This window comes from Achromobacter sp. JD-1 (assembly GCF_038594925.1).
GTDB classification, from domain to species: Bacteria; Pseudomonadota; Gammaproteobacteria; order Burkholderiales; family Burkholderiaceae_B; genus Achromobacter; species Achromobacter spanius_C.
Genome location: NZ_JBCGCS010000007.1, coordinates 57,672 through 112,880, shown reverse-complemented (window position 1 = coordinate 112,880; position 55,209 = coordinate 57,672). Strand labels below are relative to the sequence as shown.

Genomic DNA, 55,209 nt, shown 5'->3' with positions numbered 1-55,209 from the left:
GCGGTGGCCTTGAAGCCCTTGACCGTGATGCCGCCAAACGTGCCATGCACCTTGTTGGCGCGCAGCACCGTGATCGTTGCACCCGCCCGCGGCGTGTAACCGGAACGGAAATCAACGTTCAACTGCCCCGCCAGCGCTGCATCCGCGTGCACCGCGATCTGGCCAGCCTCATCGTCGCCGATCAGGGTTTGCAGAACGCCCGCCGAGGTCTGCGTATAGCTGCCCTGCACCTGCACTGCATCGACGGCATTCAGCGCCAAGACGCCGCCGCTGAGGTACACCGCGCCATCGCCCAACGCCTTGGCCGAGTCGGCGCGCAACGTGCCACCGGCAACCACGGTGCCGCCGGTGTAGGAGTTGGCGCCCGCCAACCCCAGGGTGCCGGTGCCGCTCTTGGTGAGCTTGCCCGCGCCCGCGATGTCATTGCGCCACACGTCCAGCGCATTGAAGCCGCCACGGCTGGCGGTCATGGTCACGTCCACGTCGCCATTGAAGGCGCCGTAGCCATCGCCCGCCGCGAACAGGTTCAAGCGGCCGAAGCCTTCGGCGTCGTCAATGACGGGATAGCCCGAGGGCAGCGCCGTGGTCTTCAACACCACGCGGCGTTGCTCGGCCGTCAGATACGGCAGGCGCGTTTCCAGCATGACCTCGGCGCCCTTGGGCACGACGGGCGGCTTGCCGGTGTCGCCAATCTGCGTGAAGGCGAACGTCAGGCGGCGACGGTACTCAGCCTTGTTCGCGGCATGATCCGCAAAGCGGTCCTGGCTGACATCCTGCGAATGCGCGAAGGCCAGGAATTGTTCCGGCGTGCTGGCGCCCACGGCGGCCATCAAGGTCTGGTGCGCCTGCGCGTAGGCGACCGAGCGCGTGCCCTCGCTGGCGGCGTAGATGTTGGCCAGCGCCGATGCCTGCCCCAGCATGCGGCCGCTGATCACGTCCAGCGGCGAATGCATGCCGGCGATGATGCGGCTTTCACCCAGTTCCAGGCCGCGCGCCAGCAATTCGTGGAAACGCTCCGGCACCAGGTAGGCCATGCCGATGGCGTTGCGCACGGATTCCGCCGTGTGCCCGCTGGGGTAGCCGCCATCGGTCGGGGGAGTCAGGCTCTTGGCGGGTTCAAGCGTGGGCACCACCTGCACGCTGGCGCTCCAGCGCCACGGGCGCGCGTACTTGAAGTAGCGCTTGCTTGGCTCGGTAGACGCATTGCCGCCCATGCTCTGTACAAAGGCGATGACGTCGCCAAAGGCCGGGTTGGCGGCACCACTTACCCCGGTGTTGTTGCCGGTGTCGTCGTACTTCACGGTGGTGGCGTCGGGCGCCACGTCGTTGATGCTGGTGGTCTGCTGGGCAGCCGTGCGCCAAAAGGGCGTCAATGGGCCCAAGCCATCGGTCACGCTGTAGTTCTTGCCGCGCCGATCATCCAGATAGGCGGCCGTGGCCTGCTCCGGCGTGCGGGCTGCGGTGGTGCGCACGACGAAGTCGATGTTCTCGTCGTGCACGGCCTTGTTCTTCACGCGGCCATCGGTGGCGTCGCCGGGTATGCCCGTCCAGTCCGACGCGATGATGCCCGGAAAGCCGTCGGCGCCCGCCGCGGTAACACCGGCATCCACCAAGCGCGTGCGCGGCTCCCAGATGTCCAGGAAGCCGCCCAGCACACGCACGCCGGCATTGGTTTCCAAGGTGGCGTAGCGCGGGTCGCCGCGCTGGTTCGTGCTGGCGAAGTCAACAAAGGCGGGCGCATCGGGCACAGGCGCGGTATCGACTCGGCCCAGCCCGGCGGGCGGCGCCGGGATGACATAGGCAACATCGTTCTGATCTGACGCGTTGTCGTCATCGCCGCCGCAGGCGGACAAGGCCAGAACAACCGCCAGGGACGTTGCGCGCAAGGCGTAGGCAGGAAGCCGCCTGCGCGAGGGTCGTGCTTGAATCATCGGGATCAACCAGACTGGTTAGAGAACGCAGCATGGTAGGTAGAGAATATTTACGCCCGATGACATCCCGCTTGCCAAACCCGCATCTTGCGCGTCATGGCGGATCGGCCGTGGCCACGCCTGAAATATAGGGATCGAAAAAACTGGCCGCGCTCATTCCCGGAATGTACTGATCCGAGATATACGCGCGGCAGCGCTGCATGAACGCTTGCGTCAGGCGCGAAGGCTTCATCGGTTTGTAGGTGGCCAGGCCCAGCAGCATGGGCCGTTGCTCGCCAGCCAGGCGCAGGCGCACCAGGCGCTTGCCGTCCAATGATTGGGTCGACTTCGGCCGCACGTTGAAGAGCGCGTAGCCGATGCCGTTGGCGACCATCGAACGCACCACGTCTTCAGAACGCGAACGCGCCACGATGTTCGGTTCCAGCCCGGCCTTGGAGAACAAGGACAGGAAATATTCGCGGCTCATGGGCAGGTCCAGCAACACCATGGGCAATTGCGCCAATTCATCCAGCGTGACGGCAATCTGCTGCGCAAGCGGGTGCAGTTCGCTGACCAGCACATGGGGCGGCATGTGCGCCAGCGTTTCAAAGCTGATCTCTTCGCCCAATTGCAGGTCGTAAGTCAGCGCCACGTCGATGTCCAGCGTATGCAGCTTGTTGATGAGCTCTTGCTGGTCGCCCTCGGCCATATGCAGCTCGACTTTTTCAAACGCGCGCGAAAAGCCGAAGATGACCTCGGGCGCGATCATGGCCGCCAGCGGCTGAAAGCAGCCCACGCGCAGCACGCCCTGGATCGCGTCCGTGGAGTTCGATGCAATCTCGTAAAGCTTGGTGGCGCGTTCCAGCAGGTCTTCGCATTCCTGCATGACCTGCATGCCCAAGGGCGTCAGCGCCAGGCCCTTGGAGGGATGCCGCACGAACAGTTGCACCCCAAGCTCGGTCTCGATGTGGGCGATGGCCGCCGAGATGGACGGCGGCGAGATATGGATCTGGGCGGATGCCGCGGCGATGCTGCCATGCTTGGCAGTCGCCACGAGGTACTCCATCTGGCGCAGGGAAATGCGATTGAGCATGGTCCAACTTGAGGGAACAGGGAATCTTGCAGAGTATCCGGTCTGCCCAAGGTGATGGACAATTTTTTCCTCAGTCTTACAGGTCGCCCGGCACGCCAAAGCTTGGCGCCTCGCGCGGGTCGCGCGCGCGCGTCACGTAGGCCGCAAGCTGGGGCTCGTAGATTTTCCAGGCGTCGTACAGCGCTTCCACCGGCCCCGCCTCTACCCAATCCAGGCGCAGGTCCACGATGGGCCAATCCAGGTCCTGATAAACCAGCAGGCCAGCCGAATGCACCGGCCCCGCTTCCCCACCCGCCGCCTGGCCAGCCAGCAGCGCCTGCATCAGACGTTCGGCCAGCGCGCCCTCTGCCCGCTCGAACGCGGCCAGCATGGCGCGCGGCACGTCGGTGCTGGCGAGCATGTTGCCGGCGCAGGCCGCATGCTCACCCGCCGCGCTGGCCAGCACGCCCAGCGCGCTGGCGCCGGTGTAGATGGCAGGCGGATGCGTGGCGTCTATCGCCATCAACTGGCGATACGCGATGAAAGGCCGTTCCTGCAAGCCATCCAGCGCTTGTTGCGGACTATGCCCGGCTGCCATCAGGTCCAGCGCCAGCGGCCCCAGCGCGGGGTCGGTGATGTTCTGGCTGACGGCAGCCCCCACGCCCGCGCGCGCACGGATGCAGCGCGAGGCCACGGCGGGCGAAGACGACGAAACGGCCGCGCCAAACTGGCCGGAGGCTGGGCAGCGGGCAATGATCGAAAAGGTCATGGTTGTTGGCCTGGGTGGGAATCAGTCGGGGATGACGGCGGTGGCGTCGATTTCGACCAGCCATTCGGGCCGCGCCAAGGCCGACACCACGATGCCGGTGGACACCGGGAATACCCCCTTGAGCCAGCGCCCCACCACGCGGTAGACGGCCTCGCGGTAGCGCGGATCAATAAGGTAAATGGTGATCTTGCAGATGTCCTCGAGTTCGCCACCCGCCTCCTTGAGCAGCATGGCGATGTTCGCCATGGCCTGCTCGGCCTGCCCGGCGGCGTCGCCGATGCACACGCTTTCAGAGGTATCCAGGTTCTGTCCGATCTGTCCCCGCAGGAAGACCGTGCTGCCCCGGGCCACCACGGCCTGGCACAGATCGTTGTCCAGGCTCTGTTCGGGATAGGTGATCTTGGTGTTGAAGGTGCGGATGCGCTTGTGTTTCATGGCTGCGTCGTGGGAGGGGTCAATGGTGGCCCCCATCTTCAAACCCGGACGGCGCCAGCGGCTATTTGTTTTTTCCTTTGCCCACTCTCGGAATTTCCGACTCAGGCACGGCATGGCCGCGCCTCAGGAAATTCGAGCCAGGCCGAAGGAAAAGGCGACTTGGCCCCCGCCAGCCCCTCTTCCATCATCTGGCTTCCAGTCGGAAGCGCTCGGCGGAACCAACATAAACAAGGGGATTTCAATGATTCGCAAACTTACGGTAGCCGGCCTGCTTGCCGGCGCGCTGCTTGGCAACGTCGCCTGGGCCCAGGACGCGCTGGTGGTCAGCACCTGGGGCGGCAGCTTCCGCGACCTGATCGACGAGAACATCGGCAAGGAATTCACCCGCCAGACCGGCGTGCCGGTCAAGTACATCACGGGCGGCACGATCGACCGGCTCAACAAGGCCAAGCTGAGCAAGACCCCGGAAAGCGACATCACCTTCACCACGTCGCACATTGGCTGGCTGTATGTGGACGGTGGCCTGTTCGAAAAGCTGGACACCGCCAAGCTGCCCAACTACGCCAACCTGGTGGACCGCGCCAAGGTCAGCCCGTATCACGTAGGCAGCTGGGCCTACGTGTACACCATCGGCTACCGCCCCGACCTGACACCCAAGAACATCAAGTTCGATAGCTGGAACGACCTGTGGAACCCCGAGCTCAAGGGCAAGCTGTCGGCGCCGGACTTCGACCCGAGCCACATCATCAACGTGTCGGCCATGCTGTCGGGCGGCGACGCCAAGTCGTGGGAAAAAGGCCAGGACAAGCTGCGTGCGCTGAAGCCGAACTTCAAGGCCTTCTACACCAACGACGCCAACAGCCAGCAACTGATCGCCACCGGCGAAACCCCGGTGCAGATTCTGTTGTCGATGAACGCCTACTACATGATCAGCCAGGGCGTGCCGATCAAGGTGGTGATGCCCAAGGAAGGCGCCGTGCTGGGCATCGACACCATGGGCATCATGAAGGGCAGCACCAAGGCGGACCTGGCCTACAAGTTCATGAACATCGCCTTGTCGCCGGAAGTGCAGTCCAAGATCGTGGCCTTCAAGAAGGCCAGCCCGGTCGTCACCAACGCCAAGGTATCGGCCGAGGACGCGGCGCTGCCCGGCGTGTTCACCACCAAGGAACAGTGGGACACGCAGGCCATCGTGATCGACGACAAGCTGCGCGCCGAGAAGACCGCGGAATGGCGCAAGTGGTTCACCGAAAACATCATGAACTGATACCGCGCCGGTAACTCCGCGCCGGTTGCACCGCGCCGGTTGCACCGCGCCCATGTCCCGGCCATGCCCATGGCGGGACACGGGCGTTTCCAGCAAGCATCAACGCATTCGGATTGACAAGCCCCTATGAATACACGTTCCAGTCTGCGCGGCTGGTTGATCTCGCCGGCCGGCCTCGTCGCGGTATGCATCTGCGTGTCGATGGCGGCGGTGCTGCAATTCAGCGTGCGCGCCTTCATTCCCGGCTCTTTGGATGTGGGCGGGCTGACGTTGGCGAATTTCTCCGGGCTGGGCAAGTCCGTCTACCTGTCCGCCTTCGCCAACACGCTGCTGCTCAGCATCGAAACCACGGTCTGCTCTTTGCTGGTGGCCTACCCGCTGGCCTACGCCATGGTGCGGGTGCGCAACCGCCTGCTGAAATCGTTCATCCTCATCGTGTCGATCACGCCACTGTTCCTGGGTGAAATCGTCCGCACGTACTCGTGGATCATCGTGCTGGGCAGCAACGGCTTCATCAACACGGTGCTGCGGAAAATTGGCCTGATCGATCTGCCGCTGAACCTGATGTTCACACACCTGGGCGTGCTGATTGCGTTGGTGCATGTGACGATACCCGTGGTGGTGCTGATGCTGGCCACCGCCATTTCGCACATCAACCGCGACTATGAAAAAGCCGCGCAAAGCCTCGGCGCCGGCCCCGTGCGCACCTTCCTGACCGTTACGCTGCCGCTGTCCATGCCGGGCATCATCGCCAGCATCACCACGTCGTTCGCGTGGACGTTCAGCGCATTTGCCACCCCACAGATGATCGGCGGCGGTCGTGTGCCGACGGTGTCGACACTGGTCTACCAACTGGGCTTTTCTTCCATGAACTTTCCCCTGGCCGCGAGCCTGAGCGTTGCGGGCCTGACGTTGACGGTCGTTTCGCTGACGCTGCTGGGCCGGGCCACCAAGCGACTCAAAGCAATGGGAGCGCACTAGCATGGCCATCAAACACACCCTGCCCTTGCCGCTGCGCATTGGCGCGCCGCTGCTGATCACCCTGATTCTGGCCTTCGTGCTGTTGCCGGTGGTGGTGGTGACCCTGGCGTCGTTCAACGACAAGGCGCTGCTGACGTTTCCGCCCGAAGCCTGGTCGCTACGCTGGTTTGAACGGGTGTTCACGTACCCGGACTTCCAGCAGGGCTTTCGCGCCAGCCTGATCGTGATGGTCTGGGCGTCGTTCCTGGCGCTGTTCATCGGCACCGCGCTGGCCATCGCCGTCAAGCGCATGGGCTTTCCCGGCAAGGACATGTTGCAGGCGATCTTGCTGTCGCCGCTGGTGATCCCACATTTCACGCTGGGCCTGGGGCTGCTGATTCTGGTGGCGCAGTTTGATATGGACCGGGGCTACGGCCTGGTCATCCTGTGCCATGTGATGCTGGTGTTGCCCTTCGTGATGCGCAGCGTGTATGTGTCCATGGAGAATATCGACGAACGCCTGGAACAGGCGGCGGCCAGCCTGGGCGCGTCGCCCTTGAAGGTGATGTTCACGGTGACCGTGCCGTTGCTGGCGCCCGGTCTCTTTGGCGGGTGGTTGTTCGCCGCCATCATGTCGTTCAGTGAATTCACCGCGTCGCTCTTCGTCACGACGCAACTGACGCAGACGCTGCCGGTGTCGATGTACAACTACGTGCGTGAATTCGCGGACCCGACCCTGGCCGCGCTGTCGGTGGTGTATATCGCCGTGACGGCCAGCCTGCTGGCGCTTGCCAACGCTTTCCTGGGCCTGGGCAAGATCCTGAATATCGAAGAGGTGGAGTAGGCGGCCGGCGGTCCGGCGGCCGGCGGTCCGGCGCCCCAGCGCTCAGTACCCGCGCGACGGGTCGATCTGGTTGGCCGGGGCATCGCCGCAAGACACGCGCGCGATGTTCTCGGCGATCTGCGCCGCCGCCGACGCAGGAATGGCGACAGACGCCAGATGCGGCGTGATCAGCACGTTGTCCATGGCCCAAAGCGGATCATCGCCGGGCAGGGGCTCGCGTTCAAAGACATCCAGGGTTGCCGCGCCGATATGCCCGCTTTGCAGCAGCGTCGTCATGGCCGCCTGGTCTACCAGCGCGCCGCGCGCCACGTTGATCAGCGCGGCCCCGCGCGGCAGCTTTTCAAGCCGTGTCCGGTTGAGCAGACCACGCGTTTGCGGCGTCAGCGGCAGCATGATCACCAGGATGTCGGCTTGAGATATCACCGTATCCAGCGCGTCCATACCCGCGTGGCACTGCACCCCCGCGATCTGGCGCGGACTGCGCGACCAGCCCAGCACAGTGAAGCCCTGGCGTTGCAGTTCATGGGCCGCATACGCGCCCAGTTCCCCCAGGCCCAGCACCGCAACCCGCGTGTCCTCTGGCGAGCGCGGGTGCCGGTACGCCCATTCCCCGCGGCGCTGCGCCTGTTCAAACCAGGGGATATCACGCGCGTGGCGCAGCGTGGCGAACAGCACGTAGCCCGCCATCATGCGGGCCATCTGCGGGTCAGTGATGCGGGTAATGGGTACGCCGGCCGGAAGATCGTTACGGCCAACCAACGAATCCACCCCCGCGCCCAGGTTGATGATCAGGCGCAGGTTGGACATGGGGTCGAAGAATCCGGCGGGTGGCTTCCAGGCCAGCGCGTAGTGGATGGCGGTGGGGTCGTCGACCTCGCTCTCGTGCAGGATGCGCAACCGTGGCATGCGCGCCTGCAATGCCTGTTTCCACGCGGTGAAATCGTCGAACTGGCTGTAGAAGACCATCGCGCCAGACGGCGCGGCGAGGCTTTCGATGTTGCTTGCCGTGTTGCTTGCCGTGTTGCTTGCCTTGTTGCTCGCGGTGTTGCTTGACGTCATCGGTATCGCCTTCTCAAGCCGGCCGCGCAATCAGGCGCGACATGGCTTCAATGGCCAGCTCGTAGCCCTCGCCGCCCAGCCCCGCGATGACGCCGTCGGCCGCTTTGGAAATGTAGGAATGATGGCGAAACGCTTCGCGCCGCCAGATGTTGCTCATGTGGACTTCGATGATGCGGCCGGGGAACGCCAGCAGGGCATCCAGGATGGGAATCGAGGAATACGTCAGGCCCGCGGCGTTGATGATGATGCCTTGCGCATCGCCGCGCGCTTCCTGGATCCAGTCGATCAACTGGCCTTCATGGTTGGATTGCACGAAATGCAATTGCAGGCTCAGGCTGGCCGCCTTCTTTTCGCAACGGTCGCGCAGCGCCGGAAAGCTCTCGGCGCCATAGGTCTTGTTGGCGTCCAGGCCGTATAGATTGGCGTTCGGGCCGTTGAGAAACCAAACGATGGCAGGAGTAGAGGAATTCATGGCGGTGCGACCTCAAGCTTCATGGGGAAGGGTTGCCTGCATGGCGGGCAGCTTGCGAAACGCCGCTTCCCATTGCGTGGCGCGCGGATGGCCGGCGCGCCAGTCCAGTTCAGGAAAACGAAAATCCAGATAGCCCAACGCGCAGCCCAGGGTGACGTCACCGATGGTGGGCGCTGGCGTCGCAAGCGTCTCGGTCTGCGGGTCGATCAGCGGGCGGACCAGCTCGCCGGCCTGCTGTTCGATCTGCTCCAGGCAGGCGCCGACCTTGACCAGTTGCGCATCGCGCCACACCGGCCATTGATATTCAGCCGGCCGGGCCGTGCGTTCATAGCGCGCCAGCAGGGCCGCGTCCAGCAGCCCATCTCCCAACGCCTGTTGCGCCAGGGCGACCCAGCGGCGCGGCCCCACGGCGGGGAACAGATCGGCGTTGCCGCCCAGGTGGGCCAGGTATTCGCAGATGACGCGGCTGTCGTACAGCGCTTGGCCATCGGCCAGGATTAGCGTCGGCACCTTGGCCAAGGGGTTATGGGCGGCGATACGGGCATCGCGCCGCACCGGGTTGGCCGCGCTGTCCAGCCATTGGATCTGATCCGCCACACCCGCCACATGCGCGCAAACCATGACTTTTCGGACGTAGGGGGACGTGGGTGCGTAGAGCAGTTGAAGCATCTAGGGTCTATTCCTTTATCGCGAACGCAAAACCAACAACGCAACGCCTCAAGGACGCAGTACGACCTTGCCGAAGACGTCGCCGCTTTCCAGTAGGCGGTGCGCCTGCGCCGCCTCGGACAGCCGCAGGCTGGCGTGCACACGCGGGGCGATGCGGCCGTCCGACACCAAGGGCAACACGTGCCGTGTGATGGCCTGCGCCATGCGCGTTTTCTCTTCGGCGCTTTGCGGCCGCAGCGTTGATGAATGCAGGCTTAATTGCTTTTGCATCAGAGCCAGCAAGTCGATGCTGACTTGCGACCCTTGCAGGAAAGACAGGCTGACGTGGCGGCCGCCAAAGGCCAGCGCCTGCAGGTTGCGCCGCACATAGTCGCCGCCCACCATGTCCAGCACCACGTCCACGCCCTGCCCCTGCGTGGCGTCCAGGCAGGCTTGCGCGAAGTCCGTGTCGCGGTAGCACACGGCCTGGGCCGCGCCCATCTCGCGCAACGTCGGCAAACGGTCCGCGCGCCCCGCCGTGGCCACCACCCGCGCGCCCGCCGCGTGCGCCATGCGGACGGCCAGCGTACCAATGCCCCCCGCCGCGCCATGGATCAACACAGTCTGGCCCATGCGCAGACGGCCAAGCTCAAACAGGTTGTGCCACACGGTGTACAGGCCTTCGGGCAGGGCCGCCGCCGCGTCATCGTCCAGGCACGCCGGCGCCACAAAGGAATGGTCGACGCGCGCCACGCACCAGGGCGCATAGCCGCCGCCCGGCAACAGGCTCATCAGTCGTTGCCCCAGCAGCGCTTCAGGCACGCCGGGGCCTGCGGCGACGACCTCGCCGCAGGCTTCCAGGCCCAGCACGTCGGTCACGCCGGCTGGCACGCGCGCGGCCCCTTGCCGTTGCATGATGTCGGGCCGGTTGACGCCGGCTGCACGCACGCGCAGTAGCACTTCGCCGGGACCCGGCACGGGCACCGGCCTTGCCGCCAGCGCCAGCACGCTGGCGTCGCCGGGTTCGCGGGCGACCACGGCCTGCATGGTGGCGGGGATGAACGTCATGGCGGGCATTACGACACGTTGAACACGCTGATGCCCTGGCCAGGCAGCGCCAGGCCGGTCACCGAGCCCACCGGCCAATGCTGCAAGGCGTCCAGCCCCGCGCTGCGCACCATCACGCGCTGGTGGCCGGCCACGGGGATATCGACGTCGATATAGGAATCAATGTGATCCCCCTGGAACACATGGTTCACGACCGTGCCGCTAAGCACGGATTCGCTATGCAGGCTCTCAAGCCGGATCTGTTCGGGCCGCACGTAGATGTCCAGGCGGCGGCCTTCGTGCGAGCCGCCCACCAGCCGGTCTCGCGCCACGCGGATCAGGCCCGCGCCCAGGCGCAGCAAGATGCCGTCCGGATCAGACCCGTGGTAGTGCGCGGGCAGTATGTTCACATCGCCCAGGAACGAGGCCACGAACGGATCTTGCGGATTGCGGTAGAGCTCGTCGGGCGTGGCGATCTGGCGGATGACGCCGCTGGACATCACCGCGATGCGGTCCGACATGGCCAGCGCCTCGCCCTGATCGTGCGTGACGAACACCGTGGTCACGCCCAGCTTGCGCTGGATCTCTCGAATTTCCACCTGCATCGAGCCGCGCAGACCCTTGTCCAGCGCCGAGAATGGCTCGTCCAGCAGCAGCACCTTGGGGCGGATCACCAAGGCGCGGGCCAGGGCCACGCGCTGCTGCTGGCCGCCGGACAGCTCGCGGGGCTTGCGTTCGCCCAACCCATCCAGCTTGACCAGCGCCATGGCCTCTGCCACGCGCTGGGCAATCTCGTCGGCCGGCATCCTTCGCATGCGCAGGCCATAGCCAATGTTGCGCGCCACCGTCATATGGGGAAACAGCGCGTAGTTCTGGAACACCATGCCAATCTGCCGCTGATAGGGCGGCAGATCCGTAACCAGTTGATCTTCGATGAAGATCTCGCCGTTGTCCGCTTGCGCGAACCCCGCGATCAGGTTCAAGAGCGTGGTCTTGCCGCAGCCTGACGGCCCCAGCAACGTCAGGAATTCACCACGCCGGATCTTCAGCGACAGCTCCTGCAAGACCGTCTGCTGACGGTACTTCTTGACCACTCCTTCCAGGCTCACCGCGCTGGACGATTTTGGGGACACGGGGCTGTTCTGCATGGCGGCTCTATCTGTTGCGCGATGCTTTGCAGAATAAGGGAAGCGGGGTCCGTCGGCCGTTTGTGGATATTGATGCGGTCCATCGGAAAAAACGAAACGAGGTCCTGGCTCGGTTCAGAGCGAGTGATTTGCTTTTTCCTAAGCCCAGCGTCCAAAAAACCAAGTTATCAAGCGCGGACATCTGGCTCACACTGCGCCGCATCGATGCACGTATGCGGTCTTGAACCTTCTTAGGAAAAGCAATGTCAGTGGAAAAAACCAATACCTTGGTGATCGGCGCCGGCCAAGCCGGCATCGCGATGAGTGAGCACCTGGGCGCGATGGGCATTGACCACATCGTGCTGGAACGCAAGCGCATCGCCGAACGCTGGCGCTCTGAACGCTGGGACTCGCTGGTGGCCAACGGCCCCGCCTGGCACGACCGCTTTCCCAGCCTGAAGTTCGACGACATCGGCGCGGACGTGTTCCCGCCCAAGGAACGCATGGCGCAGTACTTTGAAGACTACGCCAGGATGATTAATGCGCCCGTACGCACCGGCGTCGAGGTCCTGCGTGTGCAACGCAACCAGAAGCGCCCCGGCTTCACCATCACGACATCGGATGGGGTATTTGAAGCGCTGCATGTGGTGACCGCAACCGGCGCATTTCAGATTCCCAGCTATCCGGCCATCGTGCCTGAAGACGCGGGCATTCAGCAGGTGCATTCATCGGCTTACAAAAACCCCGACCAGCTTGCCGACGGCGCGGTGCTGGTGGTGGGTGCGGGCGCTTCGGGCTCGCAGATTGCCGAGGAATTGCGCCGCGCGGGACGCACCGTGTACCTGTCCGTTGGCGAACACTATCGCCCGCCCCGTTCCTACCGCGAACGCGACTACTGCTGGTGGCTGGGCGCGCTGGGCATGTGGGACGAGGTCAAGAAAAAGCCCAAGCGCGAGCACGTCGCCTTTGCGGTCAGCGGCTACGACAACGGCAAGACCATCGACTTCCGCCGTCTGGCGCATGCGGGCATTCAGTTGGTCGGCATCACGCAGCGCTTTGAGAACGGCGTGATGACGTTCCAAGAGGGCTTGGCCGAGAACGTGGCGCAAGGCGATGCGGACTACTTTGAAGTGCTGCGCGAGGCCGACGCCTATATCGAACAGAACGGCCTGGACCTGCCGGCAGAACCCGAAGCCTGGGAATTGCTGGACGACCCCGACTGCCTGACAAACCCCATCCTTAGCCTGAACCTGGCCGAGGCTGGTATCACCAGCATCGTCTGGGCAACCGGCTTCAAGGTGGATTACCGCTGGATGGAAGTGGACGTGTTCGACGACCAGGGCTATCCGGTCCACAAGCGCGGCATCACCGCTGAAAAAGGCATCTATTTTCTGGGCCTGCCGAACCAGTCGAACCGGTCGTCGTCATTTATCTGGGGTGTGTGGCACGACGCGAAATACATCGCGGACCACATCGGCATCCATCTGGACTATCTGGCGTATGAGAAGAACGGGGGAATGCCCAGGGCTTGATTCCCCCTGTGCTCAGCCCAGGTACTCCACGTTGCCACACACCGAGATGCTCTGCCCGCTGATGACCGCGCCTTCGTCGGAACACAGGTAGGCCACTTGATTGGCCACGTCTTCGGGGCGGGTCATGCGGCGTAGCGAGACTTTCTCGACCAGTTGTTCGCGCATCGCATCGTTGCTGACGCCGCCTGCCTGTGCGCGGGCGGCAATGACGCGCTCGACGCGATCGCCCGACACCACGCCCGGTAGCACGGAGTTGACGCGAATATTGGACGGCCCCAGTTCCATGGCCCACGTCTGCGTCAACCCGGCCAGGCCGAACTTGCTGGCGCTGTAAGGGCTACGCAGCGAAAAGCCCAGGCGGCCCGCCACCGACGAAATATTGATGATGGCGCCGCCACCGGCCGCCCGCAACAAGGGCACGGCGCTGCGCGCGCACAAAAAGGTGCCGGTCAGGTTCACGTCCAGCGTGTTCTGCCAGGCGTCCAGCGTGGTGTCTTCCAGCCGGCTGGTGGGGCCGGACACGCCCGCGTTGTTGATCAGCGCGTCCAGCTTGCCCCAGCGGGCGGCCAGGTCCGCGAACATGGCCATTACTTGCGCTTCGCTGGAGACGTCGGTCACGCTTACCGTCATACGCGGGTTGGCGCTGCGTGCTGCCTCGCAGGCCGCGGCGTCCACGTCGCAGATGTGCACCTCGGCGCCGGACGCCAGGAATTTCTGCGCGATGGCCAGGCCGATGCCCTGCGCGCCCGCCGTGATCAGGACGCGCTTGCCGTTCAGGGATTCAATCATGATGTCTCGTCAACGTTAAGGCGTTCAGACCGCGAACTCGGGGCGGATGCCGCTTTGCAAGGGCAAGCCCATGATCTCGCGCGCTTCCGCTGGCGTGGCCGGCTCCATGTCCATTTCGCGGATGATGCGCACGATGCGCTCGGTCAGTTGAACGTTGGTGGCCAGTTCGCCGTGCCGGTAGTACAGGTTGTCTTCCAGGCCCACACGCGCATGGCCGCCCAGCAGCAACGCGCTGATGTTGGCCTCAAGCTGCGAAGGTCCAATACCGCTGACGCAAAAAATGCTGTTCTTCGGCAGCAGGTCCACCATCATTTGCAGATGCCGGGGCGAGAACGGCATCGCGTTCTGAAAATTGCGGTGCACGTTCATGACCAGGTTGATGAAGTGCGGCCCTTCGTCCAGCCCTTCATCAATCAGCGTCGTGGCGTCTTGCAGGATGTGCGTGGGGCTGAAGACCTCCCACTCGGGCTTGATGCCGCGCGCCTTCATGCCGGCCGCCAGTTCGCGCGCCTTGCTCAGCGGCGTATTCATCAGGTATTCGCGGTCGCCAAACGCCAGGTTCAGCGTGGTGGCGTCCAGCGTGCACATTTCGGCGCCGGCATCCATGCCCTTGAGCCGTTCTTCCCACAAGATTTCCCAGGTGCCGGGCGACGTTTCCTTCACCATGTCGCCATGCACGCCGCCCCCGGTGGAGTTGTTCAGCACGATGTCGCAACGCTCGCGGATGCGTTGGTTCATGTCGCGGTAGATGGCGGGATCGCACGTGGCCTGGTCGTCGGGCCGGCGCGCGTGCAGTGCCACCACGCTGGCGCCCGCGTTGTAGCAGCGGTAGACGTCCTCGGCGATTTCAGCGGGTTGGGTCGGCAGATGCGGGTTCTGGGCCTTGAATGCCATGCCCCCGGTCGGGGCGATGGTTACGATGACTTTACGTTTGGCCATGGGGGTCTCCGGTTCACTTCCACAGCGCGCAGCGGCTTTCGGCTTTCTTGGTGAAGGCCTCGTTACCGTCAATGGTCTGCAGCACCTTGAAGTAGTCCCAAGCCTCTTTGGATTCGTCCGGCGTCTTCACTTGCAACAGGTACATGTCGTGGACCACTCGGCCATCCGGACGCACCACGCCATCCTTGATGTACATGTCATTCAACTTGTTCTCGCGCAGGTATGCCAACACGCGGTCACCGTCGTCCGTGCCCAAGGCCTTGACCGCGCGCAAGTATTGCAGCGCCGCGGAATAGTCGGCCGCCTGCAGCGACGACGGCATGGCGTTGCGGCGTTCAAAGAACTTCTGGCTCCAGGCGCGGGTCGCATCCGATGCGTTCCAGTACCAGCTATCGGTCAGGTACAGGCCCTGCGTGGCGGGCAAGCCCATGGCGTGGATGTCGTTGATGAACATGATCATGCCCGCCAGCTTCATCGTCTTGGTCACGCCGAATTCGTTGGCGGCCTTGATCGCGTTGGTGGCGTCGGCACCGGCATTCGCCAAGGCAAGAATCTCTGCCTTGCTGGCTTGCGCCTGCAACAGGAACGACGAGAAATCGTTGGCCGACAAGGGATGCTTGACCGATCCCACGACCTTGCCGCCGCCCGCCTCGACCACCTTCGTCGTGTCCGCTTGCAGCGCGTGGCCGAAGGCGTAATCGGCCGTCAGGAAATACCAGCTTTTACCCCCCGCCTTGACCACCGCCGCCCCCGTGCCACGCGCCAGCGCGACCGTGTCGTAGGCATAGTTCAAGGTGTAGGGCGTGCACTGTTCATTGGTCAGCGTGGGTGCGCCCGCGCCCACCACGATGATGGGTTTCTTCTTGTCGGCCGCCACCTTGGACATGGCCAGCGCGGTGCTGGAATTGGTGCCGCCGATCAACATGTCCAGCCCGCGCTGGTCCAGCCATTCACGCGCCTTGGCCGATGCGATGTCTGCCTTGTTCTGGTGGTCCGCCGTCAACAGTTCGATCTTCTTGCCGTTGATCTCGCCGCCCATTTCCTCGATGGCCATCTTGATGGCTTCCGCCCCGCCCGGGCCGTCGGGGCCGGAGTACACGCCGGACAGGTCGGTGATGAACCCGATTCGGATGACATCGTCCGAAATCTGCGCGTGGGCGGCGCTGGCGCCTAGCAGCGATACGGCGGCAGCGCAGGCGAGCGCGCTGCCGGACTTGATGCGTGGCATTGACAACATACCTGTCTCCTCTTATGTTTTTTGGCTCTTGATGCCTCAAGTATTCTGGGACGCCCCCCTTGCGCGTACAGTCATCATGGTGACAAAGCGGCCTAGGGTTTACCTGTGCGCCTTCCCCCCTTTCGCCCTGTTGTTGAACGGAGAAACCATGCGTGGACCGCCCGCCAGCCAAGGCAGCCCGACAGCCGTACCCAAGCGCAAGCCGGCCGCATGCCCGGTGGACAGGATGTTGAGCGTTGTGCCCTGGTACAACGGCATGCCCGAACTAGAGCGCAACCTGGTCCGCTCGGAACTGCGCACGGTGTCGCTGGCCACCGGCGAATACCTGTTTCGCGCGGGGTCTAAATCTTTGGGCTGGTATGGCGTGGTCGAAGGCCTGGTGAAATGGACCTCGCCCGGTGCGGACGGCAAGTCCCTGTCGCTGGCCGGCTTCAGCATCGGCAGTTGGTTTGGCGAAGCCACCATGCTGCGCCGCGAACGCTTTGAATATGAGGTGATTGCGCTACGGCCCAGCCGCATCGTCATCCTGCCGCGCGACACTTGCGAACGCCTGTGGAACCACAACATCGAATTCACCAAGGCGTTGACGATGCACCTGGCGCAGCGGGTCAACTGGCTGATGGCCAGCTACACCGGCAACGTGCTGCTGGACGTGGACACCACTGTGGCCCGCGCCGTGGCCGCACAATTCGATGCCGAACGCCATTCGGACACGCAAGGCCGATTGAAAATATCCCAGGAAGAAATCGCCAGCTTGTGCGGCGTGTCGCGCCAGCGATGCAACGCCGCGCTGACCCGGCTGGCGCGCGCGGGGGTGTTACGGACGCACTATGGCGGCATGACGATTCTGGATAAGGACGCGCTGTATCAACGGGCGTTGATTGATGATGATTCGGGCGATTCGCCGAGTATGATGCGCCGCTGACCGATTGGAGATGCATTGACATTCGACGACCACAAGGGCAAAAGCTTGCGCCGGAAGCTTGGGCTGCGCGTTGCTTTGCTGCTCTTGCCCGTGCTCTGCCTCTTGCTGGGTTGGGCAGGCTGGACGATCCTGAAATCGCCCTACGAACCCAAGGGCGCGACCTCCACCGCCTCGGCATTCATTCAGGATATCCACCAGGAAAACTGGCAACGCGCCCATGACCTGACATTCAAGAACGGCTACACCGGGCGCAACCTGGATGAACTGCGCCGCGTCGCCGCCCGCCAATTCTGCGGGCGTGTGTCCGTGCTGAAATCCTGGCATCCCCCACAAACCCATGGCAACCGGCTGCGCCGCTGGCTAAACGGCGTGGCCGTGGATCAAGACCAGGTGTGGGTGGAATTCGATGACGCGGCGACGGGATGCATGATGACGTTCGAGATGCGGCTTGGCAAAGACAGCCAGTGGAAGGTCTTCAATTTCCAGAGCCATGCGGGGTGATGGCTCGTTAAGCAAATGCGGAATCGAAATCCACTAAATCGGTGCTCTGCATTCCTAAGCCCTTGGCAACCAAGCGCCAGCTATCGACGGCTTGCGCGACTTCTGCCCAAATAGCCACCGCTTCCTCCGTCTCCAATCTGAAGTAAGGCGCCCCTTCCATCAGCACGTCCCGGCTGTCAATGGGTCCGGAGTCTTCGGTTAGCCATGTCTTGCTCTCGCGACGGTCTCCAGGCATCGGATTCAGGTCAAATGCTGGCGACAAACGCCATCCATGGTTGCGCGCGTCATACAGAAACCCGGTATTGCGCAAATGGTCGTCCGTGTTGCAGATCAGAAAGTTGAAGACCAGCCGGCGCCACAACTGATGGATATCGGCAATCGGATTGGCGCCGTCCTGCAACAGGACGTCCACCAATTCCGTATATGCCTGAGCCGTGTCGCGGCCATCAGACTGCAGCATCGTCGCGGCCGACACGTAGGGTATACGGCCGCCATCAGCGGCGCGGTCGAACCGCCGAATGATGGCGACTGCCGTTTCATTGATCAGCTCCACGCGCGCCGCAGCCGCGCTGATGCCCGCCTTGGCCGCAAGCTGCATAGCGAGCACCTCGCCGCGAATCACGTCGCGCTTGTCCGCCTGGCTGGGAAATTTTCCCAGGGCCAGACGGCCATCGGTATCTCGAACGGTCGACTTGGGCCGGGCCCCGCCCAACGAGGTGCCTTGCCCAAGCAGATATTGCAGGTCCTGCGCGCTCTCAGTGCCGGCCTCTAACGCGCGGGCCGCTTGCACGACCTTGCCCAACTCCACCAACGGCGGTACGTGCCAATGCGTTCCACCCGAGCGCAAATAGACCCTAGATGTACCTCCAGATCCTGACGCCGCGATGCCTTGGTAGCCATCAGAAGCCCTCCAATTCATCGGTGTCATCCACTGCGCCCCCTTTGGCGGCAGCAGAACGCGCAGCGCGCGCGTTGCCCTGAGAGGTTCGGACCCGTTGGGGCAGTTGTTCCCGCACCAGTTCCATGCCCAGGGAGTCATTTTCGGTAGCCATCACCTTCACCATCTCGTCAAGACGGCCAAGCACGTGCAAAGCACGTAGGAAGGTATTCAAGGCGGTGCCGGGATAGCCATCTTCCATGCGCCTCACGGTACTCAGTGATGTACCAATACGCTGCGCCAAGTCTTCCTGGCTCAAGCGGCGCACACGGCGCGCCGTGGAGATGTCTTGCCCAAGGCGGTGCAACGCGCGGTCTACCGGCCGTGGCATGGCCACGCGTGGGCCCAGCGTCTTTTGCTCGGAAGATGGCATACGTGCACCTGCTCAGATATGGACAAAAATAGCCATTAGGCATTCATATTTGAGCATACAGGCAGTTCATGAGCAATCGAATAAATAGAAATAAAGGTTCATATATGAGCCGTTAAATCACTATTCAATTCATATCTGAATAATAGTACCCACGAACAATCATGCCCAATGACCCGCTGGCCAAGTATGGGCCAAAAGGTACTTGATGGAAAAGGTGCGGACAGCGCCAGCCGGGGCCACTCAAAAGCAGCGGAGAAATCTAAAAGGGTTTTGGAGCGGGTGAAGGGAATCGAACCCTCGTATGAAGCTTGGGAAGCTGCCGTTCTACCATTGAACTACACCCGCTCGGGTGTCGTGCCACGGCGCTTGGCCGGGGCAGAGCCGGGGATTATAGCGCGGGTTTTTCAGATTCCACGGGCGATTTTTGCGTGCCTTTTCGGCGGTATGGACCTTCGGAACTAAATGCGTCCCCAATTTAGTCCATCCAGCCGACTCCGCCCCGCCGCACCTGCCACTACAATTCGAGGCTATGAAACCCAACAACCCCGCGAACCCCTCCGCGGACACCCCCGCGACGCCTTCCGTGAACACCTCCGACACCCCCGCCGATTCCTCCGCTTCGGCGCCTGCCACCGCCCCCGTTTCCTCCGAAACCCAGGCGGCATTGGCCAGCACGGCCCACGCGCCGAACAGCCCTGGCGCCACGCACATCCGCAGCTTCGTGCATCGCCGTGGCCATATCACCCAGGGCCAGTTGGCCGCGCTGGAACGTCTGATGGGCGAATGGTCCATTCCGTACACGCCCCGCCGCCTGGATCCCGCCGCCGCGTTTGGCCGTCAAGCGCCGACGGTGCTGGAGATTGGCTTCGGCATGGGCGAGACCACCGAGAAGATCGCGCTGGCGCGCCCGGACGACAATTTCCTGGGCGTGGAAGTGTTCAATGCCGGCGTCGGTTCGCTGCTGCGCCGCATTGAAGATTCCAAGATCACGAACCTGCGCATCATTCAGCATGACGCCGTGGAAGTCGTGCGCGACATGATCGCGCCGGACTCGCTGGCCGGCGTGCACGTGTACTTTCCGGATCCGTGGCCCAAGAAGCGCCACCACAAGCGCCGCCTGCTGCAGCCGGCGTTCGTGTCGCTGTTGGCCAGCCGCATCGCGCCGGGTGGCTATATCCACTGCGCCACCGACTGGGAAGACTACGCCGTACAAATGCTGGAAGTGCTTGGCGGCGAACCGCTGCTGGCCAATACGGCGGACGGCTACGCGCCCCGCCCCGATTACCGCCCCCTGACCAAATTCGAGACACGCGGCCTGCGCCTGGGCCACGGCGTCTGGGACCTGATCTTCAAGCGAGTCGCCTAATGCTCTATCCGCCGATCGAACCCTACCGCCACGGCATGTTGGATACCGGAGACGGCCACCAGATCTATTGGGAAATGTCGGGCAATCCGAACGGCAAGCCCGCTGTGTTCCTGCATGGTGGGCCGGGCAGCGGTTGTTCGCCCGTGCATCGCCAACTGTTCGATCCGCAGCGCTACAACGTGCTGCTGTTCGATCAACGCGGTTGCGGCCGGTCCAAGCCGCACGCCAGCCTGGACAACAACACGACCTGGCATCTGGTGTCCGACATCGAGCGGCTGCGCACCGAGATCATGGGCGTGGAAAAGTGGCTGGTGTTCGGCGGTTCGTGGGGCTCGACCCTGGCGCTGGCTTATGCGGAAACGCATCCGTCTCGCGCCAGCGAACTGGTCGTGCGCGGCATCTTCGGCCTGCGGCGCGCGGAGATCCAATGGTTCTACCAGGAAGGCGCGTCGTGGCTGTTTCCGGACCGTTGGGAAGAATACCTGGCGCCCATTCCGGAAGCCGAGCGCGGCGACCTGGTGGCGGCGTATCACAAGCGTCTGACGGGCAATGACCCGGCCGAGCAACTGCGCGCTGCCAAGGCCTGGAGCAAGTGGGAAGACAGCACCATCACCTTGCTGCCCAGCCCGCGCCACCAGCAAAGCCACGCCGCCGATCGCGCCGCGCTGGCGTTTGCGCGCATCGAAAACCATTACTTCGTGAACGCGGGTTTCATGGAAGAAGGCCAGTTGATTCGCGACGCGCACAAGCTGCGCGGCATTCCGGGCACCATCGTGCAAGGCCGCTACGACGTCTGCACGCCGGCCCGCACGGCCTGGGACCTGCATCGCGCGTGGCCGGAAGCGGATTTTCATCTGGTGCCCGACGCGGGCCATGCCTTTGATGAACCCGGCACGCTGGCGCGCCTGCTCGCCGCCACCGACGCTTACGCAAAACAGTGAGGACACCGGACATGCACATCACCCTGAATGGCGACGCGCGCGAATTTCCCTTGGACACCACCGTGATTGAACTGCTGCAAACGCTGGGCTATGCCGGCAAGCGCGTCGCGGTGGAACGTAATGGCGAGATCGTGCCCAAGAGCCAGCACGAACAGACCACGCTGGCCGACGGCGACCAGATTGAAATCGTGGTGGCGGTGGGCGGCGGCTGAAAGCCCTTATCCACCGCTCCCGCGGCGCGAACCGGCGCCGCAACCCGCAAAGGCCGCTGTCAGTTCAGCGGCCTTTTGCGTGGGTGATCACAGAGAAGCGGACCGCGCATGGCATCCCGCGCCCGATGCGGTTTGCGCTTGCCGCCCGACACGCACTGCAAAGTGGCGAGCATTGTTGCGTAGTCTGCCAAGCGGCTAGCAACCTGTTACACCATACCCTCTCGTCTCGCGGCGATTACGCGAGTAATAATCGTTGCTGCTGGCGTTGTAGGTTGTCGTGTTGTTGTTCTGGCGTTGCACATCGCCCCATTGGGGCAAGGAGGCATCATGAACACCGCGGTCATCATCAATCTTCTCATCCAGCTCGTTGCTGGCGCAGCGGGCGGTAATGGACTGGGAAAAATGCTCCAGCAGTTCAATTTGGGTCCCTTGGGCAACACCATCGCGGGCGCCATCGGCGGCTTGGCCGGCGGTTCGTGGCTGGCGCCCATGATCACCGCCGGGGCGGGCGCCGCCACGGCGGCCAACACGGGGATGGATCTTTCAGCGATAGCGGGCAGTGTGGTGGGCGGCGGTGTGGGTGGTGCCGTGCTGACCTTGATTGCCGGCATCGTACGCAAGATGTTCGTGGGCCGCGCGCCCTGATGGCAATTCGTTTTTTCACCGCAACATAGATAAAGGAAACACGATGGGTCTGCTCAATTTCATCAAGGACGTAGGCGAAAAGCTCTTCGGCGCCAGCGAGGCCAAAGCCGCGACAGCGGACGAGTTGAAGAAAGAGCTGGATAAGCACGGCCTGAACGCGGATGGCCTGCAAATCTCGGTGGATGGCGACAAGGTCACGGTGGCTGGCGAGGCGCTCAGCACGGAAGACGCCGAGAAGATTTCGCTGGCGCTAGGCAACACCGTGGGCGTGGCGGCGGTGGACAACCAGTTGAAGGTGAAGCAGGCCACGCCTGAAGCCAAGATGTACACGGTGCAAAAGGGCGACAACCTGTGGAAGATTGCCGAAGCGCAGTACGGCAAGGGCCAGGGCGCGAAGAACACGGTGATTTTCGAAGCCAACAAGCCGATGCTGACGAGCCCGGACAAGATCTACCCGGGCCAGGTGCTGCGCATTCCGCCGCTGCCGTAAGCGGTCACTGAACTCGACAAGCCGGAGAACACCCATGCGTTTTCCGGGTTGTGTCGCGGCACGGCTCCCCCTGCCTGCCGCGATTGCTTGGCCAGACGCAATGTCTGGCCATTTTTTTAACTAGCCCCCTCGGGGGGCAGGAAGCGCACGCAGTGCGCGCACCGTGGGGGCCTTACTTCATTCCAAAACGGCCCAAACCCTTCATGCCGCCCATGGCGCGCATCATCTTTGCCATGCCGCCCTTCTTCATCTGCTTCATCATCCCCTGCATCTGCTCGAACTGAGCCAGCAGGCGGTTGACCTCTTGGACCGGCACGCCGGAACCCGTGGCGATACGGCGCTTGCGAGACGCCTTGATCAATTCAGGCTTGGCGCGTTCGGCGGCCGTCATGGAATTCAGGATGCCTTCCGTGCGGCGCAATTGCTTTTCGGCCTGGCCGCCTTGCAACTGACCCGCGGCCTGCTGGAACTGGGCCGGCAGCTTTTCAAGCAGCGAACCCATGTCGCCCAGCTTTTTCACCTGGCCCAGCTGTTCGCGGAAATCGTTCAGGTCGAACTTGTTGCCCGACTTGATCTTGGCCGCCAGCTTTTGCGCATCGGCGATGTCGATGTTCTTCTGCGCCTGCTCGACCAGCGACACGATGTCGCCCATGCCCAGCACCCGTTGCGCCATGCGGTCGGGGTAGAAAGGTTCCAGGCCGTCCAGTTTTTCGGACACGCCGACAAATTTCAGCGGTTTGCCAGTCACGTGGCGCACCGACAGGGCCGCGCCGCCACGGGCGTCGCCGTCCAGCTTGGTCAGCACCACCCCGGTCAGGGGCAGCGCGTCCGCGAAGGCGCGCGCAGTGTTGACCGCGTCCTGGCCCTGCATGGCGTCCACCACGAACAACGTTTCCACCGGCTTGACCAGATCATGCAGCGCGCGGATTTCGCGCATCATGGCTTCGTCGATGCCCAGACGGCCGGCCGTGTCCAGGATCAGCACGTCGTAATGGTGACGGCGCGCATGGTCCACCGCGCCGCGCGCGATGTCTTCGGGTTTCTGGCTGGGGTCGGACGGCAGGAAGTCCACCCCCACCTGCGCGGCCACGCTTTTCAGCTGGTCGATAGCGGCGGGGCGATACACGTCGGCGGACACCACCAGCACTTTCTTCTTGCCGGTCTTGCGGCCGTGCTGCGTGTGCTGCCCTTCGGACAGCCAGCGCGCCAGCTTGCCGGTGGTGGTGGTTTTACCGGCGCCTTGCAGGCCGGCCATCAGGATGACGGCGGGCGGCTGCACGGCCAGCGACAGTTCGTTGGAATCGGCGCCCAGGTCGCCGCCCATCAGGGCGGTCAGTTCCTTGTGGACCACGCCCACCAGGGCCTGGCCCGGGCTGAGGCTGGCCGCCACTTCTTCACCCAGCGCTTTTTCCTTCACGCGGGCGACAAATTCACGCACGACGGGCAGCGCCACGTCGGCTTCCAGCAGCGCCATGCGCACTTCGCGCAGCATCTCCTGGGTGTTGGCCTCGGTCAGGCGGGCTTCACCGCGCAGCGTCTTGACGACACGCGAAAGGCGTTGAGTTAGGTTATCGAGCATGAGAGGCGTTTCCGCTTAAACTAGTTGATTGAACGGTGGCCGCAGGCGCGGATTCTGCGCTTTCGGGTGGCACGCACCCCAAGGCCCCATCCAGACAACGGTTTTTATGTCACTAGGCATTGTATTTCACACAGCGGCTGCCTTGGCGTACGCAGTGCTAGGGGGGTCGCTCTGGGTCCGCCTGGCCGGCGCCGGGGAAGTGGAGCGGACGGGCAGAATTGGCCGTCTGTGCCTGCTGGGGGCCTTGGTCCTGCATGGAATCGGGCTGCAACAATCCATGCTGGGCGCCCAGCACCTGTTCATTGGGTGGGCACTGGCCCTGTCCGCGGCCATCTGGTTGGGCATGGTGGTGTTCTGGCTGGAAAGCCTGCTGGTGCGCATCGACGGCTTGCAATTGCTGCTGTTGCCCGCCGCCGCCATCGCCAGCGCCCTGGCCGCCGTGTTTCCCCAAGGGCAATTCGTGCCCCACGCCGATAGCGCCTGGCTGCGCGTGCACCTGCTGATCGCCCTGGCCGCCTATGGCCTGATCACCATCGCCGCCCTGCACGCCATGATGATGGCTTTGCTTGACCGCCATCTGCACCGCCCGCTTGACGCCCCCGCCGAACGCAGCATCATTGGCCGCGTGCTGGACTCCCAGCCGCCGCTGCTGGTGCAGGAGCAACTGCTGTTCCGTATTATCTGGATCGGTTTCATCGTGCTGACCCTCGCGGTGGGCTCGGGGTCGGTGGCGTCAATGAAGCTGACGGGCATGATCCTGCCGTTTGACCACAAGACCGTCTTCACCCTGCTGTCCTGGCTGACGTTCGGCGTGCTGCTTGCCGGCCGCCATGTGTGGGGCTGGCGCGGGCGCGTTGCGCTGCGCTGGACGTTGACGGGGTTTGGTTTCCTGATTCTGGCGTATACCGGCAGCCGGTTCGTGCTGGAAATGATTCTGCATCGAGGCTGACGTGGGCAAGTTGTTGTTCTGGATCGTTTTGATCATCGCGGTGCTGTTCGTGGCCCGCATCGCCGCCCGCATGGCGGCGGCGCGCCAGGAGGGCGACCCGCCCAAGGCCCGCAACCCGCCGGCCCCGGCCAAGCTCGCGCCCGAATCCATGGTGCGATGCGCGCACTGCGGCATCCATCTGCCCCGGTCCGAAGCCGTGCTGCTGAACGGGCACACCTGGTGCGGCACCGAGCACGCAAAGCTGGGCCCCGCCAAAAAGTAAGCGGCGGGCAGGCGGCAGCTTCGGCGCCGCCGGCAGCGTTTTACGCGCTCGCCCTTGCAGAATCACGGATTTGGGACGCGGCGGCGACCACGGCATAATGCCCGTTGGATTCACCACGCATGTTCTCTCTTATGGCTCTGCTTCTGGATCGACATGGCTGGCTGGCGCCGGCCCCGGGTGTAACCCTCCTGCCTTCGCCCAACCGCGACGCGCGCCCTAGCGACGCGCAGGTGTCGTTGCTGGTGCTGCACAACATCAGCCTGCCGCCGGGCAAGTTCGGCGGCCCCGAAGTCGCCGGGCTGTTCCTGAACACGCTTGACTACGCTTCGCACCCCTGGCTGGAACGCCTGCGCGGCTTGCGCGTGTCGGCCCACTTTTTTATTCGCCGCGATGGGCGCATCATTCAGTTCGTGTCCACCGACCAACGCGCCTGGCACGCCGGCGTGTCGCGCTTTAGCAAGCGCGAACGCTGCAACGACTTTTCGATTGGCATCGAACTGGAAGGCACGGACACCCTGCCCTACACCGATGAACAATACCTGGCGCTGCGCAAGCTGACGCGGGTGCTGCGCGTGCGCTACCCCTTGGCCGCGGCCCGAGGACACGAACACATTGCCCCGGGGCGCAAGACCGACCCCGGGCCTGCTTTCAACTGGACGCGTTTTTCGCGCGACAGCGGCTTTGCGCGGCGGCAGTTGCCGCCCGTCTGACCCTACTCAAGGACTGGTTATGTTGAAGATCTGGGGACGCCTGACGTCCGTCAACGTGCAGAAAGTGATGCTGGCCGTGCGCGAACTGGCGCTGCCGCACACCTTCGTACAGGCCGGCGGACCCTTCGGCGTGAACGACACGCCGGAATTCGCCAAGCTCAACCCGAACCGCACCGTGCCGGTCATCGACGATGGCGGCTTCGTGCTGTGGGAATCGAACGCCATCGTGCGCTACCTGGCCTCGCGCTACGGCGTGGGCACGCTGTGGCCCGAAGACGCCTGCCTGCGCGCGGATGCCGACCGTTGGATGGACTGGCAGGCCACCGAATGGCAAGGCGCCATGGGCCCCGCCTTTCTGGGGCTGATCCGCACGCCCGAAGACAAGCGCGACCACGCCGCCATTGAAAACTCGGTCAAGCGTTCCAACGCACGCGCCCTGATCCTGGATCAGGCCCTGCAAGGCCGCGAGTTCATCGTTGGCCGCCACCTGACCATGGGCGACGTCGCGCTGGTTTGCGCGGCCCACCGCTGGCTGGCCATGCCCATTGAACGCCCCGACACCCCGGCGCTGTCCGCCTGGTACCGTCGCGTGATGATGCGCCCCGCCCCCCAAGGCGTGCTGACGCTTCCGCTGGAATAGCGCGTATTGCGTTGTTATTCCCGACTCGTAGGATGGGTGGAGCGCGATAAACAGGTGCGTAGAACACCGCTGCGGATCGCGCGAAACCCATCAAACAACAAAGGCGATGTGGCTGCTTCCCCTTAGGATCAGGCGATGTGGCTGGTTCGGCTTCGGATCAGGCGTTGTTTGATGGGTTTCGCGCGATCCGCGGTTGCGTTTTTGCGTGCGACCTCGCGCGCTACACCCATCCTACGCTCAGCCGCGGTCCACCTTCCAGCCCATTTCCGCCGAGATGCCCGCCGCCGCGTCCTGCACCACGGGGATCATGTCGCGCATGCGCTCCAGGGACATGTACGGCACCGTGCTGGACACGCTGATCGCGGCCACGATGCCGCTTGAGGCATCGCGCACGGGCGCCGCCACGCAGCGGATCGACGGCTCGTTGTCTTCCAGGTCAAACGCATAGCCTTGCGCCGCGTATTCGCGCATGCGGTCGCGGAACGCTTCCCAGGTCTGCTGGCCGCCCGGCGCGCGCGACGATACCGGCGCGCCAATGCGATGCAGCGCCTTCCATTGCGGCTCTTCGGTATCCAGCAGCAGCGCCTTGCCCACGCCCGTGGCGGCTAGCGGCATGCGATGCCCCACGCGCGACCGCATCTCCAGCCCTTTCTTGCCCGAGATCTTTTCCAGGTACAGCACGTCGTCGTTGTCACGCACGGCCAGATGGATGGTGTCGCCGGTCTGTGCCGCCAATGCGTCCAGGTAAGGACGCGCCAGGGTCGCCATGGGAAACGCTTCGCGCGCCTGGAAACCCAGCTCGATCAGCTTCGGCCCCAGCACATACCCCACCCCGGGCAAGGCCCGCAGATAGCGTTCCTGCACCAGGCAACTGGCCAGCCGGTGCGTGGTGCTGCGCGCCACGCCGATACGGGCGCAGATGTCTTTCAGGTCACGCGCACCGGCCGCCACCGCCTGCACCACGGCCAGGCCTCGCATCAGCGTCTGAGTACCAGCAGGGGCGACGGCGTCGGGGTCCAAGGTGGGAAAGGGCATTGCAGGCGGGGTGGCGGTCATGAAACGTGAATACACAGCGAGAACGGGAGCAAGCATAGCCGGGATGGCGCAGGGCGGCGATGCGGATGCGGCGGGGTGGCCGGGTGGCGGCCCCCATGGCACGGAGGCAAAGGCAACGGCGGCTTGGCTACCACTGCATTTATTCCCTGTATGTGGGATTTAATTCTACATTTTGAGATTTTTCAAGCACTGATCTAGAATTTTTTCCCAGCGCGCGCCGGGCGGAATAAAGGCCCGGCGCGCAACAAGACAACAAGGCCGCCGCGCCCCGTATTGCCCCTCTTGCCCGCGCCGCTACCGGCGCGGCCGGGCACGCTGCATGGGCAAGCAATCGGGCAAGGCGCCCAACGATGAGACACATCAGATGACACCCGCCACACCCGCCCGCGCGGCGCTTATCGCGCTGGATTGGGGCACCTCTTCACTACGCGCTTACCGGCTGGACGACACGGGTGGCACGCTGGACACCCGGCATCTGCCCTGGGGCATCATGCGCCTGCCGCAACCCTTGCAGGATGGCGCGGCCAGCACCGCCCTGTCCGGCTTCGATCTGGCGTTTGAACAGGCTTGCGGCGACTGGCTGCGCGCAGAGCCGACGCTGCCTGTCATTGCCTGCGGCATGGTCGGCAGCGCCCAGGGCTGGCAGGAAGCGGCTTACCTGGACGTGCCCGTCGACCTGAAACGCATCGGCACCCTGCTGACGATGGTGGAACGCAAGAGCGCCGGCCCCAACGCCACCCCGCTGCACATCGTGCCCGGCCTGATCCAGCGCCACGGCTTGCCCAACGTGATGCGCGGCGAAGAAACCCAGGTGTTCGGCGTGATGTTCGATCAGGTGGGCGGCTGGGGTGCGAATTCGTCCGTCCACTCCGCCGACAGCGTGCTGATTGGCCTGCCCGGCACACATTCCAAGTGGGTCAACGCCCGCCGCGGCCGCGTCACGCATTTCAACACCTTCATGACGGGCGAGGTCTACGCCGCGCTGCGCGGCCACACCATCCTGGGCCGCACGATGAGCGATGCGCCCGCCGCCGAACAGAACGCCGACATCGCCGCCGACAGCAGCGCCTTCATGCGCGGCGTGAAGGTAGCCGGCGCCCCGGCCGGACGGGCCGGCGTGCTGTCCACCATCTTCAGCACGCGCGCGCTGGGCCTGACCGGCGAACTGGCGTCTTCCTTGCAAGCCGACTATCTCTCGGGCCTCTTGATTGGCCATGAAATTTTCGCGCTGGCCCAGATGCTGCGCGAGCAAGGCGAGCTGCCCCGCATCGTGCTGTGCGGCGACCCCGCGCTGTGCCAGCGGTACATCCTGGCCATGCAGCACTACGGCCTGGGCACGCCCGAACAGGCGCAAAACGCCACGGAACGCGGCTTGTGGCACCTGGCCGTCTGCGCCGGGCTGGTCAAGGCCGGGCAGATCAACACCGAGCGGGCCAAGCCTTCCCCCCATTCGGCATCCCTCTAGGAACCAGCACATGAACCACACCGGACTGCAAACCGCCATGGCCCAATGCGGCCTGATCGCCATCCTGCGCGGCATCCAGCCGCACGAAGCGGAAGACATCGGCAATGCACTGTACGACGCGGGCTTTCGCCTGATCGAAGTGCCGCTGAATTCGCCGGACCCGCTGGCCAGCATCCGCGCCATGCGCGCCGCACTGCCCACCGACTGCCTGATCGGCGCGGGCACCGTGCTCAAGCCCGATGACTGCGCGCGCGTGCAGGACGCGGGCGGTGAACTGATCGTGATGCCGCACAGCGACGCCGCCGTCATCCGCGCGGCCAAGAAACTGGGCATGGCGTCCTGCCCCGGCGTTGCCACGCCCACCGAGGCGTTTGCCGCGCTGGCGGCCGGCGCCGACGTGCTGAAGATGTTTCCCGCCGAACAGCTGGGCCCCGCCGTGCTGAAGGCCTGGCGCGCCGTGATGCGCCCGCCGATCGCGCTGGTGCCGGTAGGCGGCATCACGCCCGACAACCTTTCCGTTTTTGCTCAGGCCGGCGCCAGCGGCTTCGGCCTGGGCTCCGCCTTGTACAAACCCGGCCTGACGACCACCGACGTCGGCCAGAACGCGCGCGCATTCGTCGCCGCCTGGCAACGCGCCTATTCCGCCCAGGAGACCCAAGCATGAAGATCACCAAGCTCACCACCTACATCGTGCCGCCCCGGTGGTGCTTCCTGAAAATCGAAACGGACGAAGGCATCGTAGGCTGGGGCGAACCCGTGGTGGAAGGCCGCGCGCATTCGGTGGCCGCCGCCGTGGAAGAACTGTCCGACTACCTGATCGGCAAAGACCCGCGCAACATCGAAGACCACTGGACGGTGCTGTACCGAGGCGGCTTCTATCGCGGCGGCGCGATCCACATGAGCGCGCTGGCCGGCATCGACCAGGCGCTGTGGGACATCAAGGGCAAGCACCTGGGCGTGCCGGTGTCGCAACTGTTGGGCGGCAACGTGCGCGATCGCATCCGGGTGTATTCGTGGATAGGCGGCGACCGCCCGGCCGATACCGCCGCCGCCGCCAAGAGCGCGGTGGACCGTGGCTTTACCGCCGTGAAGATGAACGGCACGGAAGAACTGCAATACATCGATTCGTTCGACAAGGTGGATAAGTGCCTGGAGAACGTGGCCGCCGTGCGCCAGGCCGTTGGCCCCAACGTGGGCATCGGCGTGGACTTCCACGGCCGCGTGCACAAGCCCATGGCCAAGGTCCTGATGAAAGAGCTGGACCCGTTCAAGCTGATGTTCATCGAAGAGCCGGTGCTTAGCGAACACTACGAAGCCTTGAAGGAACTGGCGCCACTGACGTCCACCCCCATCGCGCTGGGCGAGCGCCTGTTCTCGCGCTGGGACTTCAAGCGCGTGCTGTCCGAAGGCTATGTAGACATCATCCAGCCCGACCCGTCGCACGCGGGCGGCATCACCGAAACCCGCAAGATCGCCGCGATGGCCGAAGCGTATGACGTGGCGCTGGCGCTGCATTGCCCGCTGGGTCCCATCGCGCTGGCTACCTGCTTGCAGATCGATGCCGGTTGCTACAACGCCTTCATCCAGGAACAAAGCCTGGGCATTCACTACAACGCCGCCAACGACTTGCTGGACTACGTCAGCAACCGCGAAGTCTTCAAGTACGAAGACGGCATGGTCGCCATTCCGCAAGGCCCGGGCCTGGGCATCGAAGTGAATGAGGAATACGTGAAGGAACGCGCCGCCGTGGGCCACCGCTGGCGCAACCCGATCTGGCGCCACGCCGACGGCAGCTTCGCCGAGTGGTAAGGCCAGCCCGATCACGCTGACTGACCGCCATGCGGCGCCTCTTGCTTCTGTCACGAGCGCCGCTTTTTCTTCTTTATATCGATAACCCAAAGGCATCTAAACCGATGCCGCCCGCCCCTTGAAGGGCGCACGAGGAGACAATCCGTGTCGACCGCCACCCACGCCGGCCTGCAACACGCCCAGCGCCCCACGCGCAGCCGGTACATCATCATGGTGATGTTGTTTATCACTGTCGTCATCAATTACCTGGACCGCAGCAACCTGTCCATCGCCGCGCCCGCGCTGAAAGACGAGTTTGGGCTGGACACCTGGCATGAAGGGCTGATCCTGTCCGCCTTCGGCTGGACCTACGCCGCCATGCAGATTCCCGGCGGCTGGCTGGTGGACCGTGTATCGCCCCGCGTGCTGTACGCCGCCGCGCTGATCCTGTGGTCGGCCGCGACCTTCTTCATGGGCTTTGCCAGCAGCTTCATCATCCTGTTCGTGTTGCGGCTGGCAGTGGGCGCGCTGGAAGCGCCCGCCTACCCCATCAACAACCGCGTCGTCACCACCTGGTTTCCGGAAAAAGAACGCGCCACCGCCATCGGCTTCTACACGTCCGGCCAATTCGTGGGCCTGGCGTTCCTGACGCCCGTGCTGGCCTGGTTGCAGCACCATTACGGCTGGCACATGGTGTTTGTCAGCACCGGCTTGCTGGGCATCGTGTGGGGCGTGCTGTGGTACCTGATCTATCGCGAGCCGCGCCAGTTCAAGGGCGCCAACGCCGCCGAGATCGAACTGATCCAGCAAGGCGGCGGCGTGGTCGACCTGGACCGCAACGCGCACGCCAAGAAGGCGCCGTTCAACTGGAATGACCTGGGCCTGGTGATGTCCAGGCGCAAGCTGTGGGGCGTGTACCTGGGGCAGTTCTGCCTGACGTCCACGTTGTGGTTCTTCCTGACGTGGTTCCCGACCTATCTGGTGAAGTACCGGGGCATGGACTTCATCAAGTCTGGCTTCCTGGCATCCGTGCCCTTCCTGGCCGCATTCGTCGGCGTGCTGTGCTCGGGCGTGCTGTCCGACTTCCTGGTGCGCCGTGGCGCCAGCGTGGGCCTGGCGCGCAAGCTGCCCATCATCCTGGGCCTGCTGATTTCCACGTCGATGATCGGCGCCAACTTCACCGACTCCACCCCCTGGGTCATCTTCTTCCTGGCCCTGGCCTTCTTCGGCAACGGCCTGGCGTCAATCACCTGGTCGCTGGTGTCCACCTTGGCGCCGGTACGGCTCTTGGGCCTGACGGGCGGTGTGTTCAATTTCGTGGGCAACCTGTCATCCATCTGCACGCCCATCGTGATCGGCTTCCTGGTATCGAAAGACAACTTCGCCCCCGCCATCGTGTACGTGTCGTCGCTGGCACTGCTGGGCGCACTGTCGTACATCCTGCTGGTCGGCAAGGTGGAACGAATAGAAGCGTGATTGATGTGTGTTGGTGAGATGAAGGGTGCCGGATGAACGGCACCCTTTTTTTTGTGCGCGATATGCAGCCCGAGAGCACAGAGCAAGGGCTAAAAACGTCACTTCCACGTTTTCCCTTTTGCAGCGGATCAAGGACCATCACGCCATGTGAGTCACATCCGCCGATGACGAGACGGCACGGATAAGCAACTTGACTAATTTTCGTCGATAAACGAATATGGCCATGTTTGAAATTGAACACTACGTGACCGCCGATGCCGGGGTCGACCTTTATGTGGCGTGGTTGAAAAGCCTGCGTGACAACCGCGCAAGAGTGGCGATCATCCGCCGAGTCTTTCGCATCCACCAAGGCAACTTCGGCGATCACAAGTTCTGCCGCGAAGGAGTCTGGGAACTACGAATTGATATCGGCCCGGGGTATCGCGTGTATTACGGGCTAGCCGGACGGCGTGTGGTGCTGTTGCTTTCCGGCGGCGACAAACGTTCGCAAACTGACGACATCGAGCGCGCGGTACGCGCTTGGCAACATTGGAACCAGAGAACACCATGAAAAGCAGACCCCATGATGAAGCGATGGCCGAGCTGTACCGTGATGACCCCGCATTGGCCGTTGACCTGATCAACAGCGTGCTGGAAGACGGAACCCAGGCTGAGCTCTTGATCGCGCTGCGGCAACTGACGCAGGCTTTTGGTGGCGTGCAGACCGTGGCGGCGCAGGCGCACCTGAATCCCACCCAGCTCTACCGCACGCTCTCACCCAAGGGCAACCCCGCGCTAAGCAGCCTGACGGCAATCCTGAAAGCCTTGGGCCTGCGGCTGGCGGTACAGCCGCTGACGCCCGCGGGCGCCAGATAACGTTAATGGGCGGGTTGGGCGACAACACCCAAACCCGCCCAGCGAATAGCTCATGCTCGACGCGCCCCTCAGCAGCCCTGCATCGCCAGCTTGCGGCGGCGCACGTTGCCGGCCCGCTGCACCAGCACCAGCCCCAGCCCGGCCGTTGCGATGACGGCACCGGCAATCGGGACCGCCGCGTAGCCCAGCCCGGCCGAGATCACCGCGCCGCCGGCAGCCGCGCCGACCGCGTTGCCCAGGTTGAACGCGCCCACATTCACCGAAGACGCCAGCCCGGGGGCCGCAGTGGCGGCGCGCATCACGCCCATCTGCAAGGGCGGCACCACGGCGAAGGTGGCGACGCCGAAGATCAACAGGGAAATCGCCGCGCCGATCTGGGTGGAGGCGATCCACGGGAACGCCAGCAGGTCGATGATGACGATCACCAGGAAGGTGATGAGCGTACCGTCCAGCGAACGGTCGGCCATGCGGCCGCCCAGGCCATTGCCCAACGTGAAGCCCAGGCCGATCAGCACCAGCATGCCGGTAATGAAGGCGGGCGATGCGCCGGTGATATCGGCCAGCGTGGGCGCAATGTAGGTGTACAGCGTGAACATCGCGCCCGCGCCCAGCACCGTGGTCAACAGCGCCAGCAGCACGACGGGGCTTTTCAGCACGGCCAGTTCATGGCGTACATCCGGGCGGCGTCCCGCTTCGCCCGCCGGCAAGGCGAACCACAGCGACAACATCGCAATCAAGCCCAGCACGGCGGTGGCGGCAAACGACATGCGCCAGCCGATCACCTGCCCCAGCCACGTGGCGGCGGGCACGCCGCCCACGTTGGCGATGGTCAAGCCCATGAACATGGTCGCCACCGCGCTGGCCTGCTTGTGGCGCGGCACCACGCTGGCCGCCACCAGCGAGCCCAGGCCGAAGAACGCGCCGTGGTTCAGGCTGGTGACCAGCCGCGCCAGCAACAGCGTGGTGTAGTTGGGCGACAGCGCCGACAGCACGTTGCCGATGGTGAAGATCAACATCAACAGAATCAGCGCCTTGCGCCGCGACCAGCGCGAAAACGCCAGCGTCATCAGCGGCGCGCCCAGCATCACGCCGATGGCGTAGGCGCTGATCAACATGCCGGCGCTGGGAATGGACACGTCCACGCCCTCGGCAATAACGGGCAACAGGCCCATGGGAGAAAACTCGGTCACGCCAATGCCGAACGCACCGACGGCGAGCGCCAGCAACGGCAGGCCGGACTTGACCGGCGGATTATCTTGCGGGTTCATGCGGATTCCTTGGAGCACGTCGGAAAGACAGGCGTGCAGTATGACGGCGCGATCCTTGCGGAAAAAGCCGTCTGGCGGGCAAACACTTTTGACTTCAAGTCACGAATCGCCGCCGAGGCACGGGCGCTACGTCAGCCCCAGCAAGCGCTCCGTCTCGCGCGCCAGGGCGACCAATCGGGGGCCGATGTCGGCGGCCCGCTCGCGATAGGGTCCGTCCCCCGACGGTACGCCGCAGTTGAAGACGTACAGCAGCGACTGATAAGGCCGCCACAAGGGCGCGGCAAAGCCATAGGCGTCGGGGCGCCACTGCACGTTGTTGCCGCAATACCCCTTGCGTTCCAGGTCACGCGATGCCGCCGCCAGGCTGGGGAAGTGCTCGGCGTAATGGCGCGCGTCCGCCACGCGCAACTGGTTCAGCACCACCGCCCGCTCGGCATCCGGCACGCGGCACAGCCAGGCCTTGCCCGCCGCGCTGGACAGCAAGGGCAAGGCCGCGCCGATGTCGGGCCGGGTCTGCAAGGCATCGTTTGACCTGGCGGTTTCCACATAGACCATCTGCAAGCGGTCGCGCACCACCAGCGACACCGCGCCGCACGCATGGTCGGCCAACTGCTTCATCAGCGGCCGCGCCAATTGGCGGATCTGCATGCTGGCCAGCAAGGGGTAGCTTAGCGCCAGCACAGACGCGCCCAGCCGATAGCGGGCGGGCGAGCCCAGGCGCTGCAGGAAACCCAGTTCAACCAAGGTATGCGTCAGGCGCGCCACCGCGCTTTTGGACAGGCCGGTCTGCTGGGCGAAGTCCTTGTTGGCCAGCTCGGGCCGGTCCGCCCGAAAACACGCCAGGAGATCGATGCCGTGCGCCAAGGTGGTGGCAAAGTCGCGGTCGGGGTTGGACTTGGGGTCGCCAACGGCGTCATGTTCAGGTTCAAGCGGCATCCTGGCGCTCCAGCATTTTTTCCACCCGCGTCACCAAGGTCAGCAGACGCGGCGCGATGCGTCGGCGCAAATCGCCCGCCCGCAGCCGTCGCGTCGGCACGCCGCAATTGAACACGAACACCTGACCGTCCACCGGACGGCGCATGGGCACCGCCACCGCATGCACGTCGGCATGCCATTCGCCTTCGGCCACGCAGTAGCCATGCGCGGCATAGTCCCGGCGCGCCTGCTCCCAACCCGGTGCATGCCGTTGCCAGGCGGCGGGATCTTGCTGGCGCAGCGCGTGCAACAGCACTTGCGCCTCGTCCTCATCCGCCTGCGCCAGCCACGCCCGCCCCATCGCCGACGGCAGCAGCGGCAGCATCGCCCCGATGTCCGGCCGAAACGCCACGGCGTCGTGCCCCCGGCAGGTTTCCACGTACACCATGTGCGCGCCGTGATGCATGCCCAGCGACGCCGACCCGCCCGCCGCGTTGGCCAGCCGCGTCATCAGCGGGCGCGCCAACTGCCGCAGCTTGATGCTGGCCAGCAAGGGATAGCTCAGTGACAACAGCGCCGTGCCCAGGCGGTAGCGACGCAGGCTGGCGTCATAGCGCAACAGGCCGCGTTGAACCAGCGTATAGGTCAGCCGCGAAATCGTGGCTTTGGACAGGCCGGTGCGGTCGGCCAGCTCGCGGTTGCTGAGCGCCGGCTCGCCATGGCGAAAAGTCTGCAACACCGCCAGGCCGTGAGCCAGCGTGGTCGCGAAATCAGGGTCGGGGTGATGGCCGCCCAGGGGCGTGGTCATGGTCGCAATCCGGGTGGACATTCCGCAATGAAACGGGGAAAGCGAAAAACAAAACGCGCGGAATGCTGATGCCGATGATAGAGCAAGCACGCCATTCATCGCGCAATAAGCGTTCAAGATATCAAAACACTTGTCTCGCATTTCGCGTTGCTTTGCTAGCCTGGGTTCCATATTGCCCCGGTGCGGATTCCTCCGCGCCATCCGGGCAGCCAATCAAAAAAATCGGAGACGACCCCATGATCAGGGACCCTGACGGCTTTGCCGCCTTCATCGAATCGCTGCGGCGCTTCGTCCGCCAGCAACTGGTTCCGCGCGAAGCCGAAGTGGCGCGCCTGGATGAGGTGCCCGACGATCTGGTGCGGGCCATGGCCGACCAGGGCATGTTCGGTTATTCCATCCCGGAAGCCTACGGCGGCGCGGGCATGAGCACCGAAGAACTGATCCGCGCGGCGATTGAACTGTCGCAATGTTCCGTGGCGTTTCGGGCGCGGGTTGGCACCAACACCGGCATCGGCTCTGAAGGCCTGGTGGCGGACGGCACCGAGCAGCAGAAAGACCACTACCTGCCCCGGCTGGCCTCGGGCGAATTGACCGGCTGCTTCGCGCTGACCGAGCCACAAGCCGGGTCGGACGCCACCGCCTTGCGCACGACCGCCGTGCGCGACGGCGACAGCTATGTGCTGAATGGCGAAAAGTGCTTCATCACCAACGCCCCGCTTGCCGGCCTGTTCACCGTCATGGCGCGCACCGACCCCGACGCGCCCGGCGCCAAGGGCATATCCGCCTTCATCGTGGAACGCGGCACACCGGGTTTGTCCACCGGCCGGCCCTACGACAAGATGGGCCAGGCGGGTTCGCCCGTGTCCGCCGTCTACTTCGACAACTGCCGCGTGCCCGCCGCCAACCTGATCGGCGGCCAGGAAGGCATGGGTTTCAAGACCGCCATGAAAGTGCTGAACAAGCAGCGCATTCATTTGGCCGCGCTGTGCATCGGCCCCGCCATCCGCATGCTGGACGACACGCTGCGCTTTGTGGCCGAACGCCAGCAGTTCGGCAAGCCGCTGATGGACTTCCAACTGATCCAGGCGATGCTGGCCGATTGCCAGACCGACATCCAGGCCGCGCTGGCGCTGGTGTTGCAAACCGCGCGCGAACGCGACGAGGGCCGCGACGTAACCATGAACGCGTCCATCTGCAAATACTTCGCGTCGGAAATGTGCGGCCGCGTGGCGGACCGCTGCGTGCAGATGCACGGCGGCTACGGCTACATCGCCGACCAGGGCATTGAACGGTTTTATCGCGACGTGCGCCTGTTCCGCCTGTACGAAGGCACCAGCCAGATTCATCAACTGACCATCGCCCGCCACACGCTGGCGCAGGCCGGTTACACGCCCGGCCGCTAGGCCAGGGCGCTATCCCGGGACCGCAGCCACCAGAAGCCCGCGGCCCATCAACCCAAGGAGACTCACATGCTGCACAAGCACCTGCCGAAATGGATCGGCGCCATCGCCACCGCACTCACCTGCGCGGCGCTGCCGCCCCAAGCCGCCGCCGCGTATCCCGACAAGCCGATCCGGCTGATCGTGCCGTTCGCCCCCGGCGGATCCACCGACATTCTTGGCCGCCTGCTGGCCGAAGCGCTGCAGCCCATTCTGGGCCAGCCCGTCATCGTGGAAAACAAGCCGGGCGCTGGCGGCAATATCGGCGGTGACTTCGTGGCGCGCGCCGCGCCGGACGGCTACACGCTGCTGCTGGCGGCGGCTGGCCCCACCGTCATCAACCCCAGCCTGTACGCCAACATGCCGTTCGACCCCGCCCGGGACCTGACCGCCATCACCTGCCTGGAACGCGAACACAACCTGATGGTGGTGACCAAGTCCATGCCCGTGAAAACGTTGCAGGAATTCCTGACGTACGCACGCGATAACCCGGGCAAGCTGTCGTTCGGTTCCCCCGGCAATGGCTCGCCCGCGCAACTGGCCGGCGAACTGCTCAAGCAAAAGGCCGGCCTGCAAGCCGAGCACGTGCCCTACAAAGGCAGCGGCCCCGCCATCACCGACCTGGTCGCCGGCCATATCGATTTCATGATCGACAACATGCCCGCGCTGCTGCCGCAAGTGAAAGCAGGCACCCTGCGCGCGCTGGCCGTGCCCAGCGATGCGCGCGCCACCGCCGCGCCGGACATCCCCACTTTCAGCGAAGCCGGCCTGCCGGGCTTTGAGGTCATGGCGTGGAAAGGGCTGATGTCGCCGGCCAACACGCCGCCCGCCGTGGTCGACCGCTTGCATGCCGCCGTGGCCAAGGCCTTGCAAGACCCCGAGCTGCGCACTCGCTTCCAGGAATTGGGCGCCGAGCCGCTGGTCAACACGCCCGCCGAATTCGCCAAGCAGATCGCGGACGAGACCTTGTGGTGGGGCAAGCTGATCAAGTCCACCGGCACCCGCATCCAGTAAACCTCTAAAAAGAGACCGCCATGCCCGCCCAGCCCACCGGCGACGCCGCCATTGAAGACCTGTGCGAACGGGTTCGCCGCTTTGTCGATGACATCGCCATCCCCGAGGAATCCACCGCCATCGCCCGCAACGTAGCGGCCTTGGACGAATGCGTGGCGCGCTTGCGCGTGCAAGCCCGGGATGCCGGCCTGTACGCGCCGCAACTGCCCGTGGAACTTGGCGGGCTGGGCCTGGGCTGGCGCGCGCTGGCGCAAGTGCTGGAAGCGGCCGGACGCGGCTTTCTGGGGCCGGCCGCCTTGAACTGCGCCGCGCCCGACCAACCCAATATGCTGACCCTGCTGCGGCTGGGCACGCCCGCCCAACGCGAACGCTATCTATTGCCCCTGGTTCGCGCCGAACAGCGCGCCTGCTTCGCCATGACCGAACCCGCACCCGGCGCGGGCTCCGACCCGTCCATGCTGCGTACTCGCGCAACAAGGCACGGCGAAGGCTGGGTGCTGCACGGACACAAGCAATTCATCAGCGGCGGTGTCGGCGCGGACTTTGCGCTGGTGCTGGCGCAGGCCGACGCCGGCGCCACGCTTTTCGTGGTGCCCGCCGACACACCGGGCTACCGCGTGGTGCGCGACATCGGCATGGTCACCGGCTACCAGATCGGCGGCCATGCGGAAATTGAATTGAACGGCTGCGAAGTCGGCGACGACGCCGTGCTGGGCGAACCCGGCCGTGGCCTGGAATACGCGCAACTGCGGCTGGAGCCCGCGCGCCTGTCGCACTGCATGCGCTACATCGGACGCGCCCGCCGCGCCCTGGAAACCGCGCAAGCGTACGTCAACACGCGCGAGTCGTTCGGATCGCGCCTGGCCGACCTTCAGCAGATTCAAGCCATGGTGGCCGATTCGCACATCGACCTGCACGCAAGCCGCTTGATGACGCTGGATTGCGCCGCCCGCATGGACGCGGGTTTGTCCGTCAAACAGCACAGCGCCATGACCAAGGTCTTCGTATCCGAAGCCGTGAACCGCGTGGCCGACCGCGCCGTGCAAATGATGGGCGCATCGGGCCTGTCGGACGACACCCCGGTCGCCATGATCTGGCAAGAAATGCGCCCCTTCCGCATCTACGACGGCGCCAACGAACTGCACCGCGCCACCCTTGCGCGCCGCCTGTTGGCGCGCGGCTGACCCATCCCCGGAGACCCGCATGCCCATCCCCACCTTCCAGGCCTACCGGCTGCATGGCGGCGCCGACGGCGCGCCCCCTGAAGGCCGTTTCGACTCCTTGTCGGAAGAGGATCTGTCGCCCGGCGACACGCTGATCAAGGTCGCCTACGCCGGCCTGAACTACAAGGACGCGCTGGCGCAGGCCGGACGCGGCAACGTCGTGCGCCAGTACCCTCGCATCGGCGGCATCGACCTGAGCGGCACCGTGGTGCACTCCACCGACCCCGCGCTTGCTCCCGGCCAGGAAGTCGTCGTGCATGGCTTTGGCATCGGCGTGGACTGCGACGGCGGCTATGCGGAATACGCACGCGTGCCGCATGACTGGGTGCTGCCCTTGCCCGCCGGCATCACACTGCGCGACGCCGCCGTGCTGGGCGCCGCGGGGTTCACCGCCGCGCTATCCCTGCACTGGATGGAACACTGCGGCCTGACGTCCGATCAGGGCGAAGTGCTGGTCACGGGCGCCACCGGCGGCGTGGCGGGCATCGCCATCGACATCCTCAGCCAACGCGGGTATCGCGTCTGCGCCATGTCCGGCAAACCGGATGCCGCCGACTACCTGCGGTCGCTGGGCGCTGCCGAGGTCATGGCCCCGCCCGACCTGTCCGCCCCCATCAAACCCTTGATGAGCGCGCGCTGGGCCGGCGTCATCGATTCCGTGGGCGGCCCCTTGCTGGCCCACGCGCTGGCCAGCGTGCGCCCCGACGGCGTGGTGGCCGCGTTTGGCAACGCGGGCGGCGCGGAGCTGCCCACGTCCGTCATCCCCTTCATCTTGCGCGGCGTAAAGCTGCTGGGCATCAACGCCAACAGCCCCATGCCGCTGCGCCGCGCGCTGTGGCAACGGCTGGCCACCGACTACCGCCCGCAGCGCCTGGACCTTGCCGCGCGCGTCATCCAACCCCAGGACTTGCCGCAAGCGCTGGCCGCCATGCTCGAACGCGGCAGCACGGGCCGAAGCGTCGTGCGCTTTTCCTGAACCACCCCGCCCCCATCATGACTACGCATTCCGATCTCTCGTTGTCCCGCCTGTTCACCCCGCGCAGCATCGCCATCGTGGGTGCGTCCGCCACCCCCGGCAAGATCGGCGCCATGCCGGTCAGCCTGCTGCGCCAGCATGGTTACGACGGCCGCATCCTGCCCATCAACCCGCGCGCCGACAGCATCCAGGGCTTGCCCGCCGCGCCCGACCTGGCCGCGCTGGATACCGACGTGGACCTGGTCATCCTGGCCGTGCCCGCAGCGCACGCGGCTCAAGCGTTGCAAAGCGCGCGCCCCGGCCAGGTAGGCGGTGCGGTCGTCTTCACGTCAGGCTTTTCGGAAACGGGCGCCGAAGGCGTCGCCATGCAAGAGGCGCTATGCGCCATCGCGCGCGAACGCGGCATCCGCCTGCTAGGGCCCAACTGCCTGGGCTACATGAACGTGCGTCACAAGGTCTATGCCACGTTTTCGCCCGCCCCCGCCAACGGCGCCGTGGCGCTGGGCGGCATCGGCATGGTGTCGCAAAGCGGCGCGTTCGGCGCCTATGCCTATTGCATGGCGCGCGAACGCGGCCTGGGGCTGTCGCACTGGATCAGCACCGGCAACGAAGCCGACATCGACGTGGCCGACTGCATCCACTGGCTGGCGCACGACGCCGACACCCGCGTCATCATGGCCTACATGGAAGGCTGCCGCGACGGCGCCAAGCTGCGCCGCGCATTGGCCGCCGCGCGCGACGCCGGCAAACCCGTGGTCGTCACCAAGATCGGCCGCACCCAGGCCGGCGCGCAGGCCGCCGCGTCGCACACCGCCGCGCTGGCGGGCGATGACGCCGTCTACGACGCGCTGTTTCGCCAATACGGCGCGCTGCGCGCCCGCAGCATCGAAGACTTCTTCAACCTGGGCTATGCGCTGGACACCTGGAAGCAACGCCCCCAGGGCAAGCGCTTGGGCATCTTCACGATCTCTGGCGGTGTCGGTGCATTGATGGCGGACGAGGCCGAGGAAGCCGGCCTGTCACTGCCCGAACCAGACGCTGCCGCGCAGGCCCGCTTGTTGGAACGCGTACCCTTCGCCGGCCCGCGCAACCCGGTCGACGTCACCGGCCAGGTGGTGTCCGAACCCGGCCTGCTGCTGGCCACCGCCGACGACATGCTGGCCGACGGCCGCTACGATGCGCTGGCGGTCTTCCTGGCAGCGGCTGGATCATCGGAGACGTTGTGGCCCACCTTCGAAACCTTTGCCCGCGAGATGCGCGCCCGCCATCCCGACGTGCCGCTGGCCTTCTGCGCGCTGTTCCCGCCTGAACGCCGCCGCGAGCTTGAACGTCTGGGCACGCTGGTGTTCGAAGACCCCAGCGCCGCGATAAGGACGATAGGCGCGGTAGCGGGCTTGGCGGGGGCCACGTCGGATGCTGCATCGAATGGAAGCACGGCTGGAAGCACGAACAGCAGCACGACCGGAACCACGAGCGGCAGCACGGACGGTACCTCCAACGCCGCCCCGAATACCCACGCCTCCGTGCCTTCTATTAATGCAAGCACCGCGCCATTGCGCGACACCTACAACGAAGTGCAGGCGATGGACGTCCTGCGCCAAGCCGGCCTGCCCGTGCCCGACTGCACGCTAGCCACCGACGCCAACGCCGCCGTGGCCGCCGCTGCCCGCGCGGCCGGCCCCGTGGTCTTGAAAGTGGTGTCGCCCGACATCCTGCACAAAAGCGATGTGGGCGGCGTGAAGCTGAACCTGTCGGGCGAAGACGCCGTGCGCCAGGGCCACGCCGCCATCCTGGACAGCATACGCACGCACTGCCCCAATGCGCGTATCGACGGCGTACTGGTCGCGCCCATGGCGCCCAAGGGCGTGGAGTGCATCGTGGGCGTGCACGGCGACCCGGTCTTCGGCCCCGTCGTCATGTTCGGCCTGGGCGGCGTGTTCGTCGAAGTGCTGAAAGACGTCAGCTTCCGCCTGGCGCCCTTTGACCACGCCCAGGCCTTGTCGATGATCCGAGAAATCAAGGGCTACGCGCTCTTGCAAGGCGCACGCGGCGCACCGCCTTGCGACATCAATGCGTTGGCGGATGCCTTGGTGGCGCTGTCGCGCTTCGCGGATGCGCGCCGGGAGGATTTCAGTTCGGTGGAGATCAACCCATTGCTGGCGCTGCCGGATGGGCAGGGGGTGCTGGCTTTGGATGCGGTGCTTATTCCCAACGCTGGGCGGTCATGACAATCTTGGGCGCTTGGGCACGACCTGCACTTCCAGCCCAAGCAGATCCAGCATGTTCAATACCTTCTGCAATTGCAGCGTGGGTTTGCCACGCTCCAGGTCGCCCACTAAGCGGATGCCTGTATTGCACAAGCCGGCCAGATCCAATTGAAGCAAGCCTTGCTCACGCCGCAACGTTCTCACCAGCTTGCCCAGATCCGCCGAGGTTTGAATGATCACCGGCGACTTGGGCGGTGCGTGCTGGAATGACATGAAGGCCTCCAAAATTACCGATCGTGAATATTCCGCGCAAAAAGTCGCATTCCGGCAGAAATATTACCGATCGGGAATATTCATTTCGCCCGCTGCCTCGCGCAATAAAAAAAGGGCGCCTTAAGTTCAGGCGCCCTCTCATCCCACTACCCCGCCGCTTACTTCAGCAGCAAGGCATTCAAGCGCTTCACAAACGCGGCCGGGTCGGCGATTTGCGCGCCTTCGGCAAGCAGGGCCTGATCCAGCAGCAAACGCGCCCACTGATCAAACTCACCATCTTCCGCCGCACGAATACGCGCCAGCAGCGGGTGTTCCGGGTTGATTTCCAGCACCGGCTTCACGTTCGGCGCTTCCTGGCCTGCGGCCTTCAGCATGCGCAGCAGGTGCGGGCTGAGTTCGTTCTGGCCCACCACCACGCACGCCGGCGAATCCACCAGACGCAGCGTCACGCGCACTTCCTTCACCTGCTCTTCCAGCGTCTTTTGCAGGCGCTCGACCAGCGGCTTGAAGTCTTCAGCCACTTCGGCCTGATGCTTCTTTTCTTCTTCGTCGGCCAGCTCGGCCAGGTCCAGGCCGCCCTTGGCCACCGACACCAGCGACTTGCCATCGAATTCGCGCAGGTAGGACAGCATCCATTCGTCAACGCGGTCAGACAGCAGCAGCACCTCGATGCCCTTCTTGCGGAAGATTTCCAGATGCGGGCTGTTGCTGGCGGCGGCGAAGGTGTCGGCCGTGACGTAGTAGATCTTGTCCTGGCCTTCCTTCATGCGCGACACATAGTCGGCAAACGACACCGTCTGCGCCTGGTCGCCCGAATGCGTGGACGCAAAGCGCATCAGCTTGGCAATGCGTTCCAGGTTGGCGGAATCTTCACCCGCGCCTTCCTTCAGCACCTGGCCAAACTCCGTCCAGAACGTGGCGTAGTCTTCCGGCTTGTTCTCGGCAAGGTCTTCCAGCAGCGACAGAATGCGCTTGGCCGAGCCTTCACGAATGGCGCGCACGTCGCGGCTTTCTTGCAGGATTTCGCGCGACACGTTCAAGGGCAGGTCGGCGGAATCGATCACGCCGCGCACAAAGCGCAGGTACGACGGCAGCAGTTGGTCGGCGTCGTCCATGATGAAGACACGCTTCACGTACAGCTTCACGCCGTGGCGGCCGTCGCGGTCCCACATGTCCATGGGTGCGTGCTTGGGCACGTACAGCAGTTGCGTGTATTCGCTGCGGCCTTCCACGCGGTTGTGCGTCCAGGCCAACGGGTCGTCGTAGTCGTGCGACACCGTCTTGTAGAACTCGCGGTACTGCTCTTCGGTGACTTCCGACTTGCTGCGGGCCCACAGCGCATTGGCCTGGTTCACCGTTTCCAGTTCTTCGGTCTTGACCTGCTCGCCCTTTTCCTGGTCCCACTCTTCCTTGGCCATGCGGATCGGCAAGGAGATGTGGTCGGAATAGCGGCGCAGAACTTCGCGTAGCTTCCAGCCGTTCAGGAAGTCGTCTTCGTCGGCACGCAAGTGCAGCGTCACATCGGTGCCACGCGTGGCCTTGTCAGCCGCGCCAATCGTGAATTCGCCCTGGCCGTCGGATTCCCACTGGATCGCGTCCGTGCTGCCGGCACGGCGGCTGACCACCGTGACCTTGTCCGCCACGATGAACGACGAATAAAAGCCCACGCCGAATTGGCCGATCAGTTGCGCGTCTTTCTGCTTGTCTCCCGTCAACTGGGAAAAGAATTCCCGCGTGCCGGAACGCGCGATCGTGCCCAGATTGGCCACGGCTTCTTCGCGCGACAGGCCAATCCCGTTGTCCGAGATGGTGATGGTGCGCGCGGCCTTGTCGTAGCTGACCGTGATGGCAAGCTCGCCATTGCCTTCCAGCAAGTCGGGCTGGTCGATGGCTTCAAAACGCAGCTTGTCGCAAGCGTCCGATGCGTTCGACACCAGCTCGCGCAGGAAAATTTCCTTGTTGCTGTACAGCGAATGGATCATCAGGTGCAACAGTTGCTTCACCTCGGCCTGGAACCCCAGGGTTTCGGACGTGGAAGACGTGGCGGTTTGGCTCATGGTTCTACGTGAAGTAAAAAATTAGGGACGAAATAAAAAAGGAAGCCGGGGCGAAATGCCCGCGCGGAATCCCGGAAACCCTACTGAGGTGGGGGCTATCGGGAACTTTTCAAGGCCCCGTCGCGGCAGCGGCGCGAACCCCGCTAAAATCCCGCACTTTCTTCCACCCCGGCCGGCCCTCCGCCCATGCAACCCGCCTCCCTGTCCCAACCCGCCCCCCACGGCGCGCCCGACGACGCGCCCAGCGCAGACCTGGTCTACGGCCCCGACGACCGCCCCGCCCCGCCCGTCGCCTTCGTCGCCGCGTTGCAGCACCTGCTGGCCATCCTGGTTCCCATCGTCACCCCCGGCCTCTTGATCTGCCAGGCACTCGGCGTCAGCAGCCGCGACACCACGCTGATCGTGTCCATGTCGCTGGTCATCTCCGGCATCGCCACCTATGTGCAGTGCAAGCGCTTCGGCCCCCTGGGCGCCGGCTTGCTCATCGTGCAAGGCACCAGCTTCAATTTCGTGGGGCCGCTGATCGCCGGCGGCTCGGTCATGGTCAAGCAAGGCACGCCCGTCGAAGCCGTCATGGCCGCGATCTTCGGCGTCGTCATCGCCGGATCCTTCGTGGAAATGGGCATCAGCCGCATCCTGCCCTTCGTCAAACGCCTGATCACCCCGCTTGTGACCGGCATCGTCGTGCTGCTGATTGGCCTGACCTTGATCAAGGTCGGCCTGATCAGCATGGGCGGAGGTTTTGGCGCCATGGCCAACGGCACCTTCGCCAGCGCCGAGAACCTGACGTTGTCCGGCCTGGTGCTGGGCACCATCATCCTGCTGAACCGCGTGCCGGTCGTCTGGATCCGCAGCACCGCGCTGGTCCTGGCGCTGGCCGTCGGCTACATCGCCGCCGCCTATATGGGCCGACTGGACTTCATCGGCGCGCGCGAAGCCGCCCTGTTCCAGATCCCCGTGCCGCTGCACTTTGGTCTGGGCTTCTCGTGGGCGCTGTTCGTGCCGATGCTGATCATCTACCTGGTCACGTCGCTGGAAGCCATCGGCGACGTCACCGCCACCAGCAAGGTGTCGAAGCAGCCCGTCGAAGGCCCGCTGTGGATGCAGCGCATCAAGGGCGGCGTGCTGGTCAACGGCGCGAACTCGCTCTTGGCCGGCGTGTTCAACACCTTCCCCAGCTCGGTCTTCGCGCAGAACAACGGCGTGATCCAACTGACCGGCATCGCCAGCCGCCACGTCGGCGTATGGATCGCCGGCATGCTGATCGTGCTGGGCCTGTTCCCCAGCGTGGCCGGCGTGCTGCAAGCCGTGCCCGAACCCGTCCTGGGCGGCGCCGCCATGGTGATGTTCGGCGCCGTCGCCGCATCCGGCATCAACATCCTGGCGGGGATTCAGTTGGATCGTCGTGCGCTATTGATCATCGCGGTGTCTCTGGCTCTGGGGCTGGGCGTGTCGCAAGTGCCGGAAATTCTGTCGCATTTGCCGCATGCGGTGAAGAGCGTGCTGGAATCGGGTGTCGCCACCGGCGGGATCTGCGCCTTGGTGATGAACTGGTTCTTGCCGGAAAAGAAGTAGGTAGAGCTTGAGGGCTGGGTCCGCTTTTTGGCTGGATGGCCGGGCGGATCTGGCTCTGATCAGGGGCTAGATGTGGGGCCGCCTGACAATTTTTGAAAGTACGCATATAATCGCTGTCTTCGTTCTCCCGCAGCCGTCATCTGGACGTGTTCGCGACCCCCTTGCCCGGGTGGTGAAATTGGTAGACGCAGGGGACTCAAAATCCCCCGCCGCAAGGCGTGCCGGTTCGATTCCGGCCCCGGGCACCAGAAAGCTCTCAAGCATCCGCCGGTTTTTTTCTTGACCGCGCAACGCAAATTTCTCAGCATTTACTGCGCATACGTTCCGCCTCTTGATGGCGTAGAGCGATGTGGTCGCGTACGGCAGGTTCGTTTGATGAGCCGAGAGCGCTACCGAAGATTCCAAAGCCTCTGCATACGCAGAGGCTTTTTTCATTGATGCGTGTGGCGCGGGAGAAAGCAAGCCGCTCGTTCAGCTACTCGTCCACGGCTACTCCCATAGATACCCAATTTGGGTACAATCACACCCAATATGGGTATAACGATCGAAGCCCCTCTCACGCACAGCGGTCTCGCTGACGCGCTTTTTCCTGGCACCAAACAGCGAGTGCTGGGGTTGCTGTTCGGCCAGCCGGATCGCAGCTTCTATGCCACGGAAATAATCGGCCTCGTTGCCAGCGGATCCGGATCGGTGCAACGCGAGTTGGCCAACTTGGCGCAGACCGGCTTGGTCACGGTGAAGGCGGTCGGCAATCAGAAGCACTACCAAGCCAATCCCGACTCGCCCATCTTCGCGGAACTATGCGCGATTGTGCAGAAGACCATCGGCCTGGCCGGACCACTGCGCGAGGCGCTTGCCCCTCTGGCCTCGAAGATCATGGCGGCGTTCGTGTACGGCTCGGTGGCTAAAAATACCGACACCGCTCGCAGCGATATTGATTTGATGCTGCTTAGTGACGACATCAGCTACGGCGATGTGTTTGCGGCGCTGGAGGATGTGGGGAACAAGCTCGGCCGGCCGGTGAACCCCACCATCCTCACGCGCAAGGAATTCACCAAACGCGTAGAGGCACAAGAGTCTTTCCTGACCCGGGTGCTGGCGCAACCCAAGATTTGGATCATAGGAGCCGAGGGAGACCTCCCCACTTGAAAAGCTGAGTGGCCCGGGAAAGTCGCTGAAGGCTGAGCCTCCCGATACCAAAGAATTTGAAGGCCTGAAACGCTCCGGGCATGCAAGGCTGCGCGACGCCTGCAACGTGTCGCTTTCAATGGAGAGCCGCTTCGAATTGGCCGACAACGCCGCTCATGCGCTGTGCTTGGCGGCGCTGCGTAGGAGTGGCTATCGCTGCACCAATCGCTATCTTGTGTTTCAGCTTTTGCCGCACACGCTTGGGGTCGGACCGGAGGTGTGGCGCGTTCTGTCGAGATGCCATGACATTCGCAATCTTGGTGAGTACGAGGGCGACTTGAATGTGGATGAGCGGATCGTCACTGATCTGGTGGCGGCATGCCAGGTTGTTGCGGCGAAGGTTGATGCATTGGCGCCGGTAGACGCGTGACGCACTAGCGGCAGCTTGACTCCCCCATCTCATACAGACAACAATCGGCACAATCACGCCCGAACCTCTGCTGCTGGCTAGCCCGGCAATATGTTCGGGCCTTCTCATTTCTGAGGCATGGATTTGGTCCAACAGCCGCGACTTGAGCTTGCCGCTTACGCTGATTTAGAGCATTCAACGCTTGAGCCGCGGCGACAGATGGTCGTAGCTAAGAGGTACGAACACACCCATTTTTGGCGCAACTGCACCCAGCGTGGAATTTTGTAGTCTGACACCATTATTGGGACATCAGTGTGCAACGCAACAGCACGCACATGGATTCTTCGGCAATGCTGCGCCGTGGCGGGAAAGCCCGCCAGGCCAGCACGCCAGCCGGCCTGGGAAACCGGCAATTGGTGCCTTACGCCATCGGCAAGTAGACTGCGCCTGTGGCCGACTGCACCGAGTGTCGAACTCCCCATCCTATGCCCCAACCCGACTGGTTAAGTCACCTTCTGAAAATGATCGTCGTCACCGGCCAGCTGGAATTCCGCTGCGCCTACGGCGCGCCGTGGAGCGTGGTGTACGACCAGTCCGCGCCACGAGAAATTCCCTATCATGTCGTGCTGAAGGGCCGCGCCTTCCTCGAGGATCCCGAGGGCAATACGGTCGCGGAACTGGGCAGCGGCGACATCGTGCTGATGCCTCACGGATCCGCCCACGTGCTGCATGACGGCAGTGGACGCGTAGCGGGCCCCGCGCACAATCGCGAGGATTCAACGGGTTGGACAATCAGCGAAAACAACGGCACTGGCGAGAAACTGGACATGTTGTGCGGTCGCTTTTTCATAGCGCCTCCCCATGACAGACTGATTCGCGATTACCTGCCCACGAAACTGATCGTGCGGACAGCGGATGGTGATGACGCGGCGAAAGCCGATCCCCCCTTGAATCACTTGGCTAGTCTGGTCGGCCTGATGCGCATGGAATCCGCCGAGGGCAAGCTGGGCGGATACGCCATGCTCAACGCCTTGTCGTCGGCGCTGTTCACGCTTACCTTGCGCGCGGCCAGCGAATCCGCGCAGGCTCCCGTGGGGCTGTTGGCGCTGGCTGGCCACCCCCGGTTGGCGCCCGCCATCGCGGCCATGTTCAGCGCCCCCGACAAGCCTTGGACCTTGCCCGATCTGGCCGGGCTGTGCAGCATGTCGCGCGCCACCTTCATGCGTCACTTTCAGGACAAGCTGGGGCGCTCAGCCATCGACATGCTGACGGACATCCGGATGAGCCTGGCCGCCAACGAGTTGAAGAAGCCGTCGATTACCGCCGAAGCCGTGGCCGATTCGGTGGGCTATCAATCGGTGTCGGCGTTTAGGCGCGTGTTCACCGAATGGATGGGAATGACTCCTGGGGAATGGCGCCGCTTGTCACGCGCGACGCCTGCATCGGGCCATTCTGAACAAGAGCCGATGTTTTGATCCTAATTAGGATTATTTTGATATTTAACAGACTCGAACGGATCGTTTTGCGGACGTAAAGTGGAGGCTCTTAACCACCACATTGAAGGAAACACCATGAGCCGCATCGCTATCCCCGCCATCGCAACCGCCACTGGCGCCACCGCCGACGTGTACGCCCAAGTCAAGAAAATTGCCGGTGGCTCCGTGCCCAATCTGTACGCCGCCCTGGGCCACCTGGCCCCGGCGACCCTGGGCGCAGTGCTCAACGCTGAAGGCGTGCTGGCGTCGAGCAGCCTGAGCAAGCAAGACCTCGAAACCATCAAACTGCTGGTCAGCGAGCAAACCGGTTGCGATTACTGCGTGGCTGCTCACTACATGCTGGGCAAGATGGTTGGTCTGTCGGCCGATGCCTTGCGCGCCATTCGTGCGGGGCAGCCCACCGGTGACGCCAAGCGCGATGCCTTGATCCGCTTCGTCTTGAACGTACAAAACACCAGCGGCACCATCAACGAAAATGAATTCGCAGCGATTCGTGCCGCGGGCTACAACGACACGCAACTGGCCGAGATCTCGCTGGCCATCGCACTCACGATCTTCACCAACACCTTTAACCGTATCAACGACACCGACGTCGATTTTCCGGCCGCGCCGTAAACCATCTTGCCGGGCGAGGGGTGGTGCGCAACACCCCTCGCCAGGCACTGACATGGCGCAACGCATGCCAACAACAGGGACATCATTCATGACCGCACAAGCCTTTGAATTTGACGGACCTCGCGGCTATCGGCTCGCGGGGCGGCTAGAGCTGCCCGATGCCGAACCGCAGGGCTGGGCCATACTTGCCCACTGCTTTACCTGCGGCAAGGACAGCCTGGCGGCCAGCCGTCTGGCGCGAGCCCTGGCGGCGCGTGGCATCGGTGTACTGCGCTTCGATTTTGCAGGGCTGGGCAATAGCGGCGGAACCTTCGCGGATGCAACGTTCGCGGCGGACGTGGATGATCTGGTCGCGGCCGGCAACGCGATGGCCGAAGACGGCAAGCCTCCCTCCATCCTCATCGGCCATAGCTTGGGCGGAGCGGCTGCCTTGATGGCCGCCGGCAAGATGCCAGGCATACGTGCGGTGGCCACGCTGGGCGCGCCTTTCGACGTCAGCCATGTCCTGCATCAATTTGATCCCGGAAGTCTCCAGGCCATCGAAGCGCAAGGGCAAGCCGAGGTCCTGCTTGGCGGCCGGCCATTCATCGTGCGCAAGAGTTTTGTCGACGACCTGGGGCAGCACGATCTGGCGTCGCGGATCGCACAATTACGAATACCGCTGTTGATTCTGCATTCGCCGCTGGATGCAACGGTGGGCATCGAAAATGCCGGGCGCATATTCGCGGCGGCCAAGCATCCCAAGAGTTTCATTTCGCTGGACGATGCCGATCACTTGCTAACGCGCCGGGCGGACGCAGACTATGCCGCGGCCATGATCTCAACTTGGGCGAGTCGGTTTCTGCCTGCGGAAGGTTGACGCGTAGGCCTCTACGCCCCACAAACCGTCGCGCTGCTGGCAAACTAGTCAACCGGCATCCCGTTGATAAAAATCATCATGACCCCTGCATTGCTTCGGATAGGCTTATGCGCAATATGAAAGGCAAGTCCTCGTCCAACACGGAAGGCTATTTGTTTTCTGATCAGATAGGTCACCTGCTGCGGCGCGTCTATCAGCGGCACACCGCGCTGTTTCAGCATTACATCCCTGACTCCCAGCTCACCGCCGCGCAGTTTGTCGTGCTGTGTTCGGTGCGGGACCATGGCGCGAGTTCGCTGGCTGATCTGGTCAAGGCAACCGTCATTGACCAGGCCACCGTGCGCGGTGTGGTGGACCGTTTGAAGCAGCGCGAGTTGGTGCAGGTGGACCACGACCCCGTCGATCGGCGCAAGGTGGTGGTGAGCCTGACGCCGGTGGGGCAGGCGCTGGTGCAAGAGATGGAACCGTTTGCCAAGCAGATCACCGAAAGCACCTACGGCAATCTGAACCCGGCCGAGCGTCTGGCGCTGGATTTTTTGCTGACCAAAATGCTGAACGGCGACGAACAGGTCTGAGCTGTTCGTCGCCGTGTTTGGCAACTGCGCCGCCGGCATACACGCCAACGCCGCCGCGATTCACCCCGCCATCAATCCAGCGCGCGGTTACGCGATTCCACGTCCACCGACCCGATCGCGACCGCCCCAGCCAACAGCATGCTGGACAGCACCACCAGCGACAGCGTGAAGTGGCTGGTCATGATGGGCGCGATGATGGCCGGTGCGAACAGCCCACCAAAACGCGCCACCGCGCCCGCCATGCCCATGCCGCTGGCGCGCAAATCGGTCGGGTAGACCTCGGGAGTGAAGGCATACAACGCGCCCCAGGTGCCCAGCAGCGAGAAGCTCATCAGCAAGGTGGACCCGATCACCACAGCGGGTGCGGTGCCCAGGCTGTAGAGCATGCAGCCGACGGCGCTCAAGATCAAAAAGCCGATCAGTGTGGGCTTGCGGCCCCAGCGTTCCACGCCATAGGCCGACAGCGCAAAGCCCGGCAACTGCACCAGCGCCAACAGCACCAGGAACTCCTGGCCGCGCATGAAGGCGAAGCCGGCGGTGCTGAGCTTGATGGGCAGATAGACGAACACGCCGTAGTACGCAATGGAGATCAGCGCCCACGCCAGCAATAGCCCGATGCTGCGGCGGCGGTAGCTGGACGAGAACAAGGCGAAGATGGATTTATGGACGGGCGTTTCCGGTTGCAGCGCGGGCACTTCGACGTCGCGGCGGTTCACGCGCGCCACCCGTTCCAGCACCTTGCGCGCCTGATCCGACTTACCGTTGCGGTTCAAGTACATCGGCGATTCAGGGATGTAGAAGCGCAGCACCACACCGATCAAGGCGGGCAGCCCGGTGACGAAGAAGATCACGCGCCAGGCATCGTCGCCCCAGGACACGGCCGCCAAGGCCAGCAGCGCCAGAAAGATGGTGCCCACGGCCCAGAACGATTCCAGCAGCACCAGCCAGCGGCCACGGCGGGCGCTGGGCAGGAACTCGGCCATCATCGTGTAGTCCACCGGCAGCGTGCCGCCCACGCCGATGCCCGTCAAAAAGCGCAGGAACAGCAGCCACGTGAACTCAGGCGCGAAGGCCGAGGCCACGCCCGCGCAGGCGTCGATGACCACCGCGATCATCAACACCGGGCGACGCCCGATGCGGTCGGCCATGCGGCCGAACATGAAGGCGCCGATCAGCATGCCGATGAAGAAGAGCGTGCCCGTTTGCAATGCTTGCGGCACGGTGATGCCGAAGGTCTTTGCAATGGACGGCGCGGAAAAGCCGATGGACAGCACCTGCATGGCGTCGGCCATCCAGACCAGGCCGAATATCACGAATAGCCGATATTGAAACTTGCCGACGCCCGCCACCTGAATGGCTTTGTCCACGGAAACCAATGAAGCTGACATAGATGAAACCCCTTGATGTGATCATCACTAAAGCCGCACGCGTTATGGCCGCGTTTTCCTTAATTCAGCTCCGCATGGTTGCGAAGCCGTTTAATCGTCGTGGTGGGATCGGGCCAGGCGTCTTCGTCCGGCGCAAATCGTTCCCGCAAATAGCCCAGCAGATCGGCGACCTGCCTGTCGTCCAGGCTGTCTTTGAAGCCCGGCATGTAGCCCAGCGCGTCATCGGCGGGCTCCTGGATGCCGTGCAGGATCACCTGGATCAGGTTGTCTGGCGTGGCGGCATGCAGGTTGGTGTTGGCGCTTAACAAGGGCTTGGCGCCGAACAGCGTGGGCCCACTGCCCGCTTCGTGGCAGACCGCGCAGGCGTTCTGATAGATGCGTTCGCCGTTGGCGCGTCGGCCCTGAAGGGATTGAATCGTTGCGGCGGCGGGCGCGGGCGATGGCGCGGTCGCGGCGGCAGGCGATGGCGACGCCAGAGACGGAGATGAAGGCGACGACGATGAGTGCGACTGCGATGAGTGCGACTGCGATGACGTCGAGGGCGATGCTGCCGGCAAAGGGGAAACCGGCACAGCCGACGCCACAGGCGTGGCCGCGCGTTCGCCCTTCGGCTTCGGCAAGTCCAGCAAGTACGTCGTGATGGCCTGCACGTCGCTGTCCGGCAATTCAGCCAAACCATGGATCACGGGCGCCATCGGCCCGGCCGCCACGCCGTGGCTGGGCGAATAGCCGGTGCGCAGATACTGGAATAGTTCGTCGCCCGACCAGGCGCGCGGGCCGCTGGCCAACTGATTCAAGGCGGGCGCGGTCCAGCCTTCCGCTTCGCCCCCAGCCAGGTAATGCACGCCCTTCTTCTCCGCGCCCAAACGATTACGCGGTGAATGGCAGGCGGCGCAGTGGCCAACGCCTTCCACCAGATACGCCCCGCGCAACCACTGCGCGCTGCGTGACGGGTCCGGTGTGAAGGGGGTGGCGTCGTGAAACAGCGCATTCCAGCCCGCCAACAGTGGACGCATGTTGAAGGGAAAGGCCAACTGCGTTTTCGGCGGCTCGGACTTCACGGCGGGCTGCGACATCAGGTAGCCGTACAGCGCCTGCATGTCCGCGTCGCTCAGCTTGGCATAGGCCGTGTACGGAAACGCGGGATAGAGCTGGCGGCCATCCTGGTGTACGCCCTGGCGCATGGCGCGTTCGAATGCGGGGTATGACCAGCGGCCGATGCCGGTGTCGTTGTCGGGGGTGATGTTGGTGGAATAGATCGTGCCGAACGGCGTGTCCAGCGCCAGCCCGCCAGCGTTGGCCTTGCCGCCCGGCGCGGTGTGGCAGGCGATGCAATCCCCTGCGGCGGCGACGAGGCGACCGCGTTCGATGGCGCGTATGGAATACAGGGAAACGTCTGGGCCTGCCGTAAGCGGCAACGCGGGCTTGATCGGCCAGAGCGCGGCGGCGACGCCGGCAAGCCCTGCCATGCCCGCCGCCAGCCACATCCATCCTCGCGCCAAGGGTCCACGCGCACGCGCCGGACGCTGGTCCGCCAATGCCAGACGCAATGATTCGGTGTCGAACGGGGCTTGTCGCAGGCGCACGCCGGTTGCGTTGCGGATGGCGTTGGCAATGGCGGCGGCAGCCGGCAAGGTGACCACGCCGTCCACGGCCAACTGCCCTTGCTTCACCACGTCATCCAGCGCGTTGGCCGTGGCGTCGCGC

The 55,209-nt window shown here is 64.2% G+C and carries 56 protein-coding genes and 2 tRNA genes (2 of these 58 running past the window's edge); 34 read left to right on the top strand and 24 right to left on the bottom strand.

All coding sequences use genetic code 11. The features are described 5' to 3' along the window. The 4 genes from WBR68_RS13180 to WBR68_RS13165 all read right to left on the bottom strand — a co-directional run. Positions 1–1,931 carry the 5' portion of an acid phosphatase gene (locus WBR68_RS13180; protein WP_230694464.1) on the bottom strand. Its footprint begins 49 nt before the window's first position, so 1,931 of the gene's 1,980 nt are visible here — the first part of the coding sequence; its start codon is at positions 1,929–1,931; the stop codon falls past the left edge of the window. A 94-nt stretch (positions 1,932–2,025) separates the two neighbouring features. Beyond that, on the bottom strand, positions 2,026–3,003 hold the full coding sequence (locus WBR68_RS13175; RefSeq protein WP_050445710.1) for a LysR substrate-binding domain-containing protein: 978 nt from the start codon (positions 3,001–3,003) through the stop codon (positions 2,026–2,028). 76 nt (positions 3,004–3,079) lie between these two features. Continuing rightward, entirely contained in the window at positions 3,080–3,751 is a 672-nt protein-coding gene (locus WBR68_RS13170) for a DUF1028 domain-containing protein (protein ID WP_230694463.1), read from the bottom strand. Between the two features lie 21 nt (positions 3,752–3,772). Beyond that, positions 3,773–4,186 carry a RidA family protein gene (locus WBR68_RS13165; RefSeq protein ID WP_127185859.1) on the bottom strand — a complete coding sequence of 138 codons (414 nt, stop codon included), beginning with the start codon at positions 4,184–4,186 and terminating at the stop codon, positions 3,773–3,775. A 241-nt stretch (positions 4,187–4,427) separates the two neighbouring features. Here WBR68_RS13165 and WBR68_RS13160 point away from each other — a divergent pair, with 241 nt between their 5' ends. The 3 genes from WBR68_RS13160 to WBR68_RS13150 all read left to right on the top strand — a co-directional run bounded on the left by WBR68_RS13160 (position 4,428) and on the right by WBR68_RS13150 (position 7,257). Next, on the top strand, positions 4,428–5,453 hold the full coding sequence (locus WBR68_RS13160; protein WP_050445708.1) for a polyamine ABC transporter substrate-binding protein: 1,026 nt from the start codon (positions 4,428–4,430) through the stop codon (positions 5,451–5,453). A 126-nt stretch (positions 5,454–5,579) separates the two neighbouring features. Beyond that, on the top strand, positions 5,580–6,434 hold the full coding sequence (locus tag WBR68_RS13155) for an ABC transporter permease (protein WP_230694462.1): 855 nt from the start codon (positions 5,580–5,582) through the stop codon (positions 6,432–6,434). Position 6,435: 1 nt separating this feature from the next. Further along, positions 6,436–7,257 carry an ABC transporter permease gene (locus WBR68_RS13150; protein WP_230694461.1) on the top strand — a complete coding sequence of 274 codons (822 nt, stop codon included), beginning with the start codon at positions 6,436–6,438 and terminating at the stop codon, positions 7,255–7,257. A 42-nt stretch (positions 7,258–7,299) separates the two neighbouring features. On the opposite strand, the gene WBR68_RS13145 is transcribed toward WBR68_RS13150, so the two are convergent. From WBR68_RS13145 to WBR68_RS13125, 5 genes are read right to left on the bottom strand one after another with little or no spacing between them, the layout of a single operon-like run. Continuing rightward, positions 7,300–8,316 (bottom strand): 2-hydroxyacid dehydrogenase, encoded by a 1,017-nt coding sequence (locus tag WBR68_RS13145; protein ID WP_230694460.1) that lies wholly within the window; start codon positions 8,314–8,316, stop codon positions 7,300–7,302. Between the two features lie 13 nt (positions 8,317–8,329). Next, on the bottom strand, positions 8,330–8,788 hold the full coding sequence (locus WBR68_RS13140; RefSeq protein WP_230694459.1) for a type II 3-dehydroquinate dehydratase: 459 nt from the start codon (positions 8,786–8,788) through the stop codon (positions 8,330–8,332). A gap of 12 nt (positions 8,789–8,800) precedes the next feature. Further along, the gene (locus tag WBR68_RS13135) at positions 8,801–9,457 is read right to left on the bottom strand and encodes a glutathione S-transferase (RefSeq protein ID WP_230694458.1); all 657 of its coding nucleotides are present in this window, start codon (positions 9,455–9,457) and stop codon (positions 8,801–8,803) included. Positions 9,458–9,505: 48 nt separating this feature from the next. After that, complete coding sequence (locus WBR68_RS13130) at positions 9,506–10,504, bottom strand: NAD(P)H-quinone oxidoreductase (RefSeq protein WP_050445743.1); 999 nt, start codon at positions 10,502–10,504, stop codon at positions 9,506–9,508. An 8-nt stretch (positions 10,505–10,512) separates the two neighbouring features. Then, a complete protein-coding gene (locus WBR68_RS13125) occupies positions 10,513–11,631 on the bottom strand; it encodes an ABC transporter ATP-binding protein (protein WP_050445703.1) in 1,119 nt (372 codons plus the stop codon). A gap of 242 nt (positions 11,632–11,873) precedes the next feature. Here WBR68_RS13125 and WBR68_RS13120 point away from each other — a divergent pair, with 242 nt between their 5' ends. Beyond that, a complete protein-coding gene (locus tag WBR68_RS13120; protein WP_230694457.1) occupies positions 11,874–13,142 on the top strand; it encodes a flavin-containing monooxygenase in 1,269 nt (422 codons plus the stop codon). Between the two features lie 12 nt (positions 13,143–13,154). Here the strand turns inward: WBR68_RS13120 and WBR68_RS13115 are convergent, their stop codons facing one another. The 3 genes from WBR68_RS13115 to WBR68_RS13105 are packed head-to-tail and all read right to left on the bottom strand — an operon-like array spanning position 13,155 to position 16,098. Continuing rightward, positions 13,155–13,931 (bottom strand): SDR family oxidoreductase, encoded by a 777-nt coding sequence (locus tag WBR68_RS13115; protein ID WP_230694456.1) that lies wholly within the window; start codon positions 13,929–13,931, stop codon positions 13,155–13,157. Between the two features lie 24 nt (positions 13,932–13,955). Continuing rightward, positions 13,956–14,870 (bottom strand): 3-keto-5-aminohexanoate cleavage protein, encoded by a 915-nt coding sequence (locus WBR68_RS13110; RefSeq protein ID WP_230694455.1) that lies wholly within the window; start codon positions 14,868–14,870, stop codon positions 13,956–13,958. Positions 14,871–14,883: 13 nt separating this feature from the next. Beyond that, the gene (locus tag WBR68_RS13105) at positions 14,884–16,098 is read right to left on the bottom strand and encodes an ABC transporter substrate-binding protein (RefSeq protein ID WP_083447285.1); all 1,215 of its coding nucleotides are present in this window, start codon (positions 16,096–16,098) and stop codon (positions 14,884–14,886) included. Positions 16,099–16,255: 157 nt separating this feature from the next. On the opposite strand from WBR68_RS13105, the gene WBR68_RS13100 reads away from it, so the two are divergent. Continuing rightward, the gene (locus WBR68_RS13100; protein WP_230694454.1) at positions 16,256–17,032 is read left to right on the top strand and encodes a Crp/Fnr family transcriptional regulator; all 777 of its coding nucleotides are present in this window, start codon (positions 16,256–16,258) and stop codon (positions 17,030–17,032) included. A gap of 15 nt (positions 17,033–17,047) precedes the next feature. After that, positions 17,048–17,533, top strand: coding sequence for a hypothetical protein (locus WBR68_RS13095; protein WP_050445699.1), 486 nt, complete (start codon positions 17,048–17,050; stop codon positions 17,531–17,533). 7 nt (positions 17,534–17,540) lie between these two features. On the opposite strand, the gene WBR68_RS13090 is transcribed toward WBR68_RS13095, so the two are convergent. The 3 genes from WBR68_RS13090 to WBR68_RS13080 form a co-directional block, all read right to left on the bottom strand. Then, on the bottom strand, positions 17,541–18,323 hold the full coding sequence (locus WBR68_RS13090; RefSeq protein WP_230694453.1) for a type II toxin-antitoxin system HipA family toxin: 783 nt from the start codon (positions 18,321–18,323) through the stop codon (positions 17,541–17,543). Between the two features lie 109 nt (positions 18,324–18,432). Next, positions 18,433–18,843 carry a helix-turn-helix domain-containing protein gene (locus tag WBR68_RS13085; protein WP_050445698.1) on the bottom strand — a complete coding sequence of 137 codons (411 nt, stop codon included), beginning with the start codon at positions 18,841–18,843 and terminating at the stop codon, positions 18,433–18,435. Positions 18,844–19,114: 271 nt separating this feature from the next. Further along, a tRNA-Gly gene (locus WBR68_RS13080) sits at positions 19,115–19,188 on the bottom strand. Between the two features lie 184 nt (positions 19,189–19,372). Between WBR68_RS13080 and trmB the strand changes: the two genes are divergently transcribed. The 5 genes from trmB (at position 19,373) to lysM (ending at position 22,497) form a co-directional block, all read left to right on the top strand. Next, positions 19,373–20,209 carry a tRNA (guanosine(46)-N7)-methyltransferase TrmB gene (gene trmB, locus WBR68_RS13075; RefSeq protein WP_050445697.1) on the top strand — a complete coding sequence of 279 codons (837 nt, stop codon included), beginning with the start codon at positions 19,373–19,375 and terminating at the stop codon, positions 20,207–20,209. Continuing rightward, positions 20,209–21,150, top strand: coding sequence for a prolyl aminopeptidase (gene pip / locus WBR68_RS13070; protein ID WP_127185870.1), 942 nt, complete (start codon positions 20,209–20,211; stop codon positions 21,148–21,150). Before trmB ends, pip begins: the two co-directional genes overlap by 1 nt. A gap of 11 nt (positions 21,151–21,161) precedes the next feature. Further along, a complete protein-coding gene (gene thiS / locus WBR68_RS13065; RefSeq protein ID WP_050445695.1) occupies positions 21,162–21,362 on the top strand; it encodes a sulfur carrier protein ThiS in 201 nt (66 codons plus the stop codon). Positions 21,363–21,689: 327 nt separating this feature from the next. After that, entirely contained in the window at positions 21,690–22,007 is a 318-nt protein-coding gene (locus WBR68_RS13060; RefSeq protein ID WP_050445694.1) for a hypothetical protein, read from the top strand. A gap of 43 nt (positions 22,008–22,050) precedes the next feature. Continuing rightward, on the top strand, positions 22,051–22,497 hold the full coding sequence (gene lysM / locus WBR68_RS13055; protein WP_050445693.1) for a peptidoglycan-binding protein LysM: 447 nt from the start codon (positions 22,051–22,053) through the stop codon (positions 22,495–22,497). Positions 22,498–22,669: 172 nt separating this feature from the next. On the opposite strand, the gene ffh is transcribed toward lysM, so the two are convergent. After that, positions 22,670–24,076, bottom strand: coding sequence for a signal recognition particle protein (ffh, locus tag WBR68_RS13050; RefSeq protein WP_050445692.1), 1,407 nt, complete (start codon positions 24,074–24,076; stop codon positions 22,670–22,672). A 106-nt stretch (positions 24,077–24,182) separates the two neighbouring features. On the opposite strand from ffh, the gene WBR68_RS13045 reads away from it, so the two are divergent. From WBR68_RS13045 to WBR68_RS13030, 4 genes are all read left to right on the top strand, one after another. Then, complete coding sequence (locus tag WBR68_RS13045; RefSeq protein ID WP_164741311.1) at positions 24,183–25,025, top strand: cytochrome C assembly family protein; 843 nt, start codon at positions 24,183–24,185, stop codon at positions 25,023–25,025. A gap of 1 nt (position 25,026) precedes the next feature. Next, entirely contained in the window at positions 25,027–25,287 is a 261-nt protein-coding gene (locus WBR68_RS13040) for a PP0621 family protein (protein WP_050445690.1), read from the top strand. Positions 25,288–25,418: 131 nt separating this feature from the next. After that, a complete protein-coding gene (gene ampD / locus WBR68_RS13035; protein ID WP_230694552.1) occupies positions 25,419–25,997 on the top strand; it encodes a 1,6-anhydro-N-acetylmuramyl-L-alanine amidase AmpD in 579 nt (192 codons plus the stop codon). A 19-nt stretch (positions 25,998–26,016) separates the two neighbouring features. Then, entirely contained in the window at positions 26,017–26,637 is a 621-nt protein-coding gene (locus WBR68_RS13030) for a glutathione S-transferase family protein (RefSeq protein WP_050445688.1), read from the top strand. 237 nt (positions 26,638–26,874) lie between these two features. On the opposite strand, the gene WBR68_RS13025 is transcribed toward WBR68_RS13030, so the two are convergent. Further along, a complete protein-coding gene (locus WBR68_RS13025) occupies positions 26,875–27,693 on the bottom strand; it encodes an IclR family transcriptional regulator (protein ID WP_083447282.1) in 819 nt (272 codons plus the stop codon). 364 nt (positions 27,694–28,057) lie between these two features. Here WBR68_RS13025 and WBR68_RS13020 point away from each other — a divergent pair, with 364 nt between their 5' ends. From WBR68_RS13020 to WBR68_RS12995, 6 genes are all read left to right on the top strand, one after another. Next, entirely contained in the window at positions 28,058–29,158 is a 1,101-nt protein-coding gene (locus tag WBR68_RS13020; protein ID WP_230694452.1) for a 2-dehydro-3-deoxygalactonokinase, read from the top strand. Between the two features lie 10 nt (positions 29,159–29,168). After that, complete coding sequence (locus tag WBR68_RS13015; protein WP_230694451.1) at positions 29,169–29,822, top strand: 2-dehydro-3-deoxy-6-phosphogalactonate aldolase; 654 nt, start codon at positions 29,169–29,171, stop codon at positions 29,820–29,822. Then, entirely contained in the window at positions 29,819–30,967 is a 1,149-nt protein-coding gene (dgoD, locus tag WBR68_RS13010; RefSeq protein ID WP_050445685.1) for a galactonate dehydratase, read from the top strand. Before WBR68_RS13015 ends, dgoD begins: the two co-directional genes overlap by 4 nt. 144 nt (positions 30,968–31,111) lie before the next feature. Next, a complete protein-coding gene (locus tag WBR68_RS13005; protein WP_127185873.1) occupies positions 31,112–32,422 on the top strand; it encodes an MFS transporter in 1,311 nt (436 codons plus the stop codon). A 223-nt stretch (positions 32,423–32,645) separates the two neighbouring features. Next, positions 32,646–32,972, top strand: coding sequence for a type II toxin-antitoxin system RelE/ParE family toxin (locus tag WBR68_RS13000; protein WP_198158136.1), 327 nt, complete (start codon positions 32,646–32,648; stop codon positions 32,970–32,972). Continuing rightward, a complete protein-coding gene (locus tag WBR68_RS12995; protein ID WP_050445682.1) occupies positions 32,969–33,277 on the top strand; it encodes a helix-turn-helix domain-containing transcriptional regulator in 309 nt (102 codons plus the stop codon). The genes WBR68_RS13000 and WBR68_RS12995 overlap by 4 nt, the downstream gene beginning before the upstream one ends. 68 nt (positions 33,278–33,345) lie before the next feature. Here the strand turns inward: WBR68_RS12995 and WBR68_RS12990 are convergent, their stop codons facing one another. The 3 genes from WBR68_RS12990 to WBR68_RS12980 form a co-directional block, all read right to left on the bottom strand. Continuing rightward, positions 33,346–34,545, bottom strand: a complete 1,200-nt coding sequence (locus tag WBR68_RS12990) for an MFS transporter (RefSeq protein WP_230694450.1) — start codon at positions 34,543–34,545, stop codon at positions 33,346–33,348. A 126-nt stretch (positions 34,546–34,671) separates the two neighbouring features. Continuing rightward, the gene (locus WBR68_RS12985; protein ID WP_230694449.1) at positions 34,672–35,481 is read right to left on the bottom strand and encodes an IclR family transcriptional regulator; all 810 of its coding nucleotides are present in this window, start codon (positions 35,479–35,481) and stop codon (positions 34,672–34,674) included. Beyond that, complete coding sequence (locus WBR68_RS12980) at positions 35,471–36,268, bottom strand: IclR family transcriptional regulator (RefSeq protein WP_127185876.1); 798 nt, start codon at positions 36,266–36,268, stop codon at positions 35,471–35,473. Before WBR68_RS12980 ends, WBR68_RS12985 begins: the two co-directional genes overlap by 11 nt. A gap of 236 nt (positions 36,269–36,504) precedes the next feature. Between WBR68_RS12980 and WBR68_RS12975 the strand changes: the two genes are divergently transcribed. The 5 genes from WBR68_RS12975 (at position 36,505) to WBR68_RS12955 (ending at position 43,148) form a co-directional block, all read left to right on the top strand. Continuing rightward, positions 36,505–37,671, top strand: a complete 1,167-nt coding sequence (locus WBR68_RS12975; protein ID WP_230694448.1) for an acyl-CoA dehydrogenase family protein — start codon at positions 36,505–36,507, stop codon at positions 37,669–37,671. 66 nt (positions 37,672–37,737) lie between these two features. Next, on the top strand, positions 37,738–38,721 hold the full coding sequence (locus WBR68_RS12970; protein WP_050445677.1) for a Bug family tripartite tricarboxylate transporter substrate binding protein: 984 nt from the start codon (positions 37,738–37,740) through the stop codon (positions 38,719–38,721). A 20-nt stretch (positions 38,722–38,741) separates the two neighbouring features. After that, entirely contained in the window at positions 38,742–39,905 is a 1,164-nt protein-coding gene (locus WBR68_RS12965; RefSeq protein WP_230694447.1) for an acyl-CoA dehydrogenase family protein, read from the top strand. 19 nt (positions 39,906–39,924) lie between these two features. Further along, positions 39,925–40,920, top strand: coding sequence for an acrylyl-CoA reductase family protein (locus tag WBR68_RS12960; protein ID WP_230694446.1), 996 nt, complete (start codon positions 39,925–39,927; stop codon positions 40,918–40,920). A gap of 17 nt (positions 40,921–40,937) precedes the next feature. Further along, a complete protein-coding gene (locus WBR68_RS12955; RefSeq protein WP_230694445.1) occupies positions 40,938–43,148 on the top strand; it encodes an acetate--CoA ligase family protein in 2,211 nt (736 codons plus the stop codon). On the opposite strand, the gene WBR68_RS12950 is transcribed toward WBR68_RS12955, so the two are convergent. Next, positions 43,143–43,400, bottom strand: coding sequence for a helix-turn-helix domain-containing protein (locus WBR68_RS12950; RefSeq protein ID WP_230694444.1), 258 nt, complete (start codon positions 43,398–43,400; stop codon positions 43,143–43,145). The genes WBR68_RS12955 and WBR68_RS12950 overlap by 6 nt on opposite strands. Before the next feature lie 158 nt (positions 43,401–43,558). After that, positions 43,559–45,457 carry a molecular chaperone HtpG gene (htpG, locus tag WBR68_RS12945; protein ID WP_230694443.1) on the bottom strand — a complete coding sequence of 633 codons (1,899 nt, stop codon included), beginning with the start codon at positions 45,455–45,457 and terminating at the stop codon, positions 43,559–43,561. A 186-nt stretch (positions 45,458–45,643) separates the two neighbouring features. Between htpG and WBR68_RS12940 the strand changes: the two genes are divergently transcribed. From WBR68_RS12940 to WBR68_RS12905, 8 genes are all read left to right on the top strand, one after another. Then, a complete protein-coding gene (locus WBR68_RS12940; RefSeq protein ID WP_230694442.1) occupies positions 45,644–47,032 on the top strand; it encodes a uracil-xanthine permease family protein in 1,389 nt (462 codons plus the stop codon). 163 nt (positions 47,033–47,195) lie between these two features. Continuing rightward, positions 47,196–47,280: transfer RNA gene (locus tag WBR68_RS12935), tRNA-Leu, on the top strand. A 283-nt stretch (positions 47,281–47,563) separates the two neighbouring features. Next, positions 47,564–48,181 (top strand): nucleotidyltransferase domain-containing protein, encoded by a 618-nt coding sequence (locus WBR68_RS12930; RefSeq protein WP_050445670.1) that lies wholly within the window; start codon positions 47,564–47,566, stop codon positions 48,179–48,181. Between the two features lie 136 nt (positions 48,182–48,317). Beyond that, a complete protein-coding gene (locus tag WBR68_RS12925) occupies positions 48,318–48,590 on the top strand; it encodes a hypothetical protein (protein WP_230694441.1) in 273 nt (90 codons plus the stop codon). Positions 48,591–49,054: 464 nt separating this feature from the next. Continuing rightward, a complete protein-coding gene (locus tag WBR68_RS12920) occupies positions 49,055–50,044 on the top strand; it encodes a cupin domain-containing protein (protein WP_230694440.1) in 990 nt (329 codons plus the stop codon). A 96-nt stretch (positions 50,045–50,140) separates the two neighbouring features. After that, on the top strand, positions 50,141–50,680 hold the full coding sequence (locus tag WBR68_RS12915) for a carboxymuconolactone decarboxylase family protein (RefSeq protein WP_230694439.1): 540 nt from the start codon (positions 50,141–50,143) through the stop codon (positions 50,678–50,680). Positions 50,681–50,768: 88 nt separating this feature from the next. Further along, entirely contained in the window at positions 50,769–51,539 is a 771-nt protein-coding gene (locus tag WBR68_RS12910) for an alpha/beta hydrolase family protein (RefSeq protein WP_230694438.1), read from the top strand. 107 nt (positions 51,540–51,646) lie between these two features. Further along, positions 51,647–52,114 carry a MarR family winged helix-turn-helix transcriptional regulator gene (locus WBR68_RS12905; RefSeq protein WP_050445665.1) on the top strand — a complete coding sequence of 156 codons (468 nt, stop codon included), beginning with the start codon at positions 51,647–51,649 and terminating at the stop codon, positions 52,112–52,114. 71 nt (positions 52,115–52,185) lie between these two features. Here WBR68_RS12905 and WBR68_RS12900 read toward each other — a convergent pair whose 3' ends face one another. Both WBR68_RS12900 and WBR68_RS12895 read right to left on the bottom strand, forming a co-directional pair. After that, positions 52,186–53,502, bottom strand: coding sequence for an MFS transporter (locus WBR68_RS12900; protein ID WP_050445664.1), 1,317 nt, complete (start codon positions 53,500–53,502; stop codon positions 52,186–52,188). Positions 53,503–53,561: 59 nt separating this feature from the next. Further along, a protein-coding gene (locus tag WBR68_RS12895; protein WP_230694437.1) for a c-type cytochrome crosses the window boundary here: on the bottom strand, positions 53,562–55,209 show its 3' portion. 1,496 nt of this gene lie beyond the right edge of the window; only the last 1,648 of its 3,144 coding nucleotides appear in the window; its start codon lies beyond the right edge, outside the window — the gene reads right to left on this strand; its stop codon occupies positions 53,562–53,564.

Coding starts and splice junctions, on each gene's coding strand:
- WBR68_RS13045 (WP_164741311.1), top strand. CDS start 24,183: ATGTCACTAGGCATTGTATTTCACACAGCGGCTGCCTTGGCGTACGCA.
- WBR68_RS13115 (WP_230694456.1), bottom strand. CDS start 13,931: ATGATTGAATCCCTGAACGGCAAGCGCGTCCTGATCACGGCGGGCGCG.
- WBR68_RS13140 (WP_230694459.1), bottom strand. CDS start 8,788: ATGAATTCCTCTACTCCTGCCATCGTTTGGTTTCTCAACGGCCCGAAC.
- WBR68_RS13125 (WP_050445703.1), bottom strand. CDS start 11,631: ATGCAGAACAGCCCCGTGTCCCCAAAATCGTCCAGCGCGGTGAGCCTG.
- WBR68_RS12980 (WP_127185876.1), bottom strand. CDS start 36,268: ATGACCACGCCCCTGGGCGGCCATCACCCCGACCCTGATTTCGCGACC.
- WBR68_RS12975 (WP_230694448.1), top strand. CDS start 36,505: ATGATCAGGGACCCTGACGGCTTTGCCGCCTTCATCGAATCGCTGCGG.
- WBR68_RS13155 (WP_230694462.1), top strand. CDS start 5,580: ATGAATACACGTTCCAGTCTGCGCGGCTGGTTGATCTCGCCGGCCGGC.
- pip (WP_127185870.1), top strand. CDS start 20,209: ATGCTCTATCCGCCGATCGAACCCTACCGCCACGGCATGTTGGATACC.
- trmB (WP_050445697.1), top strand. CDS start 19,373: ATGAAACCCAACAACCCCGCGAACCCCTCCGCGGACACCCCCGCGACG.
- WBR68_RS13165 (WP_127185859.1), bottom strand. CDS start 4,186: ATGAAACACAAGCGCATCCGCACCTTCAACACCAAGATCACCTATCCC.
- WBR68_RS13030 (WP_050445688.1), top strand. CDS start 26,017: ATGTTGAAGATCTGGGGACGCCTGACGTCCGTCAACGTGCAGAAAGTG.
- WBR68_RS12915 (WP_230694439.1), top strand. CDS start 50,141: ATGAGCCGCATCGCTATCCCCGCCATCGCAACCGCCACTGGCGCCACC.
- WBR68_RS13175 (WP_050445710.1), bottom strand. CDS start 3,003: ATGCTCAATCGCATTTCCCTGCGCCAGATGGAGTACCTCGTGGCGACT.
- WBR68_RS12930 (WP_050445670.1), top strand. CDS start 47,564: ATGGGTATAACGATCGAAGCCCCTCTCACGCACAGCGGTCTCGCTGAC.
- WBR68_RS13170 (WP_230694463.1), bottom strand. CDS start 3,751: ATGACCTTTTCGATCATTGCCCGCTGCCCAGCCTCCGGCCAGTTTGGC.
- WBR68_RS13025 (WP_083447282.1), bottom strand. CDS start 27,693: ATGACCGCCACCCCGCCTGCAATGCCCTTTCCCACCTTGGACCCCGAC.
- WBR68_RS12990 (WP_230694450.1), bottom strand. CDS start 34,545: ATGAACCCGCAAGATAATCCGCCGGTCAAGTCCGGCCTGCCGTTGCTG.
- htpG (WP_230694443.1), bottom strand. CDS start 45,457: ATGAGCCAAACCGCCACGTCTTCCACGTCCGAAACCCTGGGGTTCCAG.
- WBR68_RS13020 (WP_230694452.1), top strand. CDS start 28,058: ATGACACCCGCCACACCCGCCCGCGCGGCGCTTATCGCGCTGGATTGG.
- WBR68_RS12965 (WP_230694447.1), top strand. CDS start 38,742: ATGCCCGCCCAGCCCACCGGCGACGCCGCCATTGAAGACCTGTGCGAA.
- WBR68_RS12995 (WP_050445682.1), top strand. CDS start 32,969: ATGAAAAGCAGACCCCATGATGAAGCGATGGCCGAGCTGTACCGTGAT.
- WBR68_RS12960 (WP_230694446.1), top strand. CDS start 39,925: ATGCCCATCCCCACCTTCCAGGCCTACCGGCTGCATGGCGGCGCCGAC.
- WBR68_RS12910 (WP_230694438.1), top strand. CDS start 50,769: ATGACCGCACAAGCCTTTGAATTTGACGGACCTCGCGGCTATCGGCTC.
- WBR68_RS13150 (WP_230694461.1), top strand. CDS start 6,436: ATGGCCATCAAACACACCCTGCCCTTGCCGCTGCGCATTGGCGCGCCG.
- WBR68_RS12900 (WP_050445664.1), bottom strand. CDS start 53,502: ATGTCAGCTTCATTGGTTTCCGTGGACAAAGCCATTCAGGTGGCGGGC.
- WBR68_RS13135 (WP_230694458.1), bottom strand. CDS start 9,457: ATGCTTCAACTGCTCTACGCACCCACGTCCCCCTACGTCCGAAAAGTC.
- WBR68_RS12905 (WP_050445665.1), top strand. CDS start 51,647: ATGCGCAATATGAAAGGCAAGTCCTCGTCCAACACGGAAGGCTATTTG.
- WBR68_RS13100 (WP_230694454.1), top strand. CDS start 16,256: ATGCGTGGACCGCCCGCCAGCCAAGGCAGCCCGACAGCCGTACCCAAG.
- WBR68_RS13145 (WP_230694460.1), bottom strand. CDS start 8,316: ATGACGTCAAGCAACACCGCGAGCAACAAGGCAAGCAACACGGCAAGC.
- WBR68_RS12940 (WP_230694442.1), top strand. CDS start 45,644: ATGCAACCCGCCTCCCTGTCCCAACCCGCCCCCCACGGCGCGCCCGAC.
- thiS (WP_050445695.1), top strand. CDS start 21,162: ATGCACATCACCCTGAATGGCGACGCGCGCGAATTTCCCTTGGACACC.
- WBR68_RS12970 (WP_050445677.1), top strand. CDS start 37,738: ATGCTGCACAAGCACCTGCCGAAATGGATCGGCGCCATCGCCACCGCA.
- WBR68_RS13105 (WP_083447285.1), bottom strand. CDS start 16,098: ATGCCACGCATCAAGTCCGGCAGCGCGCTCGCCTGCGCTGCCGCCGTA.
- WBR68_RS13160 (WP_050445708.1), top strand. CDS start 4,428: ATGATTCGCAAACTTACGGTAGCCGGCCTGCTTGCCGGCGCGCTGCTT.
- WBR68_RS13130 (WP_050445743.1), bottom strand. CDS start 10,504: ATGACGTTCATCCCCGCCACCATGCAGGCCGTGGTCGCCCGCGAACCC.
- WBR68_RS13110 (WP_230694455.1), bottom strand. CDS start 14,870: ATGGCCAAACGTAAAGTCATCGTAACCATCGCCCCGACCGGGGGCATG.
- ffh (WP_050445692.1), bottom strand. CDS start 24,076: ATGCTCGATAACCTAACTCAACGCCTTTCGCGTGTCGTCAAGACGCTG.
- WBR68_RS12985 (WP_230694449.1), bottom strand. CDS start 35,481: ATGCCGCTTGAACCTGAACATGACGCCGTTGGCGACCCCAAGTCCAAC.
- WBR68_RS12920 (WP_230694440.1), top strand. CDS start 49,055: ATGCCCCAACCCGACTGGTTAAGTCACCTTCTGAAAATGATCGTCGTC.
- WBR68_RS13085 (WP_050445698.1), bottom strand. CDS start 18,843: ATGCCATCTTCCGAGCAAAAGACGCTGGGCCCACGCGTGGCCATGCCA.
- WBR68_RS13015 (WP_230694451.1), top strand. CDS start 29,169: ATGAACCACACCGGACTGCAAACCGCCATGGCCCAATGCGGCCTGATC.
- WBR68_RS12955 (WP_230694445.1), top strand. CDS start 40,938: ATGACTACGCATTCCGATCTCTCGTTGTCCCGCCTGTTCACCCCGCGC.
- WBR68_RS13120 (WP_230694457.1), top strand. CDS start 11,874: ATGTCAGTGGAAAAAACCAATACCTTGGTGATCGGCGCCGGCCAAGCC.
- WBR68_RS13060 (WP_050445694.1), top strand. CDS start 21,690: ATGAACACCGCGGTCATCATCAATCTTCTCATCCAGCTCGTTGCTGGC.
- WBR68_RS12950 (WP_230694444.1), bottom strand. CDS start 43,400: ATGTCATTCCAGCACGCACCGCCCAAGTCGCCGGTGATCATTCAAACC.
- dgoD (WP_050445685.1), top strand. CDS start 29,819: ATGAAGATCACCAAGCTCACCACCTACATCGTGCCGCCCCGGTGGTGC.
- WBR68_RS13000 (WP_198158136.1), top strand. CDS start 32,646: ATGTTTGAAATTGAACACTACGTGACCGCCGATGCCGGGGTCGACCTT.
- ampD (WP_230694552.1), top strand. CDS start 25,419: ATGGCTCTGCTTCTGGATCGACATGGCTGGCTGGCGCCGGCCCCGGGT.
- lysM (WP_050445693.1), top strand. CDS start 22,051: ATGGGTCTGCTCAATTTCATCAAGGACGTAGGCGAAAAGCTCTTCGGC.